Source organism: Hansschlegelia sp. (assembly GCF_035538955.1).
Lineage (GTDB): Bacteria > Pseudomonadota > Alphaproteobacteria > Rhizobiales > Methylopilaceae > Methylopila.
This window is the reverse complement of sequence record NZ_DATLJK010000004.1, coordinates 167,667-212,011: the sequence shown is the minus strand read 5'-3', so window position 1 is coordinate 212,011 and position 44,345 is coordinate 167,667. Positions and strand designations below refer to the sequence as shown.

The window sequence follows — 44,345 nt, the reverse complement described above, 5'->3', positions numbered from 1 at the left end:
CATCAGTCCGGATTCCGCGTGTACGAGCGTGCCGTTGGCGAGCTTCCGCTCGGCCGTCTTGATGGCGTTCATCATGCCGTAGCCCTGCGGCACACCGACCAGGAGACTGTTCTCCTGCGTGACGTCGATGTCCGCGAGAGCGTCGATGAACTCGCCGAGCCCGGCAGGATCGACGCCGACCTTCGCCAGAAGGCCGCTATCCTTCACCTGCTCGATGACGCCGACGATCGCCTCGATGTCTCCGAGTTCGTCGTCGACGATCGTCAGCTCGCCGGCCGCCTGAAAGTCACGGAGCCGCGCAGCGATCGATTTCCGCCGGTCGAGAACACCCAAGTGGCACCAGGCGTGGGACCAGACCAGCCACCGCTTGGTGACCTTCTCCCGGCCAAGCACGCAGAGCCCGAACAAGTCGTCGAGCCCGCCGCCGTCGATCCCGACCGTCGCGACGTCACATCGCTCCAGCAGATCCTCGAGCGCCTTCAGCTTCTCGTCAACGCGGCGGGGCCAGAACTCGGCGCCGGCCCATCGATCGGATCGCAGAGCCAGCCCAATCTCGACATTAAGGTGCTGCGTCGCCCAGCGGCGTAGCTCCTGCTCCCCCGCTTGCTCCGCAGCTTCAAAGTCGGGGATCAGCCTCTCGACGGTGATCGACTTGCCGGCGTTCGGCGTGACCATCCGCCAGTTCGCCGGCTCTCGCCAATCGACGTCCGGAGGCATCTCGTAGAGCACGGGCAGAAGCGGCGCGGTCTTGAGTTCACCGTTTCGAACCGCCCTCGCCTTCTGGAGCTCCGCTCGGAACACGCCGGACGGCGGCCGCTCGGACTGCGTGGTGATCGTGAGGAAGAACGCTTCGGGCTGCGAGATCATGCCGCCGCGAAGCTGGCCTATGACGCGGTCCGCATCTTTCTGCTCCGCAATGACGTGGAGCTCGTCCAGCAGCACTCCTGTCGGCTTCGTCCCGACCACGATCTTCGGGTCGAAGGACTTCACCTTCAGGAAGGCGCCCGTCGGGCGATAGGTGATCTTCTTCAGATGCTCCTGAATATGGAACTTGAGCGAGAGGACCGGATCCGCCTCGATCATCCCTACCGCCTGGCGGAACGCCAGTTCGGCAACCTCCTGCGTAGGAGCGACAATCAGGAACTCCGCGCGCGGCCGCCGGTTGACCAGCATGGCCGTGACCATGATGGCGGCGCCGCCCGTCGTCTTCGAATTCTTCTTCGGGACCAGCACGAAGAACTCGCGCAGGTGACGGACCTTGGCCTCCGGGTCGTAGGAGCCGAACAGCGCGGCCACCAGGTCGCGCATCCATTCGCCGGCCGCCGTCTCCATGGCAGGCTTGCCGGCGACGTCAGGCAGCTTCAGCCGGTTGAAGATTGCGACCCCGCGATCAGCCTCCGACCTCACCAGAGGCAGGTTCGGGACCAGCGACGCGCCTCTCCGTACCCGATCTTGCCAATCCGGGCAGGCGCAGGACCATGTCACTGCAGAAGGCCGTCCCATGCGTCATCGCCGCTCGACTTCTGCGGCTTGGGAGCTTCGTCGCCGGATTCATCCGACGGGGCAGCGCCGGATTTGAACATCCCGAGGTGCCGGCCGATGTCGACCAGCGCCTGGCGCTTATCGACGAGCTTCACCTTCAGCGCGCCATCCTTTGTCTGCGAGATCTCGGTGATGGCCGCTGCGGTGTCGTCGTCGATCTTATCGCTGTCGACGAGCACCACCTCATTCGCCACGCGGAGTTCCGTCTCGCCGTCCTCGTTCTCGCCGATCTCCGTCACGACCCCGCGCCAGCGAACCGCTTTGCGGATGTCGGAGAAGCCGAGCTTCGCGAGTTCGGTGAGTACGCGCTCCGGTGTCACTCCCGTCCTCACCGCAAGCTGCTTGCGTTCTCGAGCGATAGCCGCAGCAACACCCGGATGCCGTAGCAAGCGGTAGCCTTCGACCTTCGCAGACCTAGGACTGTATCCAGCCCGTCGCGCAGCCTGCTCTGCGCTGAGGTCCACCAGATACTCGCGAACAAAGAGCGCCTGACGCTTCGTCAGATCAGACATCCAACACCAACCTGTTTGGTAGCAAAATTCTGCAGATGTGACCCGATGCGGTGCCGGCCCCTAGGGCTCCAAACTTCGACCCCCCCACCCCTTCAGGATGGGCCACATCGAACCTTACGGGTCAGCTGCCCGACCTTCTCTTCGCCCTCTCAGCCGCCGTCTTCAGGCTATGGTGTGATCCGCAAAGACAACGACCGTTCCTCGGGTCCAGGCGGGAGCCACCGTCGCGTCGCTCCGCGACATGGTCCGCGAACATCCGATGCGCGGGAGCGGCCTTGGCGCAGCGCTCTCCGCTCTCGATCCACTCGCAGCGGTAGCCTGCCCGACGCTTGACATCCTCGGCCCAAGTTCGGTGCTCGGGGGTCAGCAGTTCTGCGTCGGGGGCCTTGGGAGGCGGCTTCACCGTCCGAGTGTCCACGGCGCGGAGCCGGGGCTGGATCGTCTTCAGGACCATGGCTCAGACGTCATCGGGCTCGGCGATGGTCGGATGGTCCAGATCCTCGGTGTACGGTCTCCGGTCGCGCGCCACATCCTCGAGGCTGACGCCGGCCGCGTTGGAGAAGGCGGCGAGCGCCAGCACCGCGGCTTCCTCTTCGGGCCAGTGCGGCCAGTGAGCGCCGGAGGCGACGCCTCGTAGCGTGGGGCTCTCGGGTAGGCCGAGCCATTCGGCCAACAGGCTGTGCCCGATCTCGTGTTCGCGGGACATGCGAGCGACGTCGGCGCCGTAGCCCAGCGCCGCGGCACGCGCGGCGTAGGTCGGATTGCCCTGCGGCCGCGCCTCCACGCGGGAGCCGTCTGGCAGCACGGTGACGGTGAGGCCGTCGTCGTGAAGCTCGATCGTTGTCTCGCTGATCGCGAGCGTCTTCACCCCCGCCACCTGCAGGTCCACCGTGCGAGGTAATATCCCGGCGGCGGGGTGAGCTCTTCGGGCTCTTCGATGATGGCGCAGCCGGAGATCGGAGCGGGCTGCTGTCGGTGTACGATGCGGCAAGCGCCGGGCTCCGCCTGAAGGCAGAGGGCGACGATCAGCTCGGCGATGCCCATGCTACAATCCAGCCTATAGGGAGGACGTCATGCAGACGGTTGGGCAAGCATCCAAGAGCGGATACCGCTGGCTCCGGGTCTACTTGAAGGTTCCGAACACCAGCAGCTACGCCTACTCCATCAGCCTCTCAGAGCGGCCGGACGAAACGTCGCTGCTCGATTGGGCCAAAGAGATTGAGCTTGAGAAGCGTCGTGGTGATCTGATCGAGGTCAGCGTCGTGAATCCTGAGCGGATAGAAGACCCGGATCCAGACAAGTTCGAGCTGAGGGTCTGGCACGCCCTCAGCTGAGAGCGGCGAGCTATCTAGGCCGCGCGGGTTACATGGCTGCCTCCAGCGTCGGGAGAGAGACCCCCGCTCAGGCTGCGATCAGCGCCGCGCGAGGCTCTTCCAAGCCTAGCGATTTCATACCCTTGAGACCGAGAAGTTGTCCAACTCGATCCATGTCGGGCATGTGTAGGAAAACGTTGTTCCTACAGAGCGTCGCGGCAAGTCGCTCACGCCCCGTCTTAATTCGGTTGTAGGCGGTGCTACGGCTGAGGCCGCGCCGGTCGCACCAATCCCCGAAGGTGTCCCCGTTGAGGATGCATTTGACGTAGCCGCGGAACAGCGTCCGGTCGCCTTCCGGCATCATCCGCTTCATCCAGTCGAACGTCACCTCCTCCCAGCGCGAGATTTCCGCCGCCGACGGGTGCAGGCGCTTCGACCGCATGACGCGCTCCTCCTCCAGCCGCTTCGTGCCCCACTGCGCCATGTCGGCGTAGGAGTGGACGTAGCTCGGCCAGAAGCCCGGCGCCGCCTGCGGCCCAAGCCGGGCGCGCGGCATGCGCCATTCGATGTCCGCGGCCTCCACGAGCCTCGCGAAGGCGATCGCCGGCGTCCAGTCGGTCATAGCAGCCTCCCTTGCGTCGGCGGATCCAGCTCCGCCTCAAGCCGGTCCGTGATCAGCACCCGCATCACCTGGCGCTTCGGGCCGATTCCCATGGCGCGGGCCCGCGCCCGCACGTCCTCCAGCGCGATCCGGTCAAAGGCTTCCATGAATGCCCCTCCGCGGTTCGCCAAGTCCGGCCGCAGCCGCACGATGTCCGACACCGCCATGATGGTCTCCGACCACAGCGATGCTCGGTTCTCCGTGCTCTGGACGATGGTGCGCAGGACGAAGATGACGTGCCCCTCGCCCTGGTTCGCCACGAGCTTGGTGAGCGCCCGCCGCGCGCGGGTCTCGCGCGGGCGGCAGCGCCGCGACCGCGGAACAATCCTGATCCCGAGCTGGCTGCAGAGGACGTCGATCTTCGCCACGGGTCATCCCGCTTTCCTGCCTTCGGGAGAGGCCGGTGCGGCGTCCACAAGCCGGGGATCGACGCCTTTGACGCCGGCCTTGATGATGCGCGCCGCGCGCTCGGCCTTGTCCGCGTCGTCGGAGAAAGTCGCGCGGCCGACAGGATGCCCAAGCATGTCCTCCAGCGCCTCGCGGTAGCGCGGCTGAAGGCGCGCCTTGAGGTGGCGTTCGGCCATCCGGCGCACGTCGCCGCCCTTCTTCGCCTCCCGCTCGCAGACGTCGGAGATTTCCGCGATCGACGGCAGGAACTTCACGCTGCGCGCTACGCCGATGCGGGGGTCGGTCACGCGCTTGACGACGCGCTCGGGATAATCGCCAAGCACCGCTGCGACGGCGGTCGCGTAGGTGTCGGGGTCATCTGCCTGGTTCCGCGGATAGCATCCGAGCAAGAGCTTCGCCCGCTCGAAGGCGTAGCGAGCGGAGCACCTAGGCTCATCGGTCGGGTTGGCCGCGATCAGGGCGCGGGCATCTTGTTCGTCGAGCAGCTCACGGAAGCCGCCTTCGCCCAAGATCCTCTCAGCCAAAACGTCCAGCATCGAGGTCTGTGAGACGACGTTCGATGGCTGACGTTGAGCGTCGATCTTCACGGGGGCTGCCGCCATTTGGACGACTCCGATCGGCTTGCAGGATGCGGGTGACGAACGGGATGGGGTCTTCGGTGCGCTGCTGTTCGGCGCGCCGGATCGCAGCGAGCACCTTCGGCGGGTCGTCGCCGCTGTCTCGGAGCCATTTCCCGATCATCTGGCCGGCAGGCTTGGGCTGCACGCCCCAGGCTGCGAGCGCGGTTTTCCCCTCGCCCCAGAGCCGGTCGCGATCGTTGGCGTAGGCAGGTTCTTCCGCGAAGAGACCGGGGCTCGTCGACGCGCCAGCGTCCAAGGCGTCAGCCTTGGTATCTTCTTTCCCAGTTTCCCAGTTTCTAGTCTGTCCCGCAGGTGTCCCGCTGTCGTCCCGCAGAGCGTCCCCTTCGCTGTCCCGCTTGGGAGCCGCTACAACTTGGAACCTGTTGTAATTCTTTATCAAATAGACTTTCTGGCTGTCCCGCGAAGTGTCCCGGATCATGTCCCGTTTTTCGAGGCGGTCCAAAAACCTGTCCACGCGGCTCTTCGACCACTTCCACGCCTCGGCCATGAAGCGGACGGAGTGGCTGAATTCGCCCCTATTGAGTTCGACAACCCCGGATGAGCCCCTGCGACGGCCGGCCTTGAACGACGCATCCGAGATCAGCCAGAGCCACGCTTCACGCTCCGTGAATGGCTCATCGGCGAAGTCCGGGTCGGTGAAGACGCCGCGGTCGACGGCGAAGACGGAGCGCTCGGTCAATCGTTCCCCTCCCCGCGATCGAGGCGGAACATCGACGGTGCGCCCTTCGACGCCAGGAATGCCCGCTGCTCCGGCGTGCAGAACAGCCGCATGAAGCGCATCCATGCGAGCGAAGCCGCTCCCGCGTCGCCTAGGGTGCAGCGCCCCTTCGTCTTCTCCGCCTCGGCGCAGTAATCATTCCACGCGGCCTCGATCTGATCAGGCGTTGCGTCAGCCATGCTCAGGCCTCCCCTCGATCGATGCGAGCTTGATGGTTGAGGGCGCCGTAGCGGATCGAGGTGTGGTCCCGTCCGACGCGCCGGCCGGCTTCCGCGTAGCTCAGGCCGATCTCGTTCACGAGGCGCCAGAAGAACTCCTGGCGGGCGAGCACGATCTGTCCGCCGCGCTTGCCGCGCGCGAGCACGCTGGCCTCGGCGACCCCGTATTTCTTGCAGGTCTCGCGCAGCACGCGGCGCCAGCCGTCGCCGGGCAGCTCGATCCGAAGCTCAGGGAGCGACCACCAGTTGGGTGGCGCCTTTGCGGGGGAGATCGTCGCGGGAAGGAAGGCGACGGGCTCTGGCGGCCTCTCAGGCTTCGCGGCGGCCTTGATCGAGCGCTGCGGCCGAAGCTGGCGCTCGAGCTCGCGGTAGTAGCTCCTCAGATCGCGGCTGTAGCCGAAGCCGATCTCGGATCGGTCATAGCCGGCATAGCGGACAAGCGCGCTCATCGGCCGGCTCCCTGCATGCCGCGCTCGATCCGATCCGCCACGGCGTCGAAGACGACCATGCGGCGGATCTCGGCGGGGTCTGGCTTGTGCCCGAGCGCCACACGGGCCTTCTCATTGCCATTGATGCGCCAGGCCTGATCGCGGATGACGTCGATCATCTCCTGCGGCTCGACCTTGCGGCGGGCGCTTTCGATCTGGGCTGCGGTGACGGGGTGAAGGGGAGCGGGCTCGGTCATGCTGCGGCCCTTGCCTTCAGATGCGGCGCGTTGGCCATGAAGACCGCCCGGGCGAACCCTGTGGGCGTCGCGCTGCGGAGATTCGCCCTGTCATCGGAGGGCGGCATCAGGTGCATCTTGCTGCCGAGCGTCGGCTCTACGGGCCTCCGATCCGGCATGACGAAGCCGTTTCCGGTCCAGAGCGCGGTCTTCTTCGTGTAAGCCTCGGCGGCAGGGTCATCCGCGAGCTGCGCGAAGTGCCACGGCTCAAACCAGTGCGTCGGCTGGCCCATGTGGCTCGAAAGCGCGCCCACGGGGTTCTCGATGCAGTACGGGGCACCGGACCATGACGCCGCCACCTCGCAAGCGGTGAACAGCTCTAGGCTGTCCACGAGCAGCCCATGACCCTTGCGGCGCCAGTCCCGAGCTCCGGACCCAGACACATGCGTGCAAGGCGGAAAAGCCGCAACAAACGCGATGTCGAGCCCCGCGGGCGGACACCAGGAGCGGACATCACCCCAGACGAAGCGGATGCGGCCCTCCTGACGATCGCGCCGGATCGAGTGCTGGACGTCGACGCACCAGCAGTCGTATCCGGCCTCGGCCCAAGGGCGCGCCATGTTGCCGGTGAGGTCGCAGAGGAAGATCGCTGCGGTCATTCCGCGGCTCCCGCGAACACGCGGTCGGCGGCTATCTCAGCCGGCGCCTCGGCCAGGGAGCGGATCTGAACCCGCGTCTCGGCCGAATCCTCGAAGCGCTTCCAGTCATGGCCGGAGGCGATCTGCGCATCGTCGCCATAGACGACGCCGTTGATCGCGTCCTCGATCAGCTTGCGGAGGTTCGACCCGTCGGGCCGGGAGACCTTCCATTCCGCGCCGGGCGCCGCGCGCTTCTTCGCGGACCAGGAGGCGGGCCACGGATAGGCGAACACGACGCTCATCTCGATCGGACCGGAGAGAGGCGCGCGGCCCTTCATGGCGGCCGCCGCGATGGTGCGGCAGTCGGCCATGAAGCTGCGCTGCTTGGCGGGCGTGAAGGTCACGCCGCCGCCGCGGCCCGCTCGCGCCCAAGCGACAGGAAGGCCGGGGATCGTGAAGCTGATGGCGGCGGCGCTGGACATGGCGTGCTCAGGCGTCCGCCACGGCCTTGCGGCGATCGAGAAAGTCCGGGATCGGAGGCATCTCGGTCGCGATCGTCATGCGCGTGCCGCCCTTCTCGAAGGCGGCGACAACGCCCTTTCCGCGCTCTTCCTCCGTCGGCTCGACAGGCGTGCCCAGACCTTCGACCGCCTTCTTGAGTTCAGACTGAGCCGGCGCGCGGCGCGTCTCACGCTCAATCGCCGCCTGCCCAAGCGGCGTAGTCGCCAGCATGCCCAACGCATCCATGTAGAGCTCGAGGATGGCCTCCTGCTCCTGCCGCTCGGCAGCGTCCTGCTTGCGGATAGCGAGCACCTTGCGGACGATCTTCGGATCGAAGCCGCGGCCCTTGAGCTCGGCGAACACCTCCTTGATGTCGTCGGAGATGCCCTTCTTCTCCTCCTCGAGGCGTTCGATGCGCTCGACGAACTGCTTCAGCTCCTCGGCGGCGACGCCGTTGTGCCCGAGCTCGCTCATCGCGCGGACCCGGCTTCGGGCGAGTTCTTCTTTCCACGCGGACGGCGTGCCATGGGAGGCTCTCCTAATTGAGATGGTCGAAGAGAGGGGACGCGACTTCCCGAGCCCGGGCCTTCGCGCTTTCGGCGCGGCGCGTTGCGGGGCCGGCTGAACACAGAGACATGCGGCGGGCGATGTCGGCCTGATACTCAGCCTCTCGCTCGATTAGGATGGCGGAGAAGCCCTCTCGCCATGCCGCCTCGCCAGTCGTGCCGGTACCAGCGAACGGATCAAGCACCACCCCGCCCGTGGGCGTAACGAGCCGGCAGAGCCACTGCATGAGGCTGACTGGCTTCACGGTCGGGTGCTTGGACCCGAGGCGGTCGTCTGCGTCGGCCTTGGCCGAATAGAAGAAGCGGGCGGCAGAGCCGGAGTCGCCGCGCGGCTCCATGCCGTCGCGGCTCTCGCCGAAATCTCCATAGGCGTTGACCGTGCGCTTGGCGCGCTCGGCGCCGGTAACGGCGCGCTGCTGGCCCGGAGCCTCTGGGAACGCCGCCAGCACCTCGTCAGAGCCGTCGTGGACGATGTTCGCGGGCCAGCGGCCGACGTCCGTGTGAACCGGCTTGCCGCTCGTCCCTTTGCGGTACTGCTCACGATCTCTCGTCCCCGCGCCGCGCCATGCTTTGGTCGTGTTATCGCTGCCTTCAACCCGGCACCCGTCGACGTTGATCGCCCCGGTCCCGTGCGCGAGCACGTTCTCTGCGACGGCCCCGATCAGCGGCTTGCGCGCGAGGACGATCGGCTCCCATGCGGGCTTGAGCGCAGTTCCCCACCCGCCCCCCGCGTTGTGGCTCTTCGGAAATCCGGTCCCGTAGCACCACGCGATCTGGTCGCGGATCTCGAAGCCCGCATCCTCAATCGCACAGGCGAGCCGGTGATAGGTGCGCGTGCCCGCCATCGCGATGACGTGGCCGCCCGGCTTGAGGACGCGCAGGATGTCCTCCCAGAACGCGGAGTCGAAGGCGACTTCGCCGGTGTCCCAGCGCTGCCCCATGAAGCCGGCAGACGAGCGCGCATAGACATCGCCATCTCGCGCCGGAGCTGCGCTGGCACCGCCGAAGCGCCTGACGATGGAGACAAGCGCATAGGGCGGATCGCTCACGACGCTGTCGATCGATGCATCACGCAGTTCCCGCACGATCGCGCGGCAGTCGCCCGCGTGAAGCGTCACCCGGCCGTTGAGAAAGGCCGCAGGACCGCTCATCCGCCCTGCCCCACGATCTCGATCGCGCGGGCTCGGTGACGCAGCCGGCGGATGCGGCCGCGCTCCTCAAGGCCTGTGACCAGGCGGTGCACGCCGTTCTTTGAGGCGATACCCAGATGGTCCGCCATCTCTTCAAACGTCGGCGCGAAGTCGTGTGTCTCGACGTAGGCGACGATGAAGTCGAAGAGCTTGGTTTGCATCGGAGTGAGCCCGACGCGCGGAGGCGCCGCCGCCGGCAGCGGCTTCCCGCAATGCGGGCACGCGCTCATGCCGCCCTCCGGCGGGAGCGCAGCGCGCGGGCGATCGCGAACTTCTCCGCCCGAAGCTGCCGGTTCTCCTCGCGGAGCATCCGGTTCTCTTGCTCGAGCTCGGCGACGTAGAGGCGCTGATCGTCGGGGCGGGCCTGGGCCATGCCGCGGATGCGGCCGAGGGCTTCCTGAGCGGCGATGAGGGTGCTCATGGCTCGCGGCTCCGCTCGGCAAGCAGATCGACGAACCAGTGCTTCTCAACCTTCCGAAGATCGACGGCGGCGACGTTTTCAACGATGAACCGACGCACGTCGCGGCGGCGGATCCACCACTGATCGCCGCCCTGCGCTTCCACGCGCTCAGTGCCGCGGCGCTCCGCGTGCAGCATGCCCTTTTCGATCCAGCGGGAGACCGTCTTGCCGTCGACGCCCATGACCTCGGCGAGGCCCCGGCCTGTCATCCGGTTTTCGTCGGTGCGATCGATCCCGGAGCGCTTCAGCCGGATTCCGATGGCGGTCAGCGTGCGCTTGAAGCCGTGACGATGAAGGATCGCCTGGATGGTGCTGTTCGACTTCTTCGCGTGCGCAATGAGGAGCTCGGTCTCCGTCTGCGACCAAGGCAGTTCCTTGAAGCGCGGAGCGACAAGGCCGAGCGCGGCGGCGCGCTTCGAAACCCACCAGCGCGGCCGTCCGACCGCTCGCGCGCAGCGCTCCACGAAGCCCTTGGTGGCGTCTCCGGTGAAGGCGCGCCGGATCACGGCGTCGATCTGCTCGCTCGAAGTCCAGCGCGGCTGGAACGCGCTTGAGGCGATCTCCCGCGGGCGGTGAAGGTCGAGCTTCCGCGCGTGCTGATAGACAGAGCTCAGCGAGCGGCCGAGCGCGTCTGACACAGCTTCCGCGCCGTCGGCCGCGTAATGCTCGCGGAGGTATCGCACCTCGCGCGTGGTCCACTCGCGCCGCGCCGCAGGCTGCGCAGCGAAAGGTTTCACCGTTCGCTCGAGCCCGCTCATGCTGCCCTCGCGGCTGCGCTGCGCATGGCGCGGTTGCTGAGGCTGCCGGTCGGCTTGGCGGAGACGACCTCGAGATGAGCCGCGCACCAGGAACCGACGCCAACGGACGGGGCTCCGCAGACCATCGCCTGCGCGATTGGCGGGACGGGCCCGCCCCAGAGCGGAAAGCGGCAATGGCAGCCGCGCGCATCAAGGAACAGCACCGCGGTGTCGGTAGGGACCGGCGCAGGCTCCTCGAGCGCGGGCGCAGCGATCTCCGCGACAGCTGGCGCCGGCGCAGCGGTGGCCTCCGCCTGCGCAGCCTTGCGCTTCCAGATGGCGCGCTTGACCAAGGCTGACGCAGCCGCGCCGCCGAACTTGCGGCCGGCTGAATCCCGCTTCGGCTTCGCGGCGCGCTGAAGACGTTCCGCGCGAGGATCACCTGCTTCGCGCGCGCGGTGCACGATGCCGATCACCGCGCTACGTGTCGTGCCGCCGAGGGCGTCTGCGATCTCGCTCGCCGAAGAACCGGCGGCCCACGCGTTCAGGATGATCTCGCGGCGTTCGTCCGGCACTCTCATTCGTCACGCGCCCCCGCCCAGAACTCGCTCCACCACGTCCAGCGCTTCGCTTTCCGCATGGCGCGGTCCCGCAGGTCGTCCCGCCGCCGCTCCGAGAGCCATCTCCTCAAGAGCAGCCAGGCGCGCATGCACCTCGGCGAGGTCCGCGAGGTATCGGGCATCACGGGATTCCTTCGCTTTCGCGGTGTCGCGGATGGCGTCCATCTCGCGCCAGTCGATCCGACGGGCTTCGCCGCGCCAGATGTCTTCGACCCGCGAGTGCTTGATTTCGTAGCCGGTCGCGCGCGCGATCTCGGTGACGATGAGGTTGATCGCAGACTTGAAGGTCGCGCCGATCGGCTGCGGACCTGCGATCCTCTCGAAGTAGCTTGCGGCGATCTCACACCCGCTCACGGTGCGATCCTCCGCGTTCTCGGTGAATTTCTCCGACACCTCGGAAGTCCTTCCATGCTGATCTCTGGGCCAGCGCGGAGGACTTCTGGATGGAGGCGATCGGGACGAACTGGATCAGCTTGAGCGAGGCAGCATCGGCGGTCGTGGCAGACTTGATGCTGGCTCGCGTGGTGAGAGAAAGCGCCGGGCGCCGCGAGGGAGAATGCGACGCGCCGGCAAGTGTCGGCCGGAAGGAAACGACCGGGAGGAAGCCGGAGACCGGGCCTCTGCGAAGGCGCGGGCCGGCCGAGATCGAAATGGATCGGGCGCTGATCATCCGGCGGCCTCGCGAGCGGAAGCGGCCGGGGGCTGAAGTCTCTTGATCTGGTAGATCGAGGTGAAGTGCAGGCCAGCGAGGTTGCCGACGACAACCGGGTCGGAGTGGCTGTCGATCAGCCCCTGCGCGCGCCGGCGCGCCGCGTTCTTCCGCGACTTCAGCGTGAAGTCCGGCCACTCCGGGAACGTCGACGGCGGCAGGAACCCCGCCAGCATCCGCCGCTCGGCTATGAGCTGCGCGCGCGGGATCACGAGGCGCCGTCCACATCGGCATCCATCGCCGAAAGCTCGCGATGCGCCCAGGCGACGAACAGTAGAACGGCTGCCGGGAGAAGGAGCCAGAGGGCGCTCACGCTGCAGCCTCGGGCTGCGCCGCCGCTGCGGCCTCGGCCGGCTTCATGAAGTCGTTCGGGGTAACTGCTCCGCCCGTCGCCTCAATGATCTTTTGCAGGTGCTCTCGCCGCGGCATCCGCCTGTGCAGCGCATAGCGGGAGACCGCAGCCTGCGAGGTCCCGATCATCACCGCGAAGGCGGCGTGCGAGAGACGGTGTTCGGCGAGGTACTGAGCAAGGGTCATGGGGAGAAGATACCAACTTGGTATTCTCTCGGCAAGCGCATTATGCCATTATGGACTTAGACCGCATCGCCCGGGCCGATTACCATTTTGGTATGAGTGCTTTACGCGATGCGAGAGAGGCCGCGGGGCTGACGCAGAGCCGTCTCGCCGACTTGGCGGGGACGAGCCAGCCCCAGATACGTCGCCTTGAGGCGGGTGAGCGCGAGTTCACTAAGCAGTGGGCTGAACGGCTCGCGCCGTTCCTCAATCGCAGCGCCAAAGACCTCCTGTTCAGCGAAGCTGGGCAATCGGAATTGGTTCGCACGTCCAGCGATTTGGTCCCGGTCAGCGTGTCCGGCGTCGCCGAGGCCGGCGCTTTTCGCGAGGCAAACGAGTTCGTCGAATTCGAGCGCGTCACGATCTTCGAGCCGCGAGACGCCAAGTTCCCGAACGCCCGGCAGCTCGCCTTCGACGTCGAAGGCGACTCCATGAACGACCTGAAGCCCAGGCCGATCATGCCGGGCGACCGCGTGATCTGCGTCGACTTCGACGACCTCGAAGGACGCGTTCCTCTCCGCGACGGAATGGTCGTTGTCGTCGAGCAAGAGCGCGACGGCGGTCACCTGCGCGAATGGTCCGTTAAGCAGGTCGAGCTTTACGACGATCGGATCGAGTTCTGCCCACGGTCGATCAATCCCAAACACAAGCCGATCGTGATCGCTCGCGACCCGAAGGCCGATAACGGCCTTACGGTGCGGGTGCTAGCGCTCGTTCGTCGGATCACAAACGAGGTGCCGCTTTCGTGAAGGAGCTGGCCGAGGCCGTTAGGGACGCTATCCAGTCGGTCGCCCATCAGGGCCCTGTACCTGTGATAACGTGTCTGGTAGGCGGGCTTGGCATGATTGCGCTTGCGGCGGGAGCCGATCCCTTTGCTGTAGTCGGTCTTGCCTTTCTGTGTGTGGGAGGTGCCTTCCTGGCGCAGGAACGAAAGGCCACATGGTTGCGTAATGAGAAGCGTGCAAAGCTCGACCACCTTCAACGCAGCGAAGGGCGGCCCCTCCTGAAGAGGATCCAGCTTCGCATCGAAAAGAAGTCGCGGGCCGAAGAGCCTGACCTATTTGGTGAACCGGGAGACGAATGATGGAAGGAGCCACTCTTGCCGCTGGCCTTTCACTACTCATCGCTTCCGCGGCTGTCGTATTGGCCTCAATATCCCGACGTGCGAAACAACTCGGCAGAGATCAAGAGCTGTCCGCATCCATTGATGCGCTGAGGGCGCATTACAGCGCGCTGCGTCGCCTTGATGACGACGCGACGCCTCTATCAATGTTGAAGTTTGTAAAAGAAGTTTCTGAAATCATTCATAGCGAGCAGGCAATTTATGTAATTTCTCGCTTGCTTAAAGCGGACCCGCACGCTTTTGAGAACCCTAGGCCGATACAGAATTTAGAACTACAGTCGGCGCTCGCGTGGTGCGCGTGCAATAGACCTGATTTGAAGGCTGCTTTCGAAGAAGCCCTGACTACAGCAATGCTTGCCCTCGTGCTGCAGCGTCCAGATTGTGGCGGGGCTTTCCCGAACGTTGTCATAGACGTGGTACGCGATCCCACAGAAGAGGCAACGCGTGTCATCGAGGCCGCCCGTACTACGGGCCCGTTGGGCGGACAGCCACATCCTCTGGCTGCCTAAGATCCTAGCTGCCTCCAGCGCCATCATGGTCCACGGCTAGGCCGCATCTGTGAGACGGTTTAAGGCCTGCCTGAGGACGGGTCCGCACTGCACCAGAACGACCGGCGGATCGACATCCCCGGTCTCTGGATAGGTCACCTGCGAGGTTGCGATGGCGCCGCCGCCGGCCTGTTCGTACCGCTGCGCGCAACGACGCGCTGCCGCTTCGCTGGTGGCAGAAATCATCGTATCCGCGGCAAGCCGGCCGGTCCTGTCGCGACGGAAGCCCTGTACGACGTAGACCGTCCTACCTCCTGAGCGTGGTGGCTGGTCCGGCTCATGACCCGGCTTGGAAGTTGTCACGCCGATCAGCACGCCGATGGCGCTGTCGCACTCCCGGCACGCGTACGGCTGATGCTCCAAGGCGCCGCTTTCGAGCAAATCGGCGACGGTCGTCGGCGCATCGATCACGTCCGGGATATCGAACGTCTGCGTGCTCTCCTTCAGGCAGTTCTCGCACCGAAGGTGCAGCTTGAAACGCGCGGCGATCCTCTGCGCCATGGCCGTCCATCCCTTAATGTTCTCTTTCCGTTCTCATAGTTGACTCGCTTTCCGCGCAGAGTCGAGTCGCAAGCGCGGGAGCCGTCCTCGGCATAAGATACCAAACTGGCATTGACATGAGATACCAATTCGGTATTCTCACCTCCATAGCCGCTGGCCATGGAGCCTCCGCAAATGCCTTCCACCGATTTCCCGCCGATCAACGTCTCGGGGCTTCACGCCCGGACGGTGGCGGTGGTCCTGCAGATCGACGAGCAGTGCCGGGAACTGGCCGCTCGCCGGTTGGCCGAGGGTCCGTCCGCGGCCAAGCTTCGCGAGCGGATCGCCAGCTACAAGGCGTCGGGCGCCTCGGAGTGGCTGGTCGATTTCAACCGGACCGCGGCCGATCTGCTCGACCGCGACGCTCGTCTGCTCGCGCTGCTCGACCTGCAGTCCTACGACCGGGTCACGGGCAACCCCCGCCACTTCGAGCTGAACCTCTACGACGAGCTGGTGCGCGAGGCGTGCGGGATGCCGTCGGCGTCGCCGTGCTTGGCGCTGGAGCGCGCCAGCTTCGCGCGCCGGGCCACGCAGCGCCACTTTGCGCTCGGCTGCGAGGCGGCGGCATGAGTCCCGAGGAGCGCACCCGCAAGATCGCGGAATACGAGCGCGAGGAGAGCCGCCACTTCAAGGCGGCTGACGACCTCAAGGCGCAGGCGGCTCGGCGCGAGAGCGAGGGCTATCAGGCACAGATACACGCTCGGGAGCTCCGCGCCCAAATCGCCCGCGAGGAACTGCTCGCGCCGTTCGTGGACGCCCTGAAGATCGCCTCCGGCTACGTCAGCTCGCACCTCGGACATCTTCAGGCTCAGGACGTCACTGGCCCGGCGCTCGACAAGGCGCTGGCGGACTACGAGGCGACGCTGGCCGCGCTTGCGAAAGCCGAGGCGCGCTGATGCCCCTCGCCCGCGCGCTCACCGAAGCCCTCGCCCTTTCCCTCTTCATCGCCGCGGTGATCGCCGCCGCGGCCGCCTGCGGAGCGTGACGCCATGCATCTCGCGATCAAGCCCATCTTCCAGGCCACCAGCCCTGTCCGCGCGACGGCGTGGGAGTGCGCCGGAGAGAACTACGTCGGCTTCGGCGACGACAAGGACACGGCTTTCAGCATCAACGTCGAGAGCCGGAGCTACGCGATCGAGCTGGCCGCGGCGATCAACGCGGTCGCCGATCTGCAGGAAGCCCCGCCGGCTCCGCGCTTGACAGACGACAAGCTCGCCTTCCTGCGCGCCGGGCCGCCGATGGCCGCCGCGCCGGCCGGCTCCGGACCAGAGGCAGCGTAGATGGCTGACGGAACCAAGATCGAGTGGACCGACGCCACGTGGAACATTATCACGGGTTGCTCCGTCGTCTCTCCCGGCTGCACGAACTGCTACGCGATGCGGCTCGCGGGGACGCGGCACAAGCATCTTCCGAGCCGCGCCGGCCTGACGCGCGACACCAAGGCCGGCCCGGTCTGGACCGGCGAGGTCCGCTTCAACGAGGAATGGCTCGACCAGCCGCTCCGCTGGCGCCGGCCGCGCAAGATCTTCGTCTGCGCGCATGGCGACCTGTTCGCCGAGGGCGTGCCGGACGAATGGCTCGACCGCATCTTCGCCGTCATGGCGCTCTGCCCGCAGCATGTCTTCCAGGTGCTGACGAAACGGCCGGAGCGGATGCGGGCTTACTTTGCTGGCCGAAGGAACGAATTCGGACGCGCATCTGATGCGCTCGAAACTATTTCCAATAGTCTCAGCGAAGACGCTAATCAGTTGGCTGCTGACCGTCTCGATTATTTCGACTCCGCTGGTATCTGCCAGAAGAACATTTGGCTCGGCGTCAGCGTCGAGGACCAGCGCCGCGCCGACGAGCGCATCCCGGTCCTGCTCGACACGCCGGCGGCGGTGCGTTGGATCAGCGCCGAGCCGCTGCTGGGGCCGATCAATCTCAACGCCATCCGCGAAGATATTGAGCTGCACGGTGGCGGACACGAAACCCGCTGGGAAAGCTGTCTCAACGGCAAGCAGTTCGACATCTGGTCCGAGACGGATATCGAAGGCTTCCCGAAGCTCGACTGGGTCGTCGCCGGCGGCGAGAGCGGCCCCGGCGCGCGGCCGATGCATCCAGACTGGGCCCGCAGCCTCCGCGACCAGTGCGCGGCGGCGGGTGTGCCGTTCCTGTTCAAGCAATGGGGAGCGTGGGGACCAGGTGCCGAGTTCACGGCCGACATCTCGGCCCGCCGCGCTTATCGCGGCGAAATTCAAACGCTTGAGATCTCCGGCTCTCCGCAACTCAAGCTTTGCATCCCGACACGCGACGACGACGCGCTCGGGCCCGCCCTAACACTGGAGCGGCTCGGCAAGAAGGCCGCCGGCCGCCTGCTCGACGGCCTGACGCATGACGGCTTCCCGGAGGTGTGCCCGTGAAGCCCCTCCTCCTCATCCTCGCGACGATCATCGCCGCAGCCTCCGTCGCGGCCTGGGCCGTCTCCCTGACGTCTCCCCAGCTCGCTCCGACCGAGAGCGGCACGATCGACCGCACCCACAAATCCGACCGGGCCAAGGCCCCGCCGCGGGCGCTGCGCGTCGTCGGCGAATGCAGGAGCTCATGATGGCCCTGCGCACTCCTATCGTCGGCCATCGGTTCTGCCGTCTGATCGTTTTGAGTGACGACGAGACTGGTCGCGACCGGCACGCCCTTTTCCGCTGCGACTGTGGAGCGGTGAAGAGGATTAACGTCAATCACGTCCGTCGCGGCCGGACTCAGAGCTGCGGCTGCCTAAATCGCGAGAATGCGGCGCGCGCTCTGCTCAAACATGGGCATGCCCGTATCGGCCGGCGGTCGTCCGAGTACCGCATCTGGTCTTCGATGAAGGACAGGGCCCTCAACCCGAACAATGCGGCCTTCAAAGACTACGGCGCGCGCGGAATTTCGGTCTGTGACCGGTGGGTTCACGGCGCAGATGGCGTGACGCCATTCGAATGCTTCCTCGCGGACATGGGCCCGCGGCCCGCTGGGCTGACGATCGAGCGCGTCGACAACGACGGCCCGTACAGCCCCGAAAACTGCATCTGGGCAACCCCTAAGCAACAAGCTGCAAACCGCCGTCCGGCGCGCCGGACGCGATGGAGTCCTGCGCCATGAATGTCAACGATTACACGTGGTGGCAAAACGCTCTTGATGGGCGGTTTGGACCGATCCATGAGGGCCGTCCTCAGGCCGGATTCTTCCGTACGCGGAGAAAGTCCGATCCGTCCTGGCGTCCGGTCGCCTTGTGGCAGGCGGAAGACGGATCGTGGATCTGCTTGGTCGATGGGGTCCAGGGCCGTGCCGACGACACGTGGAATTGGTGCTGCCGCCACCCGATCAGCAAGGATGCCTATGACCGCGCCGTCGCCGGCGAAGGATGGGCTGACGAGCCGCCCGCGGCCTCCGAGGCCGGCATCGGCCACAACAGCGCGTCCGGTGATCCCGCCGAGGCCATCCGCGCCGAGCTCGCTGGCGAAGCCGAGATGGCGGACGAACTGCTCGCCAAGCCGATCGAAGATCAGGCCGCGGCCGATCTCGCGGGCATCTGGGCGAAGCGCGTCGGCGACCTCGCCAGCAAGGCGGAGAAGGCTCGCGTCGCGGAGAAGGAGCCGCACCTCGCGGCGAGCCGCGCCGTCGACGCGAAGTGGAAGCCGCTCGTCGACGGCGCCAAAGCGCTGTCCTCCAAGCTCAAGCGCCACGCCGAGCCGTTCCTAATCGCGCAACAGCGCGCGGAGCAGGAGCGGGCCCGCGCGGCCGCCGCCGAGGCGCGTCGCATCAGGGAGGAGGCCGAGGCAGCCGCGCGGCGCGCCGCTGCCGACGATGAGGCGGAGAAGGCGCGGATTGCGGAGCTCGAGCGCCGCGCCGCCGAGGCGGATCAGTCCGCGGTCGCGAAGAACGCCAGCGCCGGGCGCACCGGCGCCCGCATCGCGCTCCGCACCGAGACGAAGGTGATCGTCACCGACTTCGCCGCCGCCGCCGGCCACTACGTCGCCGCGCGCAACCCCGACCTGGTCGAGCTCATCGGCCGTCTCGCCTCCCGCGACGTGAAGGCCGGCGCCGAGGTGCCTGGCACCGAGCGCAGGACTGAGGAGCGCGCGGCATGAGGAGCCTCGCTTTCAAGGCGGGCCTGCGGCTCGTCATCGTCACCGTTTTGCCAGTCGCGATCGCTTGGGCAGTCGCCGTCCGCCTTCTGCGCGAAGGCCGGAATGCGGTCCGCCTCGCCTATTGGGACGCTTGCTCAGAGATCGAAGCGGCGCGCCGCGCGTGGCAGGCGGAATCGTTCGGAGACCTCGGATGAACGCCGTCGCTAACCTCGAAAAGCCGACGCGGCTAGAGGCCTTCCGGCTGGAGGTTCTTCCTCCGGAGCGCAAGGCTGACCTGTTTTCCTCGCTGCCGTCGCACGTCAGGCCCGAGCGGTTCGAGCGCAACCTCGTCAACGCGCTCATGGCCAATCCCGATCTGATGAACCAGGACCCGCGTCTGGTCTTCCGGGAAGTGTCGAAGGCCGCCGCGCTCGGCCTCTACCTCGATCCGCAGCTCGGAGAGGCCTACCTAATCCTGGCCTGGAACGGGAAAGCGAAGCGCCTCGAGCCTCAGCTCCGCATCGGCTACCGCGGCCTGGTCAAGCTCGGCCGCCAGTCGGGCGAGATCAGCATGATCTACGCCCACGAGGTCCACGAGAACGACCTCTTCGAATGCGTGCTAGGCGACCAGAAGAGCCTCGTCCACAAGCCGGACGTGTTCGGCGATAGGGGCGCGCTCGTCGGCTATTACGCCGTCGTCAAATACCGGGATGGCGAGACCGACTTCGAGCCGATGACGGTCGCGCAGGTCCATGCGATCCGGGATCGCTCTGACGCGTGGAAGGCGTTCAAGGACGGCAAGATCAAGTCCACACCTTGGGCGACCGATGACGGCGAGATGTCGAAGAAGACGGTCATCCGTCGGCTTGTGAAGCGCATACCGCAGTCGCCGGAACTCGCCGAGGCGATCAAGATCGAGGATGCGGCGGAGCACGGCGAGTTGCGCGCGAGCGCTCCAGCCGCCCGGCTTGTCCCGCCATCTCCGGCTCAGATGATCACGCCGCCGGCGCCGCCATCTCCGGATCAGCCTGCGGTCGCCGACGATGAGCGCGCGGCAAAACCTGCCACGCCGCAGGCGCCGCACAGGGCCGATCAGAGCCAGTCCGACCCGAGTGCATGGATCGCCGACTGCGAACAACGCATGGCCGAGTGCGCGGACCTCGAGACACTCCGCGAGCTTTGGGAGTGCGTGATCGCGCCGGAGAGCGAGGACGCGTTCCCGGGCGACGTGGCCGAAGTCCGCGCCGCGTTCGACCGCCATGAGGCGAGGCTCGCGGGATGAGCCGCGCCACCCTGATCATCCAGTCCGACAAGGACAGGGCGGACCTCGCGCGCATGGCGGGACAGCTTCCGCTCGGCGCCAGGGTCGAGATCAAGGCCGCCAAGCGCACCCTGCCGCAAAATGCGCGGCTGCACGCCATGCTGACCGAAGTCGCGCGGCAGATCGAATGGCACGGCAAAAAGCTGCCGGCCTCAGACTGGAAATTCATCTTCCTAGACGCGCTGAAGCGCGAGCTCCGCATGGTCCCGAACATCGACGGGACCGGCTTCGTGAACCTTGGCCGATCGACCTCCGATCTTTCGAAGGAGGAGATGTCGGATTTGATGGAGCTGATCGCCGCCTTCGGCGCCCGGCACGGCGTCGTCTTCAAGGGCGATGAGCAGCCGGCGGCTGAGCAGAGCGACGGGAGGTCGGCGTGAGCCGGCGCCGCGAGTTCTCCCGGAAGCAGCGGGCGGAAATCATCCTTCGCTCGACCGACGCCTCCGGCGTGATCTGCTGCGAAGGCTGCGGCCTCCGCCTGGGCCGCAAGCCTTATGAGATCGACCACATTGTCGCGGAGGCGCTTGTCGTCGACAAGACGAAGCCCCTGACGATCGCCGACGGCCAGCTTCTCGGCAAGGAGTGCTGCCACCGCGGCGGCAAGACAGCCGACGACGTGCGCCGGATTCGCAAGTCCGACCGCCAGCGCGATCGCCACACCGGCGCGATGAAGCCGGCCTCCCGTCCCATCCTAGGCTCCAAGCGCAGCGGGTGGAAACAGAGTCTTTCCGGAGAATGGAGTCGGAGATGAGGCCGCTTGATCTAACGGGACGTCGCTTCGGGCGGCTAACCGCTTTGGCTTTAGCGACGACAGGATCAGGAGGACGGTCCTGGCAGTGCGTCTGCGATTGCGGCGGCGAGAAGATCGTCCGGACGGAATATCTGCGATCGGGCGAAACGAAGTCGTGCGGGTGCCTGCTGAGCAGCGCGCCACGCGAACAGTTCACCACGCACGGCATGTCAAAGCACCGGCGCGGCGAAGGCTACGTGTCGTGGACCGGGATGAAGGACCGCTGCCTGAACCCGAACAACCGCGAGTACGCTAGATATGGCGCCCGCGGAATCCGCGTGTGCGACCGGTGGCTGAGGTTCGAGAACTTCATCGCCGACATGGGAATGAGGCCGTCCCCGCACCACTCACTCGATCGGATCGATCCCAACGGCGACTACGAGCCAGGCAACTGTCGGTGGGCCACCGCCCTGACGCAAGGCCGGAACACCCGGCGCGCTCTAAAGCTCGTCGTGAACGGCAAGTCCGTTCCGGCAATGGATGTTCTGGAGGATGTCCTCCGGAAAGCGACGATCGAAGGAGTCTCGGCTCTCGATTTCTTCTCCTTGCAAAACGTCGGCGTCGGGCTGCGACGCATGGACGGCACCGTCGAGGTTCGCCATGAGCGCTCGCGCTGACCTGACTGTCGAGAAGATCGCTCAAATCGAGGGGCTGCTGGAGGGGTGGCGGCTCGCTCCGACTAAGGTCACAGCGGAGATGGAGGAAGCGCACTTCGCGGCGCACGCGAAGGCGGAGACCGTGTTCGCGTCGGTTCAGGAGCTCTGGGACGGCATGCTCGCGGCCTCCCCGCCTCCGCCGTCGCCCCCGATCATGCGCCTCGGGCTCGACTTGTCAGAGCGTGCCGACCTCGCGGCCTGGGTGGAGTTCGCCGCGAACGGCAATGTCCGGCGCTGGACGTCGGACCGGGCCAAGGCGGCGCGATGGTTTGGCGCGGCCGCCCTCGCCTCCGCTCCGGCTCCTGCGGGCGCGCCGGACGTGGCGTTGCGCGAAGCGGCTCGCCCGTTCGTGGATATCGCGCGGTCTCTCTCACGAACGCGCAAGAGCCAAGGCGTCGTTCGCCTGGGTGATGAAACGTCGGCCGTCGAGGTGACTGTAGGGGCCTTCCGCAAGTTGATGGAGGCCTACGACGCCGCCCTCTCCCAGCCGCCCGCGCCTGCGGAGGGGTGGACGGTCGACGACTTGGCCGAACTTCGCCGCATGGTGCCTGATCTGGACGCGGTGCTGACGCACAATCCCGTGCATCAGGTTTTCTTCCGGGCGGGGCTGCTGGCGTGCCGCGAGTACATGGCGCGCTTCGTCGAGCAGGGCGGCGATACTGCCGCCGCAGCTTCGATCCGCGCCAATTGGTGGCCCTCTCTCGGTGATGATCCTGGCGCGCCTCGCAGGTTCAATTTCGACGAGGTCGCGGTCGAGAACAGTCGCGGCGGATGGGATCACGCCGACACGCCGCCTAGCATCGAGGCACTGCCGCGCGCCTTGCAGTTCTTAGAGTCCCTCCCCGCCGCTCCGCAGACCGAGGAGACGCGGTCGTGAGCGGGCTGGCCGTCCGTCCTATCACGCGGGACGAGGGAGACGCCTTCATCCGTGAACATCATCGCCACCACGGCGTTCCGGTCGGAGCTCTCTGGCGCCACGCTGTTCATGACGATAACGGCGTGATCGTGGGCGTGGCGGTCGTCGGCCGCCCGGTCGCGCGCGCTCTCGACGATGGCCTGACCGTCGAGGTGACGCGCCTCTGCACAGATACACACCCGAACGCGTGTTCGATGCTTTATGGCGCTGCGCGACGAGCAGCAGACGCCAAAGGCTATCGGCGCGGGCTCACCTACATCCTGGCTACGGAGAGCGGCGCGAGCGTGCGAGCAGCGGGCTATCGGAAGCTGTGGACCGTCAAGGGGCGCAGCTGGGATTGCGCGGCACGCCCGCGGACCGACAAGCACCCGACAGAAGACAAGGTGGCTTACGGCTGGGGCGCTTGGCCGGAGGAGCCCCGCCCATGACGGTGAGCGAGACTCCGCACGAGCGCCACAACCGCCTGGCGCGCCACTTCGTCATGACCGTGGTCAAAGACGTCGTCGATTCTGGGGGCGGATCATCCGCGATGATGGTCGTCGTCGAGAGCGCGATCTTCGCCGCGATGGCGACGCTCACTGACGGTTTCGGCCTCAGCCAGGCGTCGGCCGTCGAGCATGTCGAGATGGCCGTTCAGCAGGCGACGGAACGCTTTGCCGCCCGAGGCCGGCGATGATCCCGGCCCGCCCCGAAAACGCCGGAGGCGCCGTCGTGAGCGCACTGGTGACCGATGCGCCTGCCGACGAGTCGGAGTTCCTGGCGATGCCACAGCAGCAATTCTGCGATCGCTTCGTCACCAGGATGACCGCCGCGGCCGGGTTCTCGCACTTCGCCGACGGCATGGCGGTCGAAGATTACGCCCGCCAGACAGCGGCGAGCTACTGGGCGGACGAGTGCTATCGGCGCGATGGTCCTGAAGCCTGCGCCGAGGGCGACATGAGCTATTGGGGAGAGGATTGACCGCCCCGGCCCCCGCGGAGGTCGGCCGCGAGACGCCGCTGCGCCTGGCGGACGCGCTGCGCCTGGCCTTCCCCATGGGCGGGATGACTGTCACCGGGCTGAGGCGTGAACGCGACCGCGGTACGCTTGATGTCATCAGGATCGCCGGGCGAGAGTTCACCACCCTCGGGGCGATCGACAGGATGTTCGAACGATGCCGCGAACTGCAAAGGGAGCGCGACTCTGGCTGCGCCGCGCGCGCCGCGAGGGCGACCGCGTCCGCCCTGCCGAATTCATCATCCTCGATCGGGGAAAGCACCATCCCACGGGATGCGGCCCTGATCGCGTTGCAGAGGCTGAAAGAGCGCTCGCGCGACACATCGCCGCAAAGCACGAACCGCAGAAGCTGCCGCTCGAACGTCACCCCTCTGAGGTCGACGTCGCAGACGTCCTGACGGTCTATATCGACAGCCGGCCGCCGCTCGAGCCGACCGCGGCGCGCCGCTTCGAAGGCCGGTGCGAGCGCCTGCTGGCGTTCTGGGCGGGCCGGCCGCTGTCAGACGTCGGCGTGCGCAGCTGCCGCGACTATGCCGACTGGCGGGAGAAGGCCGCCGCCGGCGGCCGGCGCGGCGGGCCCGGCGGCGCCAGGCGCGACCTCGAGGATCTCCGCGCCGCGATCGTCCATCACGAGGAAAGGCGGCTGCACCGCGGCCGCGTCGACGTCTGGCTGCCGGAGAAGGGCCAGCCGCGCGAGCGCTGGCTGACGCGCGACGAGGCCGCGGCCCTGCTCTGGGCGTGCTGGCGGGCGCGGGAGCGGCAGACCACGCGCCGCGGAGATCCTGCGGCCGCGAAGCGCGCGACGCGCAAGCACACGCTGCGCCACATCGCGCGCTTTATCCTGATCGGCCTCTACACCGGCACCCGCGCCGGCGCGATCTCGACGGCTTCGTTCAAGGCGGCCTCCGGGCGCTCCTATGTGGACGTCGAGCTCGGCGTGTTCTTCCGCCTTGCGGCGGGTCGCAGAGCCACGAAGAAGCGTCAGCCGCCGGTCCCGCTGCCGCCGCGCCTGCTCGCCCATATGCGCCGCTGGGCGCGCCTGTCGGACGCCGACGAGAGGTCGCAGGGCTATGTGGTCGAGTACCACGGCGCGCCGGTGGCGAGCGTCAAGACCGGGTTCGCGCGCGCGGTCGCGCTCGCCAGGCTCGAGGGCAAGGTGACGCCCCACACCCTGCGCCACACCGCGGCGACGTGGCTGCGCAGGAACGGCGTCCCGCAATTCCCGGCCGCGGACTTCCTCGGCATGTCCGTGCCGACGCTCAACCGGATCTACGCGCACCAGGACGAGCGCGACCTCGCCGCCGCCGCCGCCGCGATCGGCCGCCGCCCGGCCAACGAAACGCCAACGAAACGCGTGCCCAAAACCGGAACAAAGCAGAAGAAAGCGTGACCGATGCCGTTGAAGAATGAGGCGGTCCGATGCAAAGCATCGCGCTCATAACGGTCTGGTTGCAGGTTCGAGTCCTGCCGGGCCCACCATTCGCTTCGAGGCTTGGCGCCCGCGGCGCGACGGGCGCCGCTTCCTCGGCGAAAGACACGCTGCGGCGTGAGCGCTCCCGCTTCTGAGAACGCGGACCCGGGCCGGCGGCTCAGCGCCCGGCATTGCGGCGCGCGATCGCAAGTGCGATCGCCACTCCGACGGCGGAGAGCGCCACAGCGCCGGCGACCGCCGCGGCCCCGGCGAGCGCGCGGCTTCCGGCGGACGCTCTCAGGCCGCCATCGATGCCGCCCGCGACCGCTGGGGGCCCGAACAGATTGCCATCGGTCACCGGCGCCCTGCGCGCGCGGCGGAAATATTCCTCCATAAAGCGGGCCATGATGCGGCCGCTGAGATCCGGCGCGACGGCGTGGCCGAGGCGGACGAGATGGGCCACTGCGCCGACCACGGTCGAGGCGCGGGGATGGTCGGCGAGCCGCACCACCGCGCGGGCCACCTTGCGCGCGTCATAGACCGGCGGCGGCGCCGACAGTTTTTTGCCGACATAGTTTGCGCCATGGCGAATTCCTGGCGTGTCGATGAAGGCCGGATAGACATCGCAGACGTGAATGTCCGGATGGTCCGCGAGCTCGGCGCGCAGCGCCTCGCCAAAACCCCGGAGCCCGAACTTGCTTGCGCTGTAGGCGGCTGCGAAGGGGGCCGCCGCAAATCCGCCGAGCGAGATCATGTTCACGAACACGCCGTCCTCCTGTTCGAGGAAGATCGGGACCGCGACATGGGCGTCGTTCATGTGGCCGATGAGGTTCGCGCGGATCACCTGCGCATGCGCCTCCATTGGAGTCTCGTGGTAGCGGCCGACGGCCCCTACCCCGACATTGCTGACCCAGACGTCGATGCGTCCGCCCCAGCTTCGCGCCCGCTCCGCCAGCGCCTTGACCGCCGCGGCGTCGGTGACATCAGTCGCCACGGCGATCGCGTCAGCCGCGCCTCCCGCGCGACAGCGCGCCGCGACCGTCTCGAGCGCGACGCCGTCGCGGGCCGCCAGCACGAGCCGTGCGCCTTGCCTCGCGAACGCCTCGGCGGTCGCCTGGCCGATCCCGCTCGATGCGCCTGTGATCACGATGACGCCGTTCGAGCGCCGCTTGGCCATGGTCCTGTCCTTCGTACGTGCTTCGCGAGGGGCGAGCGTCGGGTGTTCCGCCAGACCGCCTTCAGACGCCTCGCTGGAGAACCCGGAGGGCGTTGCGCGGGTTCCGGGCGGCGGAGAGCTCCGCCGACCCGTCGCACCCGAACATCAATTGGCCGATACTGCCGTCAGCAAGTGATTCACGGCTGCGAGGCGCAGCTATGTTCAGTAGGAGCGGCGCCTGGAATGGCTGAGCCGGAATTGGCGCTCGACCCGATCTTCCTGCTCGGCGCCGGACGCTGCGGCTCGACCTTCCAGCAGGTCAGGCTCTGCGAGACCGGGAACGTCTGGATCTGGGGCGAGCACAGCGGCGTGCTGGCGGGCCTGTTCCGCTGGGGCGGCGAAGCCGCGACCAACAGGCAGCTGACAAAATACGTCTACCCGCGGGAGCCGGTGAGCTCGGCTGCGGAGATCGAGACGCTCCAGCATGACGGCCGGGGCATGGCCTGGATGAACGGCTTCCGCAGAGCCGACTTCATGGCCGCCCAGCGCGCTCTGGTGCTCGAACTGTTCGCAAAGCGCCTGCCGCCAGGCAAAACCCGCTGGGGCTTCAAGGAAATCCGCTACGGACCAGATCGCGTACCGCTCAACCTGCTGCGGATGTTTCCTGCCGGCAAGATCGTCCACACCGTCCGGGCGCCGCTCGCCTCGATCGAAAGCGCGATCGTGGCCTGGGAGCTGCCGACCCTGATGGCCTTGGCGGAGCAGAACGACGAAGCCGGCCTCGACGCGCTCTATCTGAAGCATCTCGACCGCTGGAACGCGATTACCGGGCACCTGCTCGACCTGCAGGACCGCTGGCCGAAGAAGGTGCGGACCTCCCGCATCGAGCATTACGAGGACGAGCGGCGGGCTCTGTTTGCGTTTCTATCGCTGGAAGCGCCGTCCAGCCCGGCAGGCCACCGAATCTTCAGCAAGGCTGAGACCGCCAGCGGACATTCGGGGGTCGAGCGGGCGTTCGCCGCCCGGCGCGAACGCTTTGGAGCGCGGGTCGCCGCAAATGCCCGACGCGCCGGCTATGGCTAAGCGCTGCGAAGAGCCGCAGAGCCGCTCTCGGGGATCGGCTGGGCCGGAGGCGCCGGCGTCATCCCGATCCGATTGAGGCCCCGCCGAACCTCCTCGATGAGCCGCGCCCGCACCGGCTCGACGTCCACCGGGCGCGGCGACCAGTCGATGCGACCGAAATCTTCGGGCAGGTAGACTGGCAGCAGGCTCCGCAGGAAGCTGAAGCGTGAATCGTCAATCGCGCGGGCGATCACCACCGGCACGCCGGAGGCGATGCAAGGCGTTGCGGCATGGTGCAGCGGCGTGATCACCAGCGAGGCCGACTTGCGGTAGGTGCGCAGCAGATGGGCCGCGTGGCGCTCGGCGTCCGCTCGTCCGGCCTCATCGAGCGGAAAGCGGTGCACATGCTTGCGCTGCGAGACGAAGCCGAGGTCGGCGAACAGCTCCCGCGGCGCGAACGGCAGGAGTTCCGAGGGCAACCGTCCGGCCTTTGCGCCATAGACCACCAGCGTCTTGCGTTCCTCCGGCTGAGCCTCCCGGGGCGGCAGCGCCAGCGTGAGGCAGCCGGTGACATAGGCCTGAACTCCGTGGGACCTGAGCGCCCGCGCCGTCGCCGCGTCGCGGCAGCCGATCGGCTGAAAGCGCGCGAGATATTCGTGGAAACGGTCGATCACGCCGGCGCGCGCCTGAAAGCCCACGAACAGCGGCGTGATGGTCTCCGGCAGCGGAAAGCACCAGTCGTAGAAGCAGCCGTTCATCGGCAACACGACCGGCGGGCCTGAATAGCCGGCGATCGTGTCGCGATCGACCGCTATGACGTCTGCGTCGGCCACGCCCAAACGCCGGTAGACGCTGCGGGTCGCGAGCGTCTGCATGAAGTCGCCGAGGTTTATCGAGTAGACGCCGTTACGCTTCATCGCTCGCGCGAACCCTGCGAAGTTCGCGTAGCTGAAGGTCAGGACGCCGTATTTCATCAGGCGACCTTGCGCTCGCGCCCGCCGCTCTGAAGCCGGTCGCTGACGCGTGAGGCGAAGTCCGCGATGTCCTCGGCGAGGATCGCTTGCAGCACCGCGTCACATCGGATGTGGCCGCTTTCAGCCAGACGCTTCATGAACATGAAGGCGTCGAACACATCGTGCCGGGCATATTCGACCGAAAGATTGATCCCCTCGTCGAAGTATCCTGGGTAGTGCAGCAGCTCGCCGAGATAGAAGTCAGCGTTGTACACCGAGACGGGCTGGTCGGCGTGCAGCACGAGATCATGCAGGATGTGTCGAAGCGCGAAGCCGTGGCCTACGAAATCGAGCCTCTCCTGCGACGTCCACAGCCTGCTCGGTTGGCCAGGCAGTCTTTTGGCGAACTGCTTCCGCGTGCTCGGGCCCCGCAGCACGATCAGCTTCGGCGGATGGGCTGCGAGGTAGTCCAGGATGTTGCGCGTCCGGGTCCTGATGTAGGCGGCGCTGTAGAACACGATGTCGGTCCGCGCGCCGGACATCGCGCGGTTGCTCTCCAGCAGCGCCCCGTCCGTGGCGTTGGTGCGCGCGACCAGATCGTGACCGTCGATCTCCGCGCCGGAGCCGAGACCGTTCACAGCCGGTCCCACGATCGCACATGACTTGCCGCGAAGCATGTCTCGGAACGTCGCGTCTCCGACCTCTCCGCCCTCGGCGGACAGCTGGCGCGCCTCGTCTACGCGGCCTTCGCTCAGAAGCAGATCCACGCCTACGGAGAGCACCGCGGCTCTATTGTCATCGGACTCCTGCTCCGCGGCGAAGCGGTCCAGAATCTCGTGGCCCGTTGCGAAGCGTCCCGCATAGCAGGCCGCCGCGACGGCGATATGAAGCTCCTCGAGGGACTGGGGCGGCGCATCTTCGGCTGCCGCCAGGACATGCTCGGCGGCGATCTGCTTCGCGAGCAGGGCGGCGGCGGCGAAGTTCTCGCGGAACAACCGCGCGTGCAGATAGAGCCAGAAATAGGCGGAGAGCTCCGGCCGGCCCGAAAGCCGCGCCAGCAGCCCGATCGTGTCGACCTCCCGGGCGTCACGGGCGCCAAGCGCATGGCGAAGCGCCTCGAGCTCCGGGCCCTTCGCGGCGTCGCCCGCCATCATGCTGAAGATCTCGGAAGCCTGCGTCGCCCGGCCGAGCTCGAGCGCCAGCCCCCCGGACGGGAAGCGCCGCCACGCCTCCTGATAAACCTGGTCGGCGCGGTCGGCCCTTCCGGTCCTCACCAGCAGCAAGGCGAGCGCCGTATATCGCGCGAGCGGAGCGTCCGGGTCCTGGAGCGAGCGCTGATAGGCCTCTGCAGCGCCGTTATGGTCTTCCAGGCGCGCGAGGCACGCGCCGAGTTGCGCATAGCCTTCCGGACTCTCGCGACCCAGACGGAGCGCGCGCCGGTGCCAAGCCGCCGCGCTGTCGTAATCGAACCTCTTCTCGTAGCGCCGCGCCTTCACATAGGCGCGCGAGGCGGCCTTTCGCGTCTTCTCGTCCGACTCCAAATCGCCCGCTCACTCATGCTGCCGCATCACGCGGCGCCCCCCGTCCGCAAGGCGGGCCATCAAACAGACGGCGCCCGGCGGGGTCAAGGGAGCGGCGCGCCTGGTTTTGCGGCCTTCGCGGCGCATCGGCGGTCGCCGATAACTTCTATGCCGGCCGCCGCCTGACCGCTAAAGAGAGCGAGCCTCCGCCCCTCGTCCGTCAAGGCTTCGCGCCGCCCGATCTGGACAGTCATGCTGATGCCCCGAATTCGTCACGTCTCGCGCGAAGCCGGTCGGCGGTGGCTGCAGCGCCTTGTGTTCATCTCGGGCGGCCTGCTGGTGGGCGCGGCCGCGGTGCTGATCGCGAAGCTCGCGGACGGGGCGCAATACGGCTTCCGCCAAATCTTCGCGATCTCGCCCTATCTTCCGCTGATCGTCACCCCGGGCGGCTTCTGGCTGGCGCGCTGGGCCTCCGTGCGGCTCGTGCCGGGCTCGCAAGGCAGCGGCATCCCGCAGGTGATCGCCGCGCGGCAGAGCCAGGACGAAGGTTTTCGCCGCTCGCTCGTGTCCATGCGGATCGCGCTCGGCAAGATCGCGCTTGTGACGCTGGCGCTGTTCTGCGGCGCGTCGAGCGGGCGCGAGGGCCCGACGGTGCAGATCGGCGCGTCCATTATGTACGCCATCGGCCGCTTCGCGCCGTATCGACAGCCGGGCTTCATGCTGGCGGGCTCGGCCGCCGGCGTCGCCGCCGCCTTCAACACGCCGCTCGCCGGCATCGTGTTCGGCATCGAGGAGATGAGCCGAGCCTTCGAGACGCGGACCAGCGGCCTCATCATCGGAACGGTGATCGCGGCGGGCCTGACCTCGCTCGCGCTTGTCGGCAACTACGCCTATTTCGGCTTCACGGCCGCAAGGCTGCCGCTCGGCTCCGACTGGGCGGCGATCTTCCTGTGCGCGGTGGTTGGCGGCCTCGCCGGCGGCCTCTTCTCGCGGCTGGTGATCCTCGGCGCCTGCGGCGCCCCGGGTCGCGCGGGCCGCTGGATGAAGGCGCATCCCGCGCTGTTCGCCGCGCTGTGCGGCCTCGGCGTCGCGCTTTGCGGCCTCGCCTCGGACGGAGCGGTGTTCGGCGCCGGCTACGAACAAGCGCGCGCTGCGATCCACGGCCCGCACGAGGCCGGCTGGGCGTTCACGCCGCTCAAGTTCCTCGCGTCCGCCTTCTCGGCGATGAGCGGCGTGCCGGGCGGCGTGTTCGCGCCCTCGCTGTCGATCGGCGCCGGCCTCGGGGCCGACGTCGCGCAGCTGTTCCCAAGCGCGTCGCCGGGCGCGATCGCGCTGATCGGCATGGTGTCCGTGCTGACCGGCGTGGTGCAGGCGCCGATCACCGCCTTCGTCATCGTGTCGGAGATGACCGGCAATCACGAGCTCATCATCCCGCTGATGCTCGCCGCGATCGTATCGGACGGGGCGTCCAAGCTGGTGATGAAGCAGGGGCTCTATCATGCGCTCGCGCACGAGATAGCAGCCTCGGCCGCCAAACCTTCGTGAGGAGGGCCGGAACGCTCCGGAGCCCGGTTGAACGCCGCGTTTCGGCCGCACTGCCGGTCGAGAACTCCGCCCGATTCCCAGGCGGCGAGGCCTCATGATTCCGATACGATTCCTGCTCGCCCTGCTCTTCTGCCTGGCCGCCGCGGGGGCGAGCGCCCACCCGCACGTCTGGGTCACGGCGCGCAGCGAGATCGTCTATGGCGACGACGGCCAGATCACCGCCGTGCGGCACGCCTGGACGTTCGACGAGATGTTCTCGTCCTTCGCGACGCAGGGCCTCGACGCCAATGGCGACGGCAAGCTGACGCGGGAGGAGCTCGCCCCGCTAGCCGAAGTGAACGTGACCTCCCTCGCCGAGTTCAAGTTCTTCACCTTCGGCAAGTTCGGCGACAAGCGCGTCGTCTTCGACAAACCCGTCGACTATTGGCTGGAGAGCGGTCCGCAGGGGCTGCTGACCCTGCACTTCACGCTGCCCGTCAAGGAGAACGCGCCCGCCAAGGGTGAGCCGTTCCGAGTTGAGGTCTACGACCCGACCTATTTCGTGGCTTTCGAGTTCGCCAAGGACAACCCGGCCAGGACGGTCTCGGCTCCGGACGGCTGCGGCGTCGATCTGGAGCGACCCAAAGCGCCCGACGCGACGCAGTCGAAAAAGCTCAGCGAGAGCTTCTTCAGCGGCCTATCGCCCGGCGCGAATTTCGGCGCGCAGTTCTCCAACACCTTGCTGGTGACCTGCCGGTGAGCCGATCTGGCCTGCTTTGGCGGCTTCTTGCGATCGCCGGGGGCGCCGCGCTGTTCTGTGCGGCCGCCCACCCGGCCTGGGCACAGGGAGCGGCCGGGCCGTTCGGCGTCGGACGCCCTGACGCCCCCGGCGCTGGGGCGCCGACCGGATTCTTCGCCTGGATCGCCGCCAAGCAGTCGCTGTTCTACCAGGCGCTGTCGCATGCGATCCGCGCCATCCGCACCGACCCTGCGGCGCTTTGGTCGCTCATCGGCCTATCCTTCGCCTATGGGGTCTTCCACGCCGCGGGGCCTGGACACGGCAAGGCGGTGATCTCGTCCTATCTGGTCGCGACCGGCGAGGGTTTCCGGCGCGGGGTGGCGCTGTCCGCGCTGGCCGCGCTCGCCCAGGCTGCGACCGCGATTGTCGTCGTTGGCGCGCTCACCATGCTGGTCGGCGCGACCAGCATGGCCATGGGGGCCGCGACCTACTGGCTCGAGGCCGCGAGCTATGCGGCGATCGGGGCGCTCGGCGCGGTCCTGCTGTGGCGCAAGGGGCGCGGCCTGCTGCGCGCGGCGCGCGGGCTGCCGGTCCATGTCCATGGTCCGGATTGCGCCCACGAGCATGGCGTGGATCCCGCGCTCGTGCAGGGGCGTGTGGATTGGCGTCGCGCCGGCGCCGCCGTGCTCGCGGTCGGCCTGCGGCCCTGCACCGGCGCGCTGATCGTGCTGGTGTTCGCGCTGGCGCAGGGGCTCGCCTGGGCGGGCGTGCTCGCGACGCTGGCGATGGCGGGCGGAACGGCCCTGACCGTCGCGGCGATCGCCGCGCTCGCTGTCGGCGCCAAAGCGACCGCGCTCAGGATCGCGACGGCGCGGCCGAGCTTCGGCGGCGCGCTCCTGGCGCTGCTGGAAGCGGGCGCGGCGGCGCTGATCCTCACGTTCGGCCTGGTGATGCTGGGCGGGATGCTGAGCGACACTCTGCCTCTCGCCGGCTGACGCGCGCGCTCCACATCAATCACCCCGACGTGAACCCGACCGCGGTGTGTCGGCTGACTGAGGATCACGTGGACAAGCCGACCGCCGACAGTCCGCCCCTTCCCGCAAGCGCCCCGGAGGCGCCGCGGGATGGAACTTTCGAGCGGGGTTGGAACTGCTGGAAGACCGCGGTCGCGGACCGCGTCGGCGTGCTGGTCCACGGCGCCGACTATTTCGCGGCGCTGGAGACCGCCCTGCGGTCGGCCCGCCGCTCCATTCTGATCGTGGGCTGGGACTTCGATCCGCGGATCAGGCTCCGGCTCGACGTCTCCGAAGACGAGTCGCCGCCGCTGGGGCGGCTGTTGCGGCAGCTCGTCGAGGAGCGGCCGGAACTCGAGGTGCGGGTGCTGGTCTGGAGCTCCGCCGTCGCCCACGGGCCGAGCGGCCCGGCCGAGCTTCTGATCGGCACCGAATGGCAGCAGCACCCGCGCATCAGCCTCCGGCTCGACACGACGCACCCGCTCTACGCCGCCCATCACCAGAAGATTGTCGCAATCGACGGAGCCTTCGCGTTCACGGGCGGCATCGATCTCACGCTCGATCGCTGGGACACCGAAGAACATCGCCATGGCGATCCGCGGCGAAAGACCACCGGCGGCAGCCTCTATGGGCCGATCCACGACGTACAGATGGCGTTTGACGGCGAGGCGGCCCGGGCGGTGTCCGATCACGCCTGCTGGCGCTGGAAGAAGGGCACGGGCGAGACGCCGGATTGCACCCCCTCCCCTGTGCCTTGGCCGGAAAGCGCGCGGGTGCACTTCACCGACACGACTCTCGCAATCGCCCGCACGGTGCCGGACTGGGGCGACGGTCGGAGCGCCCATGAGGCTGCGCGGCTGACGGAAGACATGCTCTGGGCGGCGGAGCGGACCATCTACATCGAGGCGCAGTATTTCGCCGCGACCTTTGTGGGCGACGTCCTGGAGCGCCGCCTCAGCGAACCCGATGGGCCGGAGGTGATCGCGATCGTGAGCCTCGCGTCGCACGGCTTCATCGAGCGCCAGGTCATGGGGCGCAATCGCGACCGCATGATCCGCCGCCTGCGCCGCGCCGACCGGCACGGCCGGTTCCGCATCTACAACCCGGTCGTGCCGGGCGGCGATACAGACTGTTCGGTCCTGATCCACTCCAAGCTCATCATCGCGGATGACCGGCTGCTGCGGATCGGCTCCTCCAACCTCAACAACCGCTCCGTCGGGCTCGACACGGAGCTCGACGTCGCGCTCGAGGCCCGCGACGAGGCCGACCGTGCGGCGGTGGCCTCCTTGCGAAACCACCTGCTCGCGGAGCACCTCGGCGTGCCCGGCGCGGCCGTCGAGGCCGCGTTCGCCGAGACCGGCTCGCTGGTCAAGACCATCGAGCGCCTGAACACGGGCGCGCGCGGCCTTCGCTCCTTCGACGCGATCCGGACCCGCGGCTCCACCAAACCGGTTCCCGGCACCAGCCTGCTCGACCCGGCGCGCCCGTTCGAGCCGCCGTGGCTGCTGCGCCGGAGGGACCAGCGGATCACGCGCCGGCGCGACGCCTGAACATGATTTCGGTCACAAGCAGCGTGACCGAGCCGATGGCGAGCGGCGCCAGGAAATAAATCAGCCGGTAGACCAGCAGCCCGCCGATCAGGTCGCTTTGCGGCAGCAGCCGCTGCACCACGGTCTCGACCACTCCGAGGCCGCCTGGAGCGTGGGTGAGCATGGTCGCGGCGTTCGCGGCCGCGTAGGCGCCGGCGACCTCCGGATATCCGGCGTCCGAGATCGCCGCCAGCGCCTGCCACATGCAGGCCGCGACGCACGCGAAGTTGACGATCGCCACCGCGACCTGCGCCAGCGCGAGGCGGAATGCGGGCATCGCCACGCTGCGCCCGAAGAGGATCAGGCGGCCGCGCACGAGAGCGGCGGCGACGAGGTAGAGCACGGGCAGAGCGAGGCAGACGAGCGCCACCGCCCTGACCGCCGTCGCGTCGAGCCGCAGCGCGCGCTCCCCGAGGCTTGGATCCGCCAGCAGCGCCCCGCCGGCAAGCGCGAGATGGCCGAGGGCGACTGTCACGCCGCAGAACACGATGAGCTTCGCGACCTGCTCGCCCGACAGGCCCCAGCGCGAATAGAACCGGTAGCGGACGGCGCCGGAGCTTACGCCCGCGAGCCCTAATGTGTGACCGAGCGACAGGCTGCAAAAAGACGCGAGCGCGGCTCGGCGATAGGCGAGCGGCGCGCCGACATAGCGCAGCGCGAGATAGTCGAAGAAGGTCAGACAGAAATAGCTCGCCGCCGCAAAGCCGCCGGCGGCCATGAGGCGCGCGGCCGGGATCGCCGCGACGGCGGCGCCGAGCTCCGCCACGCTGTAGGGCCGAAGCGCCCGCCAAAGGAGATACGCCGTCAGCGCGAGCACGGCGGCCGTGCCGGCGAGCTTGATCGGCTTCTGCCAGCGCAACCAGACGCTCCGCCAGGCGGCGCGGGGCGAGGCGGAGGAGAGGCTCATCCCGGAACCGCCACGCGCAAGTCGGCGCAGAGCGGCAGATGGTCGGAGGCGACCGTCGCCTCCAGGCTGCGGACCGCCCAAAGGCCCTCCACCTCCACCCCCTCGCTGACGAAGATGTGGTCGATCCTCAGCAGGGGACGCCGGGTCGGATAGGTGCGCGCGTCGACGCCCGGCCGCGCGCTCTGGACGTCACGCAACCTGCCAGCCAGACGCTTGTAGGCGCGGGACGTGGGCACCGAATTGAAGTCGCCCAACAGCACCACCGGGTCTCTGCACGCCGGGTGCCCGAGCCAGTCCGGGCCGACCATCACCTCAGCCTGCTCGCGCCGCTCCCGACGCCACAGCCCGAAATGCGTGGTGACGATCTGCACCGGGCGGCCTGAGACTTCGGCCTCCGCCCAGAGCGCGCCGCGCGGCTCTCGGCTCCATCGCGCCGGCCCGTCCGATATGGCGGCGGCCTTCACCAGCCTGATCGGCAGCGCCGACAGGATGGCGTCGCCATAACGCTCCTCGAGAACGGTCATGGCGGGGTGGAAGAACAGGCTCATGCCGAGCGCCGCGGCGACCTCGGCCGCCTGGTCGATCCCGCCGCTGCGGGCGCGCCCGAGGTCGAGCTCCTGCAGCGCGACGATCTCCGCGCCGGTCTGCGCGATCACGCGAGCGATCCGGTCGGTCGAGTAAGCCCGATCCAGGCCCAGGCACCTCCTCACATTATAGGTCAGAACCCGCAGCGATCCTGCTGATCGGCTTGTAGCAACCGGCGGAGGCGTCATCTCGAACGACAGCCTCGAGGACCGCGCCCAAGTCTGCGGCGGACGGGCGCGCCGGAGCCCCTCGGATTTCGCCCGGGGCCGCGCAGGGCCGCGGAACATTGTCCTCGGTCGAAGCATTGTCTGGGCAGTTTAGGAGGACGTTCGATGAGAAAGCTCACTCTGATAGCCGCAGCTCTGATCCTGGCGACGCCTGCGTTCGCGCAATCTGTGGGCGAAAAGACCGGCGTCAACTCGGTTCTCGGCATTGCGCCGAGCACTCAGGACTTCGTGACGCAGGCCGCCAGCAGCGACATGTTCGAGATCCAATCCAGCGAAGCCGCGAAGTCTCAGGACGTCGACCCGAAGATCAAGGACTTCGCCAACCAGATGGTCGAGGCGCACAACAAGACCACTTCGGAGCTGAAGTCGATGGTCGAGGGCGGCAAGGTCAAGGCGACGCTGCCGACCGAGATGGCGAGCTCGCAGAAGAGCATGCTCGACGACCTGAACGGCCGTAAAGGCAGCGACTTCGGCGACCAGTATGTCGACGACCAGGTTTCGGCCCACAAGGACGCCGTCTCGCTGTTCGAGCGCTATTCCGAGGGCGGCGACGATCCGGCGCTGAAGGAATGGGCCGGCAAGACGCTGCCGGAGCTGAAGCACCATCTCGAGATGGCCCAGCAGCTCGACAAGTAAGCCGACAGGTCTTGCCCGTGTGACCGGCCGCCGCCGCGGCCGGTCAGTTGCGACAGATCCGTGGCGCAGCTCCGCGCCACGGGCGCTTCAGGAACGGCGGCGGAAGCGCTAACAGGGCTGCCGCCGGGGCGCTCGCCTCGAGGCAGAGCGGAAGGCGACGCGGATGGATCGGGCCGGGCGGACGCGCATGATCTTTGCGCTGCGCACCGCCGGGGCGGCCCTACTCGCCGGCTACATCGCGCTGCTGGTCGACCTGCCCCAGGCGTCGACCTCGATGATGACGGTCCTCATCGTGTCGCAGCCGCTGGCCGGCATGGTGCTGTCGAAATCGCTGTATCGCGTCGTCGGCACCTGCGTCGGCGCTGTCGCGGCGGTCGCGTTCACGGCCGCTCTCTACAACACCCCCGACCTCTTCGCGGTCGTCGCGTCGCTCTGGGTCGGCGCCTGCGTCGCCTGTTCGATCTACCTCCGCGACGCCCCCGCCGCCTATGGCGCGCTCCTCTCTGGCTACACGATCGCGATCGTGGCCTTCCCCGCTGTGGAGGCGCCCGACACCATCTTCATGGCGGCGCTCTGGCGGGCGTCCGAAATCTTCGTCGGAATTCTGTGCGCGACCGTGCTCAGCCAGGTGGCGTTTCCCCAGCAGGCCGCGGGCGCTTTGCGAGCGGCGACGGATTCCGCGCTGGCCGCAGCCTCGGCGTGGGCGTCAGACACGCTGCGCGGCCGCCCGGACCCCGCGCGCGTGTTGCGGGACCGGCGGGCCATCGTGGCGAATGTCGTCGCCCTCGAGGGGCTGCGGGTGCAGGCGAATTTCGACAGCCCCTCCGTGCGCATGTCGAATCGGCGGCTGCGGCTGCTTCACGGCCGGCTGATGAGCTTTCTGGCGCTGCTGGTCTCAGTGCATGACCGTCTGGAAGTCGTCGCCGCCGAACGGCCGGAGCGGCTTGCCGCGTTGCAGCCGCTGCTGCTCTCGGCCGCCGACGCGATGGCGCGGGAGACGACGGACGAGGTCCGGGCTTCCGCCGAACGGGCGCTGACGAGCGCGGCCCCGCGCTTCGAAGACATGAGGCGCGATCCCGAGCGGCTGATCGAACGCTCAATCCTGCTGCGAAGCCGCGATCTCCTGCTGCTCCGCGAAGAACTCGATCTTCTGGCGACTCCCAGGGAAGATTCCGCCTCAGCCTTCAAGGCGGACGGCCCCGCCACCCTGGTGCGCTACCGGGACTACGGTCTCGCCCTGGTCGCGGGCGTGACGGCCGCTCTCTCGCTGCTCGCCACCTTCGCGTTCTGGATCGCGACCGGCTGGCCGGCGGGCGCGAGCGCCGCCCTTCAGGTCGCCGTGATGGTCAGCCTGTTCGCCCAGCAGGACAATCCGGCCGTCGCCTCCGGCGCCTTCCTGCGGATGACGGCGGCGGGCGCCGCCGTGGCGGCGCTCTACGGCTACGTCATCCTGCCGCGACTGGAGGGTTTTGACGAACTCGCCATGGCGCTCGCGCCGCTGCTGCTCGGGGTCACCTATTTCATGGGCGATCGCCGCACCGGGCTGAGCGCCCTCGCCTTCGGCCTCGGCGCCCTCAGCATGATGGGTCTGTCCAGGCAAATGACGCTCGACTTTGCCGGCTTCGCCAACATGGTCGTGGCGAGCCTCGCCGGGATTGCGCTGGCGACCGTGCTGCTGCGCGTGCTGCGTCCGATCGGCGCGGCATGGCCGATCGCCAGGCTGACGCGGGGTCTGCGGGAGGAGTTGGCGGAGGTTTCGGGCGCCCGCCGCCCGCCGCCCCGGCTGGCCTTCGAGAGCCGCATGTTCGACCGCATCAACAGCCTGATGACGCGCCTCGACCTCGCCAATCCCGATCATCTCGCCATCGAGCAGGGGGCGCTGGCCGGGCTGCGCGTCGGGCTCAACGCCCTCGCCCTCAGGCGCTATGCCGCCGGGCTGCCGCCGCAGGCCGCCGGCGCGATCGGGCAGGCGCTTGATCGGCTCTCGGACCATTTCCGCCGCCTGGCGCGCGGCGAGCCCTCCCGCCTCCCGCTCGACGAGATCGATGCGGCGCTTGCGGCGGCGCTCGATCCCGGACTTGCCGAGCGACGGGACGCGGCCGATCTCGCGGTGGCGGTCGCGGCGCTTCGCGGCAGCCTGACCCGGCATCCGGCGGTGTTCGGCGCGGCCGCCGCATGATCAAGGAAGTCGACATTCTCGGCGTCTACGTGCCGCCGCTCCTGCTTTACGCCGGGGCGGCCATGCTGCTGTGGCAGCCGCTGCGGCTGGCGCTCGAACGCGGAGGCTTCTATCGCTTCGTCTGGCATCCGGCGCTGTTCAACCTGTGCGCCTATGTCGTCCTCCTGGCGGCGCTTGTCGCCGCCCTGATGTGAGTTCGCCGCCGAGATGCCGTCGCCCCGCAGCATTCTGCGCTACGCCGTCACGCTTCTCGCGGTGGCGGCCGCGATCGTCGCCGGCGTCTATGTCTGGCGCTCCTACACGGAAACCCCCTGGACCCGGGACGGCCGGGTGCGGGCGCGCATCGTGCAGATGGTCGTCGATGTCTCGGGGGCGGTGTCGGACCTGCGCATCCGCGACAACCAGACGGTTCATAAGGGCGACGTGCTGTTCGTCATCGACCAGGCGCGGTACCGGCTGGCGCTCGACCGCGCTCGGGCGATCGAGGCGGAGCGCCGGGCCGAGGTCGAGCAGCGCCGCCGCGAGGCCGAACGGCGCGAGAAGCTGACTTCCGCGGCGGTCTCGGAGGAGACCCGCGAGCAGGCGCAGACGGCGCTCGCCTCCGCCGAAGGCGCGCTGCAGCAGGCGATCGCCGAACGCGAGGTGGCGGAGCTCGACCTCGACCGCACCACGGTGCGTTCGCCGGTCAACGGCTACGTCACCAATCTGCTGCTCGATCCGGGCGACTACGTCACTGCAGGCAACCGCGTCGTCGCGCTGGTCGACAGCGACAGTTTCTTCGTCGCCGGCTATTTCGAGGAGACCAAGCTGTTCGCGATCCATCCCGGCGATCCGGCGACGATCCGGCTGATGGGCCGCTCGGGCGAGCTGCGCGGCCGCGTCGAGAGCATCGCGCGCGCGGTGGTCGATCGCGAGAACACGACCAGCAACGACCTGATCGCTGACGTCAATCCGAGCTTCTCCTGGGTGCGCCTCGCGCAGCGCGTGCCGGTGCGCATCAGCATTGTCGATCCGCCGGCGGACCTTCAGCTCTCCTCCGGGCTGACCGCCACCGTGGTCGTGCACCCCGAGCGGCGCTGATCGCCTGAACTCGGGAACGCCGGAGCCGTCGCGCGCCTTATCGCCTCCGGAGTTCTTCAGGCTGGAGGTGCGGAGTGGGCGATAACGGCAAACCGACGCAGGAGCGCGAATGCCCGGATCTGTCGGGTCGCGCCGTCGCCCATCTCTGCATCGACATGCAGAAGATGTTCGCCGAGGACACAGCGTGGCGCACGCCCTGGATGGACCGGGTGCTGCCGGTCGTGGAGGAGATCGCCGCACGACACGCCGCCGAGACGATCTTCACGCGCTTTATTCCGCCCCACACGCCGGACGACGCGCAGGGCTCCTGGCGCGCTTATTTCGAACGATGGCGGGACTTCACGCGCGAGCGCATGGACCCGGAGCTGCTGAAGCTGCTCGATCCGCTCGCGCGTCTCGCGCCGCCGGCGGCAGTGCTGGACAAGCCCGGCTACTCGCCGTTCCACAACACGCAGCTGCACCAGGATCTCCAGGCGCGCGGCGTCGACACGCTCGTCGTCACGGGCGCCGAGACGGACATGTGCGTGGCCGCGGCGGTCTTCTCAGCGGTGGAGCGGGGCTATTTCGTCGTGCTGGTGAAGGACGCGCTGTGCAGCTCCAGCGACGACACGCATGACGCGCTGATCAAGCTCTACGCCCAGCGCTTCGGCCAGCAGATCTTCCTGACCACCGCCGAGCCGCTGCTCGCGGCGTGGCCTGAGCGTTAGTCCCCGCCAAGCTCCGGCAGCGCCTCGCGGAGTTCGGCGAGCCAGATGTCAGCGACCGAATCCGACGGCGCGCGCCAGTCGCCCCGCGGCGACAGGCTGCCGCCCGCCGAAATCTTGGGGCCATTCGGAAGCGCGCTGCGCTTGAACTGGCTGGTCTGGAAGAACCGGCGCAAGAAGGCCTCCAGCCAGCGCGCGATCGTGGCGAGGTCATAGGCGTTCTTCGCGTCGTCCGGGAAATGCGCCGGCCACAGGCCAGCCGAGGCGTCCCGCCAGGCGTGCCAGGCGAGGAACGCCACCTTCGAGGGCGGCAGTCCGTAGCGCAGGATGTGAAACAGGAAGAAGTCGTGCAACTCATAGGGGCCGACTTTCGACTGCGTGCTCTGGATCGCGCCGGTGTCGTCGGCGGGCACCAGTTCCGGCGAGATTTCGGTGCCGAGGATCGCGGTCAGGACGTCGCCGGTCGCGGCGTCGAATTGGCCGGTGCGCACCGTCCAGCGGATCAGGTACTGGATCAGCGTCTTCGGCAGCCCGGCGTTGACGGCGTAATGGCTCATCTGGTCGCCGACGCCATAGGTGCACCAGCCGAGCGCCAGTTCCGAAAGGTCGCCGGTGCCGACCACGAAGCCGCGGCGGTGGTTTGCGAGCCGGAACAGATAATCGGTCCGCAAGCCTGCCTGCACGTTCTCGAACGCGATGTCGTAGACCTTCTCGCCGCGCGCGAACGGGTGGCCCATGTCGGCCAGCATCTGACGGGCGGCGGGCCGGATGTCGATCTCCTCCGCCTCGACGTCGAGCGCGCGCATGAGCTTCCAGGCGTTGCCCTTGGTCTCCTCGCCGGTCGCAAAGCCCGGCATGGTGAAGCCGAGGATCGTCGAGCGCGGCAGCCCCATCAGGTCGCAGGCCTTGGCGGCCACGATCAGCGCGTGGGTGGAGTCGAGGCCGCCGGAGACGCCGATCACCATGTGCGAGCCGGTCGTGGCCTCGAAGCGGCGCACCAGCGCGCTGACCTGGATGTTGAAGCTCTCGTAGCAGTCGAGGTCGAGCCGCTCCGGCGCGTCCGGCACATAAGGGAAGCGGCGGATCGCCCGCCTGAGGCCGAGATCCGCGAAGCTCGGCTCGTGACGGAACCGGACGGTGCGGAAACTCGTCTCCGGATGCCCGGCGAGCGCGGCCGCGTCGTTGAAGGTGGGGGTGCGGGCGCGCTCGAGCCGGATGCGCTGGACGTCGACGTCAGCGGCGATGATCTGCGGCCTGCGCGAAAACCGCTCCGACTGGGCGAGCGGCTCGCCCATTTCGTAGATCGACCCCTGCCCGTCCCAGGCCATGTCGGTCGTGCTCTCGCCGTCGCCGGCCGCCGAATAGGCGTAGGCGGCGACGCAGCGCATCGATTGCGAGGCGCAGAGCAGCGCGCGGTCGGCCGACTTGCCGACGGTGATGTTCGATGCGGAGAGATTGCAGAGGATCGTCGCGCCGGCGAGCGCGCCCATGGTCGAGGGCGGCGTCGGCGCCCAATAATCTTCGCAGATCTCGACGTGGAAGACGAAGTCCGGAAGATCCTCGGCCGCGAACAGGAGGTCCGCGCCGAAAGGCGCGACCTGGCCGGCGAGCTCAATCTCGAGGCCGCGCAGGCCGGCGCCCGAGGCGAACCAGCGCTTCTCGTAATACTCCCGATAGTTCGGCAGGAAGGTCTTGGGCACGACGCCGAGAATGCGCCCGCGCGCCACCGCGACGGCGCAGTTGTAGACGCGTCCGTTGCGCCGGACCGGAGCCCCCAGCAGGAGGACGGAGCTCAGCTCACGGCTGCGTTCGACGACCTCAGCGAGCGCGCGTTCGACGCCGGAGAGCAGGGCGTCCTGCAGGTGCAGATCATCGATTGCGTAACCCGAGAGGCCGAGCTCCGGATAGATGAGCAGGTCGACGCCCTGCTCCGCGGCCGAGGCCGCCTGCTCAAGCGTCGCTGCGGCGTTCCGTTGCGGATCGGCGACGAAAACCTTTGGCGTGGCCACGCCGACGCGGACGAAGCCATGCCGGTGAAGCGACGCGAAGCCTGCGGGTTCAGCCATGGGTTCTCGACCAGTTCCGACGGGACCTGAGGCCCGGCCCGCAGCTATAAGGCCGCCCCGCCGAACCGTCACGCCCGGCCCATGTCAGCCGCCGCCGCCGACGTGACGCAGCAGCGTCTCGAGATTGGCGGAGGGGTCCTTACTGGCCCACTCCTCGTCGCTCACAGGCGCGCCAGCGTCCGCGGCCGTTCCACTGGGCGCGTAGCGGCGGACCATATCCCCGCAGAACGAGGCGAACTCCTCCGGATCGATCGGCGGGCTGGTGTGGTGCGGCGCGATTCCCCGATGCTCCGGCGTGAAGCAGAAGGTGACGGTGACGTCGAAATCGGACAGGGCCGCCATCTGACGGTCGAACCATTCGAGCGCGTTGGGACGGAAGCTGTCGGCCCAGGATAGCCCCGTGCGGACGTGCCTGACGCCGAGCCGATGCAGCCACGCGACCCCCTCGTCCAGCCGGTGGTCCTCGAAGTGGAACCATTGGCACAGGCCCATCCCCTGCCCCGCCTCGGCGAACGCCTGAAGGGCAGGCTTCGGCGCGCCGTCCTCGCGCAGAAGGCCCATGTGGAAATGCCGGTAGTAGGACGATCCTTCCGCCTCGCGGTGGCGCGTCGTCGCCTCCCAGGTCTTGGGCAGGTCGTAGAGGCTGTACCAGTGCACGCGGTCGACATGGCCCGCCAGCAGCTCGGCCGTCCGCCTCACGCCCCAGGCCTGCACTTCCTCCGAGCCGAAGCTCGAGACGCCGACCTCCGTCACCCAGACTGGCAGATGCGTGGCGCGGCGGATCTCCTCGACCTTCTCCGGCCACTCGTCGATCTTCCATAGGTTCCAGTCGAGCGGGAACCCGTGAACCGCGACCACGTCGACATTGTCGAGCACGCCGCGCTCGGCGAGCTTCAGCAGGAAGAACGGATCGATCGGCGACATGCCGCCCAGAACCCGCGGCAAAGCGGGATTTGCAGCCTTGATGGCCTTGCCGGCGGCGCTTGCGGTCTCGGCGAAGCGGCTCCAGTCAGGATCGAGCTCGAGGTCCCAGTGGGACTTGTTGTTCGGCTCGTTCCAGATCATGGCGGCTTCGATCATCGCGCAGCTCCGCGTGAGGGATAGACGGCCCCCTGCCAGGGGGTCGGGCCCCGCCGGCAGATGAAGGTCTCGGCCTCCGGCTGTGAGACGATCTCGAAGCCGGCGGCGCGCAGCATGGCCTCGGAGCCTGCCCGGTTGGGGATCCACCAGTTGCTTGGATCGCCCGCATAGGCGTGCTCGACGAAGTAGGCCAGCGGGTAGCCCTCGGCCTCGAACTCGCCCTCGAAGAAATCGTAGTCCGACCGGACCGGATGCACCTCCGGCG

At 68.0% G+C, this 44,345-nt stretch carries 60 protein-coding genes and 1 pseudogene (1 of these 61 only partly in view); 31 read left to right on the top strand and 30 right to left on the bottom strand.

What is annotated here, in order from left to right:
• From VM780_RS02540 to VM780_RS02530, 3 genes are all read right to left on the bottom strand, one after another.
• A partial coding sequence (locus VM780_RS02540) for a terminase large subunit (protein ID WP_325444793.1) occupies positions 1-1,407 on the bottom strand: 1,407 nt, incomplete at its 3' end.
• Between the two features lie 74 nt (positions 1,408-1,481).
• A complete protein-coding gene (locus tag VM780_RS02535) occupies positions 1,482-2,054 on the bottom strand; it encodes a terminase small subunit (protein WP_325444791.1) in 573 nt (190 codons plus the stop codon).
• Between the two features lie 457 nt (positions 2,055-2,511).
• Positions 2,512-2,943 carry a hypothetical protein gene (locus tag VM780_RS02530; RefSeq protein WP_325444789.1) on the bottom strand — a complete coding sequence of 144 codons (432 nt, stop codon included), beginning with the start codon at positions 2,941-2,943 and terminating at the stop codon, positions 2,512-2,514.
• A gap of 184 nt (positions 2,944-3,127) precedes the next feature.
• Here VM780_RS02530 and VM780_RS02525 point away from each other — a divergent pair, with 184 nt between their 5' ends.
• On the top strand, positions 3,128-3,388 hold the full coding sequence (locus VM780_RS02525; protein ID WP_325444787.1) for a hypothetical protein: 261 nt from the start codon (positions 3,128-3,130) through the stop codon (positions 3,386-3,388).
• A 67-nt stretch (positions 3,389-3,455) separates the two neighbouring features.
• Here the strand turns inward: VM780_RS02525 and VM780_RS02520 are convergent, their stop codons facing one another.
• The 18 genes and pseudogenes from VM780_RS02520 to VM780_RS02435 form a co-directional block, all read right to left on the bottom strand.
• Complete coding sequence (locus VM780_RS02520; protein WP_325444786.1) at positions 3,456-3,989, bottom strand: hypothetical protein; 534 nt, start codon at positions 3,987-3,989, stop codon at positions 3,456-3,458.
• Entirely contained in the window at positions 3,986-4,396 is a 411-nt protein-coding gene (locus VM780_RS02515) for a hypothetical protein (protein ID WP_325444784.1), read from the bottom strand. The genes VM780_RS02520 and VM780_RS02515 overlap by 4 nt, the downstream gene beginning before the upstream one ends.
• 3 nt (positions 4,397-4,399) lie before the next feature.
• A complete protein-coding gene (locus VM780_RS02510) occupies positions 4,400-4,945 on the bottom strand; it encodes a hypothetical protein (protein WP_325444782.1) in 546 nt (181 codons plus the stop codon).
• A 7-nt stretch (positions 4,946-4,952) separates the two neighbouring features.
• Complete coding sequence (locus tag VM780_RS02505; RefSeq protein ID WP_325444780.1) at positions 4,953-5,756, bottom strand: hypothetical protein; 804 nt, start codon at positions 5,754-5,756, stop codon at positions 4,953-4,955.
• The gene (locus tag VM780_RS02500) at positions 5,753-5,974 is read right to left on the bottom strand and encodes a hypothetical protein (protein WP_325444778.1); all 222 of its coding nucleotides are present in this window, start codon (positions 5,972-5,974) and stop codon (positions 5,753-5,755) included. The genes VM780_RS02505 and VM780_RS02500 overlap by 4 nt, the downstream gene beginning before the upstream one ends.
• A 2-nt stretch (positions 5,975-5,976) precedes the next feature.
• Positions 5,977-6,462: a hypothetical protein gene (locus VM780_RS02495; protein WP_325444776.1), complete on the bottom strand. Its 486-nt coding sequence runs from the start codon at positions 6,460-6,462 to the stop codon at positions 5,977-5,979.
• Entirely contained in the window at positions 6,459-6,698 is a 240-nt protein-coding gene (locus tag VM780_RS02490; protein ID WP_325444774.1) for a hypothetical protein, read from the bottom strand. The genes VM780_RS02495 and VM780_RS02490 overlap by 4 nt, the downstream gene beginning before the upstream one ends.
• On the bottom strand, positions 6,695-7,336 hold the full coding sequence (locus VM780_RS02485; RefSeq protein ID WP_325444772.1) for a hypothetical protein: 642 nt from the start codon (positions 7,334-7,336) through the stop codon (positions 6,695-6,697). The genes VM780_RS02490 and VM780_RS02485 overlap by 4 nt, the downstream gene beginning before the upstream one ends.
• A complete protein-coding gene (locus tag VM780_RS02480; RefSeq protein ID WP_325444770.1) occupies positions 7,333-7,797 on the bottom strand; it encodes a RusA family crossover junction endodeoxyribonuclease in 465 nt (154 codons plus the stop codon). The genes VM780_RS02485 and VM780_RS02480 overlap by 4 nt, the downstream gene beginning before the upstream one ends.
• A gap of 247 nt (positions 7,798-8,044) precedes the next feature.
• A pseudogene (locus VM780_RS02475) lies at positions 8,045-8,290 on the bottom strand (DUF2312 domain-containing protein); the annotation flags it as partial.
• A gap of 64 nt (positions 8,291-8,354) precedes the next feature.
• Complete coding sequence (locus VM780_RS02470) at positions 8,355-9,533, bottom strand: site-specific DNA-methyltransferase (RefSeq protein WP_325444768.1); 1,179 nt, start codon at positions 9,531-9,533, stop codon at positions 8,355-8,357.
• Positions 9,530-9,733 (bottom strand): hypothetical protein, encoded by a 204-nt coding sequence (locus VM780_RS02465; RefSeq protein ID WP_414652766.1) that lies wholly within the window; start codon positions 9,731-9,733, stop codon positions 9,530-9,532. Before VM780_RS02465 ends, VM780_RS02470 begins: the two co-directional genes overlap by 4 nt.
• 65 nt (positions 9,734-9,798) lie before the next feature.
• Positions 9,799-9,993 carry a hypothetical protein gene (locus VM780_RS02460; protein WP_325444766.1) on the bottom strand — a complete coding sequence of 65 codons (195 nt, stop codon included), beginning with the start codon at positions 9,991-9,993 and terminating at the stop codon, positions 9,799-9,801.
• Entirely contained in the window at positions 9,990-10,790 is an 801-nt protein-coding gene (locus VM780_RS02455; RefSeq protein ID WP_325444764.1) for a hypothetical protein, read from the bottom strand. Before VM780_RS02455 ends, VM780_RS02460 begins: the two co-directional genes overlap by 4 nt.
• Complete coding sequence (locus tag VM780_RS02450) at positions 10,787-11,350, bottom strand: GcrA family cell cycle regulator (RefSeq protein WP_325444762.1); 564 nt, start codon at positions 11,348-11,350, stop codon at positions 10,787-10,789. Before VM780_RS02450 ends, VM780_RS02455 begins: the two co-directional genes overlap by 4 nt.
• Before the next feature lie 3 nt (positions 11,351-11,353).
• Positions 11,354-11,782 carry a hypothetical protein gene (locus VM780_RS02445; protein WP_325444760.1) on the bottom strand — a complete coding sequence of 143 codons (429 nt, stop codon included), beginning with the start codon at positions 11,780-11,782 and terminating at the stop codon, positions 11,354-11,356.
• Positions 11,783-12,055: 273 nt separating this feature from the next.
• Positions 12,056-12,310, bottom strand: coding sequence for a hypothetical protein (locus tag VM780_RS02440; protein ID WP_325444758.1), 255 nt, complete (start codon positions 12,308-12,310; stop codon positions 12,056-12,058).
• Positions 12,311-12,407: 97 nt separating this feature from the next.
• On the bottom strand, positions 12,408-12,635 hold the full coding sequence (locus tag VM780_RS02435; RefSeq protein WP_325444756.1) for a helix-turn-helix transcriptional regulator: 228 nt from the start codon (positions 12,633-12,635) through the stop codon (positions 12,408-12,410).
• 50 nt (positions 12,636-12,685) lie between these two features.
• Here VM780_RS02435 and VM780_RS02430 point away from each other — a divergent pair, with 50 nt between their 5' ends.
• The 3 genes from VM780_RS02430 to VM780_RS02420 all read left to right on the top strand — a co-directional run bounded on the left by VM780_RS02430 (position 12,686) and on the right by VM780_RS02420 (position 14,303).
• Positions 12,686-13,420, top strand: coding sequence for a helix-turn-helix domain-containing protein (locus VM780_RS02430; RefSeq protein ID WP_325444754.1), 735 nt, complete (start codon positions 12,686-12,688; stop codon positions 13,418-13,420).
• Positions 13,421-13,512: 92 nt separating this feature from the next.
• Entirely contained in the window at positions 13,513-13,755 is a 243-nt protein-coding gene (locus VM780_RS02425) for a hypothetical protein (RefSeq protein ID WP_325444752.1), read from the top strand.
• Entirely contained in the window at positions 13,752-14,303 is a 552-nt protein-coding gene (locus tag VM780_RS02420; protein ID WP_325444750.1) for a hypothetical protein, read from the top strand. The genes VM780_RS02425 and VM780_RS02420 overlap by 4 nt, the downstream gene beginning before the upstream one ends.
• A 36-nt stretch (positions 14,304-14,339) precedes the next feature.
• On the opposite strand, the gene VM780_RS02415 is transcribed toward VM780_RS02420, so the two are convergent.
• On the bottom strand, positions 14,340-14,843 hold the full coding sequence (locus VM780_RS02415; protein ID WP_325444748.1) for a hypothetical protein: 504 nt from the start codon (positions 14,841-14,843) through the stop codon (positions 14,340-14,342).
• A gap of 174 nt (positions 14,844-15,017) precedes the next feature.
• Between VM780_RS02415 and VM780_RS02410 the strand changes: the two genes are divergently transcribed.
• The 17 genes from VM780_RS02410 to VM780_RS02330 all read left to right on the top strand — a co-directional run bounded on the left by VM780_RS02410 (position 15,018) and on the right by VM780_RS02330 (position 25,039).
• Entirely contained in the window at positions 15,018-15,452 is a 435-nt protein-coding gene (locus VM780_RS02410; protein ID WP_325444746.1) for a hypothetical protein, read from the top strand.
• Positions 15,449-15,778: a hypothetical protein gene (locus VM780_RS02405; RefSeq protein ID WP_325444744.1), complete on the top strand. Its 330-nt coding sequence runs from the start codon at positions 15,449-15,451 to the stop codon at positions 15,776-15,778. Before VM780_RS02410 ends, VM780_RS02405 begins: the two co-directional genes overlap by 4 nt.
• 93 nt (positions 15,779-15,871) lie before the next feature.
• Positions 15,872-16,162, top strand: a complete 291-nt coding sequence (locus VM780_RS02400; RefSeq protein ID WP_325444742.1) for a hypothetical protein — start codon at positions 15,872-15,874, stop codon at positions 16,160-16,162.
• Complete coding sequence (locus VM780_RS02395; protein ID WP_325444740.1) at positions 16,163-17,284, top strand: phage Gp37/Gp68 family protein; 1,122 nt, start codon at positions 16,163-16,165, stop codon at positions 17,282-17,284.
• Positions 17,281-17,469 carry a hypothetical protein gene (locus VM780_RS02390; protein WP_325444738.1) on the top strand — a complete coding sequence of 63 codons (189 nt, stop codon included), beginning with the start codon at positions 17,281-17,283 and terminating at the stop codon, positions 17,467-17,469. Before VM780_RS02395 ends, VM780_RS02390 begins: the two co-directional genes overlap by 4 nt.
• Complete coding sequence (locus VM780_RS02385) at positions 17,469-18,002, top strand: hypothetical protein (protein WP_325444736.1); 534 nt, start codon at positions 17,469-17,471, stop codon at positions 18,000-18,002. The genes VM780_RS02390 and VM780_RS02385 overlap by 1 nt, the downstream gene beginning before the upstream one ends.
• Before the next feature lie 161 nt (positions 18,003-18,163).
• A complete protein-coding gene (locus VM780_RS02380; RefSeq protein ID WP_325444734.1) occupies positions 18,164-18,991 on the top strand; it encodes a hypothetical protein in 828 nt (275 codons plus the stop codon).
• Positions 18,988-19,185, top strand: coding sequence for a hypothetical protein (locus VM780_RS02375; RefSeq protein ID WP_325444732.1), 198 nt, complete (start codon positions 18,988-18,990; stop codon positions 19,183-19,185). The genes VM780_RS02380 and VM780_RS02375 overlap by 4 nt, the downstream gene beginning before the upstream one ends.
• Positions 19,182-20,252: a recombinase RecT gene (locus VM780_RS02370; RefSeq protein ID WP_325444730.1), complete on the top strand. Its 1,071-nt coding sequence runs from the start codon at positions 19,182-19,184 to the stop codon at positions 20,250-20,252. Before VM780_RS02375 ends, VM780_RS02370 begins: the two co-directional genes overlap by 4 nt.
• Positions 20,249-20,671, top strand: coding sequence for a recombination protein NinB (locus VM780_RS02365; protein WP_325444728.1), 423 nt, complete (start codon positions 20,249-20,251; stop codon positions 20,669-20,671). The genes VM780_RS02370 and VM780_RS02365 overlap by 4 nt, the downstream gene beginning before the upstream one ends.
• Positions 20,668-21,042 (top strand): hypothetical protein, encoded by a 375-nt coding sequence (locus VM780_RS02360; protein ID WP_325444726.1) that lies wholly within the window; start codon positions 20,668-20,670, stop codon positions 21,040-21,042. The genes VM780_RS02365 and VM780_RS02360 overlap by 4 nt, the downstream gene beginning before the upstream one ends.
• Complete coding sequence (locus tag VM780_RS02355) at positions 21,039-21,698, top strand: hypothetical protein (RefSeq protein WP_325444724.1); 660 nt, start codon at positions 21,039-21,041, stop codon at positions 21,696-21,698. The genes VM780_RS02360 and VM780_RS02355 overlap by 4 nt, the downstream gene beginning before the upstream one ends.
• Positions 21,682-22,614: a hypothetical protein gene (locus VM780_RS02350; protein WP_325444722.1), complete on the top strand. Its 933-nt coding sequence runs from the start codon at positions 21,682-21,684 to the stop codon at positions 22,612-22,614. The genes VM780_RS02355 and VM780_RS02350 overlap by 17 nt, the downstream gene beginning before the upstream one ends.
• Complete coding sequence (locus tag VM780_RS02345; protein ID WP_325444720.1) at positions 22,611-23,081, top strand: XF1762 family protein; 471 nt, start codon at positions 22,611-22,613, stop codon at positions 23,079-23,081. The genes VM780_RS02350 and VM780_RS02345 overlap by 4 nt, the downstream gene beginning before the upstream one ends.
• On the top strand, positions 23,078-23,329 hold the full coding sequence (locus VM780_RS02340; protein ID WP_325444718.1) for a hypothetical protein: 252 nt from the start codon (positions 23,078-23,080) through the stop codon (positions 23,327-23,329). The genes VM780_RS02345 and VM780_RS02340 overlap by 4 nt, the downstream gene beginning before the upstream one ends.
• Positions 23,326-23,613: a hypothetical protein gene (locus VM780_RS02335; RefSeq protein ID WP_325444716.1), complete on the top strand. Its 288-nt coding sequence runs from the start codon at positions 23,326-23,328 to the stop codon at positions 23,611-23,613. Before VM780_RS02340 ends, VM780_RS02335 begins: the two co-directional genes overlap by 4 nt.
• A 193-nt stretch (positions 23,614-23,806) precedes the next feature.
• Complete coding sequence (locus VM780_RS02330) at positions 23,807-25,039, top strand: tyrosine-type recombinase/integrase (protein WP_325444714.1); 1,233 nt, start codon at positions 23,807-23,809, stop codon at positions 25,037-25,039.
• Between the two features lie 199 nt (positions 25,040-25,238).
• On the opposite strand, the gene VM780_RS02325 is transcribed toward VM780_RS02330, so the two are convergent.
• Entirely contained in the window at positions 25,239-26,237 is a 999-nt protein-coding gene (locus VM780_RS02325; RefSeq protein ID WP_325444712.1) for an SDR family oxidoreductase, read from the bottom strand.
• Positions 26,238-26,459: 222 nt separating this feature from the next.
• Between VM780_RS02325 and VM780_RS02320 the strand changes: the two genes are divergently transcribed.
• Positions 26,460-27,299: a hypothetical protein gene (locus tag VM780_RS02320; protein WP_325444710.1), complete on the top strand. Its 840-nt coding sequence runs from the start codon at positions 26,460-26,462 to the stop codon at positions 27,297-27,299.
• Here the strand turns inward: VM780_RS02320 and VM780_RS02315 are convergent.
• Together VM780_RS02315 and VM780_RS02310 are read right to left on the bottom strand one after the other, a co-directional pair.
• Positions 27,296-28,252: a polysaccharide pyruvyl transferase family protein gene (locus VM780_RS02315; RefSeq protein ID WP_325444708.1), complete on the bottom strand. Its 957-nt coding sequence runs from the start codon at positions 28,250-28,252 to the stop codon at positions 27,296-27,298. The genes VM780_RS02320 and VM780_RS02315 overlap by 4 nt on opposite strands.
• Complete coding sequence (locus tag VM780_RS02310) at positions 28,252-29,772, bottom strand: hypothetical protein (protein WP_325444706.1); 1,521 nt, start codon at positions 29,770-29,772, stop codon at positions 28,252-28,254. Before VM780_RS02310 ends, VM780_RS02315 begins: the two co-directional genes overlap by 1 nt.
• A 237-nt stretch (positions 29,773-30,009) precedes the next feature.
• On the opposite strand from VM780_RS02310, the gene VM780_RS02305 reads away from it, so the two are divergent.
• The 4 genes from VM780_RS02305 to VM780_RS02290 all read left to right on the top strand — a co-directional run bounded on the left by VM780_RS02305 (position 30,010) and on the right by VM780_RS02290 (position 34,577).
• A complete protein-coding gene (locus VM780_RS02305) occupies positions 30,010-31,296 on the top strand; it encodes a chloride channel protein (protein ID WP_325444704.1) in 1,287 nt (428 codons plus the stop codon).
• Positions 31,297-31,390: 94 nt separating this feature from the next.
• Positions 31,391-32,035: a DUF1007 family protein gene (locus VM780_RS02300; protein ID WP_325444702.1), complete on the top strand. Its 645-nt coding sequence runs from the start codon at positions 31,391-31,393 to the stop codon at positions 32,033-32,035.
• Complete coding sequence (locus VM780_RS02295) at positions 32,032-33,009, top strand: nickel/cobalt transporter (RefSeq protein ID WP_325444700.1); 978 nt, start codon at positions 32,032-32,034, stop codon at positions 33,007-33,009. Before VM780_RS02300 ends, VM780_RS02295 begins: the two co-directional genes overlap by 4 nt.
• 68 nt (positions 33,010-33,077) lie before the next feature.
• On the top strand, positions 33,078-34,577 hold the full coding sequence (locus VM780_RS02290; protein WP_325444698.1) for a phospholipase D-like domain-containing protein: 1,500 nt from the start codon (positions 33,078-33,080) through the stop codon (positions 34,575-34,577).
• Here VM780_RS02290 and VM780_RS02285 read toward each other — a convergent pair.
• Both VM780_RS02285 and VM780_RS02280 read right to left on the bottom strand, forming a co-directional pair.
• Entirely contained in the window at positions 34,555-35,523 is a 969-nt protein-coding gene (locus VM780_RS02285) for a UPF0104 family protein (RefSeq protein ID WP_325444696.1), read from the bottom strand. The two genes, VM780_RS02290 and VM780_RS02285, sit on opposite strands and share 23 nt — an antisense overlap.
• Positions 35,520-36,296 (bottom strand): endonuclease/exonuclease/phosphatase family protein, encoded by a 777-nt coding sequence (locus VM780_RS02280; protein WP_325444694.1) that lies wholly within the window; start codon positions 36,294-36,296, stop codon positions 35,520-35,522. The genes VM780_RS02285 and VM780_RS02280 overlap by 4 nt, the downstream gene beginning before the upstream one ends.
• A 144-nt stretch (positions 36,297-36,440) precedes the next feature.
• Here VM780_RS02280 and VM780_RS02275 point away from each other — a divergent pair, with 144 nt between their 5' ends.
• The 5 genes from VM780_RS02275 to VM780_RS02255 all read left to right on the top strand — a co-directional run bounded on the left by VM780_RS02275 (position 36,441) and on the right by VM780_RS02255 (position 40,937).
• On the top strand, positions 36,441-36,971 hold the full coding sequence (locus tag VM780_RS02275; protein WP_325444692.1) for a DUF4142 domain-containing protein: 531 nt from the start codon (positions 36,441-36,443) through the stop codon (positions 36,969-36,971).
• 187 nt (positions 36,972-37,158) lie between these two features.
• Complete coding sequence (locus tag VM780_RS02270) at positions 37,159-39,150, top strand: FUSC family protein (protein ID WP_325444690.1); 1,992 nt, start codon at positions 37,159-37,161, stop codon at positions 39,148-39,150.
• The gene (locus VM780_RS02265; protein ID WP_325444688.1) at positions 39,147-39,344 is read left to right on the top strand and encodes a DUF1656 domain-containing protein; all 198 of its coding nucleotides are present in this window, start codon (positions 39,147-39,149) and stop codon (positions 39,342-39,344) included. The genes VM780_RS02270 and VM780_RS02265 overlap by 4 nt, the downstream gene beginning before the upstream one ends.
• A 13-nt stretch (positions 39,345-39,357) precedes the next feature.
• Positions 39,358-40,230, top strand: coding sequence for an efflux RND transporter periplasmic adaptor subunit (locus VM780_RS02260; protein ID WP_325444686.1), 873 nt, complete (start codon positions 39,358-39,360; stop codon positions 40,228-40,230).
• A gap of 74 nt (positions 40,231-40,304) precedes the next feature.
• Positions 40,305-40,937 carry a cysteine hydrolase gene (locus VM780_RS02255; protein WP_325444684.1) on the top strand — a complete coding sequence of 211 codons (633 nt, stop codon included), beginning with the start codon at positions 40,305-40,307 and terminating at the stop codon, positions 40,935-40,937.
• Here the strand turns inward: VM780_RS02255 and VM780_RS02250 are convergent.
• From VM780_RS02250 to VM780_RS02240, 3 genes are all read right to left on the bottom strand, one after another.
• On the bottom strand, positions 40,934-43,000 hold the full coding sequence (locus VM780_RS02250; protein ID WP_325444682.1) for an NAD(+) synthase: 2,067 nt from the start codon (positions 42,998-43,000) through the stop codon (positions 40,934-40,936). The genes VM780_RS02255 and VM780_RS02250 overlap by 4 nt on opposite strands.
• Positions 43,001-43,084: 84 nt before the next feature.
• Positions 43,085-44,080, bottom strand: a complete 996-nt coding sequence (locus tag VM780_RS02245) for a glycosyl hydrolase (protein WP_325444679.1) — start codon at positions 44,078-44,080, stop codon at positions 43,085-43,087.
• Positions 44,077-44,345: the 3' portion of a TIGR04290 family methyltransferase gene (locus tag VM780_RS02240; protein WP_325444677.1), read on the bottom strand. It continues 505 nt past the right edge of the window; 269 of the gene's 774 nt are visible here — the last part of the coding sequence; its start codon lies off the right edge, out of view; it ends in the stop codon at positions 44,077-44,079. The genes VM780_RS02245 and VM780_RS02240 overlap by 4 nt, the downstream gene beginning before the upstream one ends.

Coding starts and splice junctions, on each gene's coding strand:
- VM780_RS02275 (WP_325444692.1), top strand. CDS start 36,441: ATGAGAAAGCTCACTCTGATAGCCGCAGCTCTGATCCTGGCGACGCCT.
- VM780_RS02480 (WP_325444770.1), bottom strand. CDS start 7,797: ATGTCCAGCGCCGCCGCCATCAGCTTCACGATCCCCGGCCTTCCTGTC.
- VM780_RS02495 (WP_325444776.1), bottom strand. CDS start 6,462: ATGAGCGCGCTTGTCCGCTATGCCGGCTATGACCGATCCGAGATCGGC.
- VM780_RS02355 (WP_325444724.1), top strand. CDS start 21,039: ATGAGGCCGCTTGATCTAACGGGACGTCGCTTCGGGCGGCTAACCGCT.
- VM780_RS02465 (WP_414652766.1), bottom strand. CDS start 9,733: ATGCAAACCAAGCTCTTCGACTTCATCGTCGCCTACGTCGAGACACAC.
- VM780_RS02375 (WP_325444732.1), top strand. CDS start 18,988: ATGAGGAGCCTCGCTTTCAAGGCGGGCCTGCGGCTCGTCATCGTCACC.
- VM780_RS02250 (WP_325444682.1), bottom strand. CDS start 43,000: ATGGCTGAACCCGCAGGCTTCGCGTCGCTTCACCGGCATGGCTTCGTC.
- VM780_RS02420 (WP_325444750.1), top strand. CDS start 13,752: ATGATGGAAGGAGCCACTCTTGCCGCTGGCCTTTCACTACTCATCGCT.
- VM780_RS02320 (WP_325444710.1), top strand. CDS start 26,460: ATGGCTGAGCCGGAATTGGCGCTCGACCCGATCTTCCTGCTCGGCGCC.
- VM780_RS02270 (WP_325444690.1), top strand. CDS start 37,159: ATGATCTTTGCGCTGCGCACCGCCGGGGCGGCCCTACTCGCCGGCTAC.
- VM780_RS02330 (WP_325444714.1), top strand. CDS start 23,807: ATGCCGCGAACTGCAAAGGGAGCGCGACTCTGGCTGCGCCGCGCGCGC.
- VM780_RS02280 (WP_325444694.1), bottom strand. CDS start 36,296: ATGACGCCTCCGCCGGTTGCTACAAGCCGATCAGCAGGATCGCTGCGG.
- VM780_RS02460 (WP_325444766.1), bottom strand. CDS start 9,993: ATGAGCACCCTCATCGCCGCTCAGGAAGCCCTCGGCCGCATCCGCGGC.
- VM780_RS02535 (WP_325444791.1), bottom strand. CDS start 2,054: ATGTCTGATCTGACGAAGCGTCAGGCGCTCTTTGTTCGCGAGTATCTG.
- VM780_RS02500 (WP_325444778.1), bottom strand. CDS start 5,974: ATGGCTGACGCAACGCCTGATCAGATCGAGGCCGCGTGGAATGATTAC.
- VM780_RS02455 (WP_325444764.1), bottom strand. CDS start 10,790: ATGAGCGGGCTCGAGCGAACGGTGAAACCTTTCGCTGCGCAGCCTGCG.
- VM780_RS02485 (WP_325444772.1), bottom strand. CDS start 7,336: ATGACCGCAGCGATCTTCCTCTGCGACCTCACCGGCAACATGGCGCGC.
- VM780_RS02265 (WP_325444688.1), top strand. CDS start 39,147: ATGATCAAGGAAGTCGACATTCTCGGCGTCTACGTGCCGCCGCTCCTG.
- VM780_RS02405 (WP_325444744.1), top strand. CDS start 15,449: ATGAGTCCCGAGGAGCGCACCCGCAAGATCGCGGAATACGAGCGCGAG.
- VM780_RS02325 (WP_325444712.1), bottom strand. CDS start 26,237: ATGGCCAAGCGGCGCTCGAACGGCGTCATCGTGATCACAGGCGCATCG.
- VM780_RS02525 (WP_325444787.1), top strand. CDS start 3,128: ATGCAGACGGTTGGGCAAGCATCCAAGAGCGGATACCGCTGGCTCCGG.
- VM780_RS02435 (WP_325444756.1), bottom strand. CDS start 12,635: ATGACCCTTGCTCAGTACCTCGCCGAACACCGTCTCTCGCACGCCGCC.
- VM780_RS02315 (WP_325444708.1), bottom strand. CDS start 28,252: ATGAAATACGGCGTCCTGACCTTCAGCTACGCGAACTTCGCAGGGTTC.
- VM780_RS02350 (WP_325444722.1), top strand. CDS start 21,682: ATGAGCGCTCGCGCTGACCTGACTGTCGAGAAGATCGCTCAAATCGAG.
- VM780_RS02450 (WP_325444762.1), bottom strand. CDS start 11,350: ATGAGAGTGCCGGACGAACGCCGCGAGATCATCCTGAACGCGTGGGCC.
- VM780_RS02470 (WP_325444768.1), bottom strand. CDS start 9,533: ATGAGCGGTCCTGCGGCCTTTCTCAACGGCCGGGTGACGCTTCACGCG.
- VM780_RS02340 (WP_325444718.1), top strand. CDS start 23,078: ATGACGGTGAGCGAGACTCCGCACGAGCGCCACAACCGCCTGGCGCGC.
- VM780_RS02395 (WP_325444740.1), top strand. CDS start 16,163: ATGGCTGACGGAACCAAGATCGAGTGGACCGACGCCACGTGGAACATT.
- VM780_RS02335 (WP_325444716.1), top strand. CDS start 23,326: ATGATCCCGGCCCGCCCCGAAAACGCCGGAGGCGCCGTCGTGAGCGCA.
- VM780_RS02400 (WP_325444742.1), top strand. CDS start 15,872: ATGCATCTCGCGATCAAGCCCATCTTCCAGGCCACCAGCCCTGTCCGC.
- VM780_RS02245 (WP_325444679.1), bottom strand. CDS start 44,080: ATGATCGAAGCCGCCATGATCTGGAACGAGCCGAACAACAAGTCCCAC.
- VM780_RS02520 (WP_325444786.1), bottom strand. CDS start 3,989: ATGACCGACTGGACGCCGGCGATCGCCTTCGCGAGGCTCGTGGAGGCC.
- VM780_RS02425 (WP_325444752.1), top strand. CDS start 13,513: ATGATTGCGCTTGCGGCGGGAGCCGATCCCTTTGCTGTAGTCGGTCTT.
- VM780_RS02430 (WP_325444754.1), top strand. CDS start 12,686: ATGGACTTAGACCGCATCGCCCGGGCCGATTACCATTTTGGTATGAGT.
- VM780_RS02305 (WP_325444704.1), top strand. CDS start 30,010: ATGCCCCGAATTCGTCACGTCTCGCGCGAAGCCGGTCGGCGGTGGCTG.
- VM780_RS02385 (WP_325444736.1), top strand. CDS start 17,469: ATGGCCCTGCGCACTCCTATCGTCGGCCATCGGTTCTGCCGTCTGATC.
- VM780_RS02490 (WP_325444774.1), bottom strand. CDS start 6,698: ATGACCGAGCCCGCTCCCCTTCACCCCGTCACCGCAGCCCAGATCGAA.
- VM780_RS02415 (WP_325444748.1), bottom strand. CDS start 14,843: ATGGCGCAGAGGATCGCCGCGCGTTTCAAGCTGCACCTTCGGTGCGAG.
- VM780_RS02260 (WP_325444686.1), top strand. CDS start 39,358: ATGCCGTCGCCCCGCAGCATTCTGCGCTACGCCGTCACGCTTCTCGCG.
- VM780_RS02365 (WP_325444728.1), top strand. CDS start 20,249: ATGAGCCGCGCCACCCTGATCATCCAGTCCGACAAGGACAGGGCGGAC.
- VM780_RS02300 (WP_325444702.1), top strand. CDS start 31,391: ATGATTCCGATACGATTCCTGCTCGCCCTGCTCTTCTGCCTGGCCGCC.
- VM780_RS02285 (WP_325444696.1), bottom strand. CDS start 35,523: ATGAGCCTCTCCTCCGCCTCGCCCCGCGCCGCCTGGCGGAGCGTCTGG.
- VM780_RS02370 (WP_325444730.1), top strand. CDS start 19,182: ATGAACGCCGTCGCTAACCTCGAAAAGCCGACGCGGCTAGAGGCCTTC.
- VM780_RS02410 (WP_325444746.1), top strand. CDS start 15,018: ATGCCTTCCACCGATTTCCCGCCGATCAACGTCTCGGGGCTTCACGCC.